The sequence below is a fragment of the Saccharopolyspora elongata genome, from assembly GCF_004348985.1.
Taxonomy (GTDB): domain Bacteria; phylum Actinomycetota; class Actinomycetes; order Mycobacteriales; family Pseudonocardiaceae; genus Saccharopolyspora; species Saccharopolyspora elongata.
Genome location: NZ_SMKW01000006.1, coordinates 113,766 through 169,880, shown reverse-complemented (window position 1 = coordinate 169,880; position 56,115 = coordinate 113,766). Strand labels below are relative to the sequence as shown.

Annotated in this window: 56 protein-coding genes and 1 pseudogene (2 of these 57 running past the window's edge); 20 read left to right on the top strand and 37 right to left on the bottom strand. The window is 70.0% G+C overall.

Annotated features, from left to right (window positions below; all coding sequences use genetic code 11):
* The 4 genes from E1288_RS07430 to E1288_RS07415 form a co-directional block, all read right to left on the bottom strand.
* A protein-coding gene (locus E1288_RS07430) for a LysR family substrate-binding domain-containing protein (protein ID WP_165968025.1) crosses the window boundary here: on the bottom strand, positions 1 to 47 show its start. Its footprint begins 601 nt before the window's first position; only the first 47 of its 648 coding nucleotides appear in the window; it begins with the start codon at positions 45 to 47; its stop codon lies off the left edge, out of view.
* 65 nt (positions 48 to 112) lie between these two features.
* Entirely contained in the window at positions 113 to 1,288 is a 1,176-nt protein-coding gene (locus tag E1288_RS07425) for an RNA-guided endonuclease InsQ/TnpB family protein (RefSeq protein ID WP_235883398.1), read from the bottom strand.
* A gap of 179 nt (positions 1,289 to 1,467) precedes the next feature.
* Positions 1,468 to 1,950 carry a CoA transferase subunit A gene (locus E1288_RS07420; RefSeq protein ID WP_328592443.1) on the bottom strand — a complete coding sequence of 161 codons (483 nt, stop codon included), beginning with the start codon at positions 1,948 to 1,950 and terminating at the stop codon, positions 1,468 to 1,470.
* 307 nt (positions 1,951 to 2,257) lie between these two features.
* Entirely contained in the window at positions 2,258 to 2,752 is a 495-nt protein-coding gene (locus tag E1288_RS07415) for a winged helix-turn-helix transcriptional regulator (RefSeq protein ID WP_132482568.1), read from the bottom strand.
* A 110-nt stretch (positions 2,753 to 2,862) separates the two neighbouring features.
* On the opposite strand from E1288_RS07415, the gene E1288_RS07410 reads away from it, so the two are divergent.
* The gene (locus E1288_RS07410; RefSeq protein ID WP_132482566.1) at positions 2,863 to 3,459 is read left to right on the top strand and encodes a dihydrofolate reductase family protein; all 597 of its coding nucleotides are present in this window, start codon (positions 2,863 to 2,865) and stop codon (positions 3,457 to 3,459) included.
* A gap of 127 nt (positions 3,460 to 3,586) precedes the next feature.
* Positions 3,587 to 4,291, top strand: a complete 705-nt coding sequence (locus E1288_RS07405; protein ID WP_165968024.1) for an SdrD B-like domain-containing protein — start codon at positions 3,587 to 3,589, stop codon at positions 4,289 to 4,291.
* 6 nt (positions 4,292 to 4,297) lie between these two features.
* Here the strand turns inward: E1288_RS07405 and E1288_RS07400 are convergent, their stop codons facing one another.
* The gene (locus tag E1288_RS07400; RefSeq protein ID WP_132482564.1) at positions 4,298 to 4,927 is read right to left on the bottom strand and encodes an NAD(P)-dependent oxidoreductase; all 630 of its coding nucleotides are present in this window, start codon (positions 4,925 to 4,927) and stop codon (positions 4,298 to 4,300) included.
* An 84-nt stretch (positions 4,928 to 5,011) separates the two neighbouring features.
* Here E1288_RS07400 and E1288_RS07395 point away from each other — a divergent pair, with 84 nt between their 5' ends.
* Both E1288_RS07395 and E1288_RS07390 read left to right on the top strand, forming a co-directional pair.
* Positions 5,012 to 5,593: a TetR/AcrR family transcriptional regulator gene (locus E1288_RS07395; protein WP_207954228.1), complete on the top strand. Its 582-nt coding sequence runs from the start codon at positions 5,012 to 5,014 to the stop codon at positions 5,591 to 5,593.
* A gap of 65 nt (positions 5,594 to 5,658) precedes the next feature.
* On the top strand, positions 5,659 to 6,201 hold the full coding sequence (locus E1288_RS07390; RefSeq protein WP_132482562.1) for a DinB family protein: 543 nt from the start codon (positions 5,659 to 5,661) through the stop codon (positions 6,199 to 6,201).
* 49 nt (positions 6,202 to 6,250) lie between these two features.
* On the opposite strand, the gene E1288_RS07385 is transcribed toward E1288_RS07390, so the two are convergent.
* The 3 genes from E1288_RS07385 to E1288_RS07375 form a co-directional block, all read right to left on the bottom strand.
* Positions 6,251 to 7,510 carry a M20 family metallopeptidase gene (locus E1288_RS07385; protein ID WP_132482560.1) on the bottom strand — a complete coding sequence of 420 codons (1,260 nt, stop codon included), beginning with the start codon at positions 7,508 to 7,510 and terminating at the stop codon, positions 6,251 to 6,253.
* Positions 7,511 to 7,704: 194 nt separating this feature from the next.
* Positions 7,705 to 10,542 (bottom strand): penicillin acylase family protein, encoded by a 2,838-nt coding sequence (locus E1288_RS07380; RefSeq protein ID WP_132482558.1) that lies wholly within the window; start codon positions 10,540 to 10,542, stop codon positions 7,705 to 7,707.
* A 255-nt stretch (positions 10,543 to 10,797) separates the two neighbouring features.
* The gene (locus tag E1288_RS07375) at positions 10,798 to 11,871 is read right to left on the bottom strand and encodes a LysR family transcriptional regulator (protein ID WP_132482556.1); all 1,074 of its coding nucleotides are present in this window, start codon (positions 11,869 to 11,871) and stop codon (positions 10,798 to 10,800) included.
* A gap of 541 nt (positions 11,872 to 12,412) precedes the next feature.
* Here E1288_RS07375 and E1288_RS07370 point away from each other — a divergent pair.
* Positions 12,413 to 13,003, top strand: a complete 591-nt coding sequence (locus E1288_RS07370) for a hypothetical protein (RefSeq protein ID WP_132482554.1) — start codon at positions 12,413 to 12,415, stop codon at positions 13,001 to 13,003.
* Positions 13,004 to 13,188: 185 nt separating this feature from the next.
* Here the strand turns inward: E1288_RS07370 and E1288_RS07365 are convergent, their stop codons facing one another.
* On the bottom strand, positions 13,189 to 14,052 hold the full coding sequence (locus tag E1288_RS07365) for a fumarylacetoacetate hydrolase family protein (protein WP_132482552.1): 864 nt from the start codon (positions 14,050 to 14,052) through the stop codon (positions 13,189 to 13,191).
* Between the two features lie 238 nt (positions 14,053 to 14,290).
* Positions 14,291 to 14,752, bottom strand: coding sequence for a MarR family winged helix-turn-helix transcriptional regulator (locus E1288_RS07360; RefSeq protein WP_132482550.1), 462 nt, complete (start codon positions 14,750 to 14,752; stop codon positions 14,291 to 14,293).
* 80 nt (positions 14,753 to 14,832) lie between these two features.
* Here E1288_RS07360 and E1288_RS07355 point away from each other — a divergent pair, with 80 nt between their 5' ends.
* On the top strand, positions 14,833 to 15,615 hold the full coding sequence (locus tag E1288_RS07355) for a dioxygenase family protein (RefSeq protein ID WP_132482548.1): 783 nt from the start codon (positions 14,833 to 14,835) through the stop codon (positions 15,613 to 15,615).
* A gap of 108 nt (positions 15,616 to 15,723) precedes the next feature.
* Here the strand turns inward: E1288_RS07355 and E1288_RS07350 are convergent, their stop codons facing one another.
* Together E1288_RS07350 and E1288_RS07345 are read right to left on the bottom strand one after the other, a co-directional pair.
* A complete protein-coding gene (locus E1288_RS07350) occupies positions 15,724 to 16,512 on the bottom strand; it encodes an IclR family transcriptional regulator (RefSeq protein WP_132482546.1) in 789 nt (262 codons plus the stop codon).
* A gap of 230 nt (positions 16,513 to 16,742) precedes the next feature.
* Positions 16,743 to 17,654 (bottom strand): pseudouridine-5'-phosphate glycosidase, encoded by a 912-nt coding sequence (locus tag E1288_RS07345; RefSeq protein ID WP_132482544.1) that lies wholly within the window; start codon positions 17,652 to 17,654, stop codon positions 16,743 to 16,745.
* 69 nt (positions 17,655 to 17,723) lie between these two features.
* Between E1288_RS07345 and ileS the strand changes: the two genes are divergently transcribed.
* Positions 17,724 to 20,861 (top strand): isoleucine--tRNA ligase, encoded by a 3,138-nt coding sequence (gene ileS / locus E1288_RS07340; RefSeq protein ID WP_132482542.1) that lies wholly within the window; start codon positions 17,724 to 17,726, stop codon positions 20,859 to 20,861.
* Between the two features lie 96 nt (positions 20,862 to 20,957).
* Here the strand turns inward: ileS and E1288_RS07335 are convergent, their stop codons facing one another.
* The 3 genes from E1288_RS07335 to E1288_RS07325 form a co-directional block, all read right to left on the bottom strand.
* The gene (locus E1288_RS07335; protein ID WP_132482540.1) at positions 20,958 to 21,746 is read right to left on the bottom strand and encodes a S1 family peptidase; all 789 of its coding nucleotides are present in this window, start codon (positions 21,744 to 21,746) and stop codon (positions 20,958 to 20,960) included.
* Positions 21,747 to 22,363: 617 nt separating this feature from the next.
* Positions 22,364 to 23,023 carry a response regulator gene (locus tag E1288_RS07330; RefSeq protein WP_132482538.1) on the bottom strand — a complete coding sequence of 220 codons (660 nt, stop codon included), beginning with the start codon at positions 23,021 to 23,023 and terminating at the stop codon, positions 22,364 to 22,366.
* Positions 23,016 to 24,278: a sensor histidine kinase gene (locus E1288_RS07325; RefSeq protein WP_132482536.1), complete on the bottom strand. Its 1,263-nt coding sequence runs from the start codon at positions 24,276 to 24,278 to the stop codon at positions 23,016 to 23,018. The genes E1288_RS07330 and E1288_RS07325 overlap by 8 nt, the downstream gene beginning before the upstream one ends.
* A 196-nt stretch (positions 24,279 to 24,474) precedes the next feature.
* Between E1288_RS07325 and E1288_RS07320 the strand changes: the two genes are divergently transcribed.
* The 3 genes from E1288_RS07320 to E1288_RS07310 all read left to right on the top strand — a co-directional run bounded on the left by E1288_RS07320 (position 24,475) and on the right by E1288_RS07310 (position 28,147).
* Positions 24,475 to 25,947 (top strand): glycosyltransferase family 39 protein, encoded by a 1,473-nt coding sequence (locus tag E1288_RS07320; RefSeq protein ID WP_132482534.1) that lies wholly within the window; start codon positions 24,475 to 24,477, stop codon positions 25,945 to 25,947.
* 125 nt (positions 25,948 to 26,072) lie between these two features.
* Positions 26,073 to 26,588 carry a PH domain-containing protein gene (locus E1288_RS07315; protein ID WP_235883397.1) on the top strand — a complete coding sequence of 172 codons (516 nt, stop codon included), beginning with the start codon at positions 26,073 to 26,075 and terminating at the stop codon, positions 26,586 to 26,588.
* Positions 26,585 to 28,147 (top strand): PH domain-containing protein, encoded by a 1,563-nt coding sequence (locus tag E1288_RS07310; RefSeq protein WP_132482530.1) that lies wholly within the window; start codon positions 26,585 to 26,587, stop codon positions 28,145 to 28,147. Before E1288_RS07315 ends, E1288_RS07310 begins: the two co-directional genes overlap by 4 nt.
* Positions 28,148 to 28,210: 63 nt before the next feature.
* On the opposite strand, the gene E1288_RS07305 is transcribed toward E1288_RS07310, so the two are convergent.
* From E1288_RS07305 to E1288_RS07295, 3 genes are all read right to left on the bottom strand, one after another.
* Entirely contained in the window at positions 28,211 to 28,402 is a 192-nt protein-coding gene (locus E1288_RS07305; protein WP_132482528.1) for a DUF397 domain-containing protein, read from the bottom strand.
* Positions 28,403 to 29,251 (bottom strand): helix-turn-helix domain-containing protein, encoded by an 849-nt coding sequence (locus E1288_RS07300; protein ID WP_235883396.1) that lies wholly within the window; start codon positions 29,249 to 29,251, stop codon positions 28,403 to 28,405.
* A gap of 226 nt (positions 29,252 to 29,477) precedes the next feature.
* Positions 29,478 to 31,211 (bottom strand): pyruvate dehydrogenase, encoded by a 1,734-nt coding sequence (locus E1288_RS07295; RefSeq protein WP_132482524.1) that lies wholly within the window; start codon positions 31,209 to 31,211, stop codon positions 29,478 to 29,480.
* A gap of 185 nt (positions 31,212 to 31,396) precedes the next feature.
* On the opposite strand from E1288_RS07295, the gene E1288_RS46800 reads away from it, so the two are divergent.
* The gene (locus E1288_RS46800; protein ID WP_165968010.1) at positions 31,397 to 31,564 is read left to right on the top strand and encodes a hypothetical protein; all 168 of its coding nucleotides are present in this window, start codon (positions 31,397 to 31,399) and stop codon (positions 31,562 to 31,564) included.
* A 53-nt stretch (positions 31,565 to 31,617) separates the two neighbouring features.
* The gene (gene bcp / locus E1288_RS07290) at positions 31,618 to 32,091 is read left to right on the top strand and encodes a thioredoxin-dependent thiol peroxidase (protein ID WP_132482522.1); all 474 of its coding nucleotides are present in this window, start codon (positions 31,618 to 31,620) and stop codon (positions 32,089 to 32,091) included.
* Between the two features lie 197 nt (positions 32,092 to 32,288).
* On the opposite strand, the gene E1288_RS07285 is transcribed toward bcp, so the two are convergent.
* Positions 32,289 to 33,047, bottom strand: a complete 759-nt coding sequence (locus tag E1288_RS07285; protein WP_132482520.1) for a sulfite exporter TauE/SafE family protein — start codon at positions 33,045 to 33,047, stop codon at positions 32,289 to 32,291.
* Positions 33,048 to 33,200: 153 nt separating this feature from the next.
* Between E1288_RS07285 and E1288_RS07280 the strand changes: the two are divergent.
* A pseudogene (locus E1288_RS07280) lies at positions 33,201 to 34,627 on the top strand (carotenoid oxygenase family protein).
* 90 nt (positions 34,628 to 34,717) lie between these two features.
* Here E1288_RS07280 and E1288_RS07275 read toward each other — a convergent pair.
* From E1288_RS07275 to E1288_RS07255, 5 genes are all read right to left on the bottom strand, one after another.
* Positions 34,718 to 35,413: an MOSC domain-containing protein gene (locus E1288_RS07275; protein ID WP_132482660.1), complete on the bottom strand. Its 696-nt coding sequence runs from the start codon at positions 35,411 to 35,413 to the stop codon at positions 34,718 to 34,720.
* A gap of 28 nt (positions 35,414 to 35,441) precedes the next feature.
* Positions 35,442 to 36,563, bottom strand: a complete 1,122-nt coding sequence (locus E1288_RS07270) for a L,D-transpeptidase (protein WP_132482519.1) — start codon at positions 36,561 to 36,563, stop codon at positions 35,442 to 35,444.
* A gap of 298 nt (positions 36,564 to 36,861) precedes the next feature.
* The gene (locus tag E1288_RS07265; protein ID WP_132482517.1) at positions 36,862 to 37,074 is read right to left on the bottom strand and encodes a DUF397 domain-containing protein; all 213 of its coding nucleotides are present in this window, start codon (positions 37,072 to 37,074) and stop codon (positions 36,862 to 36,864) included.
* A gap of 25 nt (positions 37,075 to 37,099) precedes the next feature.
* The gene (locus E1288_RS07260; RefSeq protein WP_132482515.1) at positions 37,100 to 37,303 is read right to left on the bottom strand and encodes a DUF397 domain-containing protein; all 204 of its coding nucleotides are present in this window, start codon (positions 37,301 to 37,303) and stop codon (positions 37,100 to 37,102) included.
* Positions 37,304 to 37,305: 2 nt separating this feature from the next.
* Positions 37,306 to 38,148 (bottom strand): helix-turn-helix domain-containing protein, encoded by an 843-nt coding sequence (locus tag E1288_RS07255; protein ID WP_132482513.1) that lies wholly within the window; start codon positions 38,146 to 38,148, stop codon positions 37,306 to 37,308.
* 650 nt (positions 38,149 to 38,798) lie between these two features.
* Between E1288_RS07255 and E1288_RS07250 the strand changes: the two genes are divergently transcribed.
* The gene (locus E1288_RS07250; RefSeq protein WP_132482511.1) at positions 38,799 to 39,236 is read left to right on the top strand and encodes a hypothetical protein; all 438 of its coding nucleotides are present in this window, start codon (positions 38,799 to 38,801) and stop codon (positions 39,234 to 39,236) included.
* A gap of 168 nt (positions 39,237 to 39,404) precedes the next feature.
* On the opposite strand, the gene rdgB is transcribed toward E1288_RS07250, so the two are convergent.
* From rdgB to E1288_RS07220, 6 genes are all read right to left on the bottom strand, one after another.
* The gene (rdgB, locus tag E1288_RS07245; protein ID WP_132482509.1) at positions 39,405 to 40,010 is read right to left on the bottom strand and encodes an RdgB/HAM1 family non-canonical purine NTP pyrophosphatase; all 606 of its coding nucleotides are present in this window, start codon (positions 40,008 to 40,010) and stop codon (positions 39,405 to 39,407) included.
* A complete protein-coding gene (gene rph, locus E1288_RS07240; RefSeq protein ID WP_132482507.1) occupies positions 40,007 to 40,762 on the bottom strand; it encodes a ribonuclease PH in 756 nt (251 codons plus the stop codon). Before rph ends, rdgB begins: the two co-directional genes overlap by 4 nt.
* A gap of 119 nt (positions 40,763 to 40,881) precedes the next feature.
* A complete protein-coding gene (locus E1288_RS07235; RefSeq protein ID WP_235883395.1) occupies positions 40,882 to 41,334 on the bottom strand; it encodes a GNAT family N-acetyltransferase in 453 nt (150 codons plus the stop codon).
* Between the two features lie 48 nt (positions 41,335 to 41,382).
* On the bottom strand, positions 41,383 to 42,153 hold the full coding sequence (locus tag E1288_RS07230) for an MBL fold metallo-hydrolase (RefSeq protein ID WP_132482505.1): 771 nt from the start codon (positions 42,151 to 42,153) through the stop codon (positions 41,383 to 41,385).
* Positions 42,150 to 42,965, bottom strand: a complete 816-nt coding sequence (murI, locus tag E1288_RS07225; RefSeq protein ID WP_093261931.1) for a glutamate racemase — start codon at positions 42,963 to 42,965, stop codon at positions 42,150 to 42,152. The genes E1288_RS07230 and murI overlap by 4 nt, the downstream gene beginning before the upstream one ends.
* Positions 42,962 to 43,558: a rhomboid family intramembrane serine protease gene (locus tag E1288_RS07220; protein ID WP_207954236.1), complete on the bottom strand. Its 597-nt coding sequence runs from the start codon at positions 43,556 to 43,558 to the stop codon at positions 42,962 to 42,964. The genes murI and E1288_RS07220 overlap by 4 nt, the downstream gene beginning before the upstream one ends.
* Before the next feature lie 183 nt (positions 43,559 to 43,741).
* Here E1288_RS07220 and E1288_RS07215 point away from each other — a divergent pair, with 183 nt between their 5' ends.
* The gene (locus tag E1288_RS07215) at positions 43,742 to 44,572 is read left to right on the top strand and encodes an SMP-30/gluconolactonase/LRE family protein (RefSeq protein WP_132482503.1); all 831 of its coding nucleotides are present in this window, start codon (positions 43,742 to 43,744) and stop codon (positions 44,570 to 44,572) included.
* A gap of 259 nt (positions 44,573 to 44,831) precedes the next feature.
* On the opposite strand, the gene E1288_RS07210 is transcribed toward E1288_RS07215, so the two are convergent.
* The 4 genes from E1288_RS07210 to E1288_RS07195 all read right to left on the bottom strand — a co-directional run bounded on the left by E1288_RS07210 (position 44,832) and on the right by E1288_RS07195 (position 47,937).
* Entirely contained in the window at positions 44,832 to 45,782 is a 951-nt protein-coding gene (locus E1288_RS07210; RefSeq protein WP_132482501.1) for a PLP-dependent cysteine synthase family protein, read from the bottom strand.
* 221 nt (positions 45,783 to 46,003) lie between these two features.
* Positions 46,004 to 46,282, bottom strand: coding sequence for a MoaD/ThiS family protein (locus tag E1288_RS07205; protein WP_132482499.1), 279 nt, complete (start codon positions 46,280 to 46,282; stop codon positions 46,004 to 46,006).
* Between the two features lie 69 nt (positions 46,283 to 46,351).
* Positions 46,352 to 46,807, bottom strand: a complete 456-nt coding sequence (locus E1288_RS07200) for a Mov34/MPN/PAD-1 family protein (protein ID WP_132482497.1) — start codon at positions 46,805 to 46,807, stop codon at positions 46,352 to 46,354.
* Between the two features lie 98 nt (positions 46,808 to 46,905).
* The gene (locus tag E1288_RS07195) at positions 46,906 to 47,937 is read right to left on the bottom strand and encodes a P1 family peptidase (RefSeq protein WP_132482495.1); all 1,032 of its coding nucleotides are present in this window, start codon (positions 47,935 to 47,937) and stop codon (positions 46,906 to 46,908) included.
* A 197-nt stretch (positions 47,938 to 48,134) separates the two neighbouring features.
* On the opposite strand from E1288_RS07195, the gene E1288_RS07190 reads away from it, so the two are divergent.
* The 4 genes from E1288_RS07190 (at position 48,135) to E1288_RS07175 (ending at position 52,651) form a co-directional block, all read left to right on the top strand.
* Entirely contained in the window at positions 48,135 to 49,445 is a 1,311-nt protein-coding gene (locus tag E1288_RS07190) for an MFS transporter (protein WP_132482493.1), read from the top strand.
* Positions 49,446 to 49,490: 45 nt separating this feature from the next.
* Positions 49,491 to 50,147: a response regulator transcription factor gene (locus tag E1288_RS07185; RefSeq protein WP_132482491.1), complete on the top strand. Its 657-nt coding sequence runs from the start codon at positions 49,491 to 49,493 to the stop codon at positions 50,145 to 50,147.
* A 222-nt stretch (positions 50,148 to 50,369) separates the two neighbouring features.
* Positions 50,370 to 51,743, top strand: coding sequence for a sensor histidine kinase (locus tag E1288_RS07180; RefSeq protein ID WP_132482489.1), 1,374 nt, complete (start codon positions 50,370 to 50,372; stop codon positions 51,741 to 51,743).
* Positions 51,743 to 52,651, top strand: coding sequence for a TAXI family TRAP transporter solute-binding subunit (locus E1288_RS07175; protein WP_132482654.1), 909 nt, complete (start codon positions 51,743 to 51,745; stop codon positions 52,649 to 52,651). Before E1288_RS07180 ends, E1288_RS07175 begins: the two co-directional genes overlap by 1 nt.
* 238 nt (positions 52,652 to 52,889) lie before the next feature.
* Here E1288_RS07175 and E1288_RS07170 read toward each other — a convergent pair whose 3' ends face one another.
* The 3 genes from E1288_RS07170 to clpS form a co-directional block, all read right to left on the bottom strand.
* Positions 52,890 to 54,890 carry a neutral/alkaline ceramidase gene (locus E1288_RS07170; RefSeq protein ID WP_132482487.1) on the bottom strand — a complete coding sequence of 667 codons (2,001 nt, stop codon included), beginning with the start codon at positions 54,888 to 54,890 and terminating at the stop codon, positions 52,890 to 52,892.
* A gap of 90 nt (positions 54,891 to 54,980) precedes the next feature.
* On the bottom strand, positions 54,981 to 55,544 hold the full coding sequence (locus tag E1288_RS07165) for a DUF2017 domain-containing protein (RefSeq protein WP_132482485.1): 564 nt from the start codon (positions 55,542 to 55,544) through the stop codon (positions 54,981 to 54,983).
* Positions 55,545 to 55,838: an ATP-dependent Clp protease adapter ClpS gene (gene clpS, locus E1288_RS07160; protein WP_010693751.1), complete on the bottom strand. Its 294-nt coding sequence runs from the start codon at positions 55,836 to 55,838 to the stop codon at positions 55,545 to 55,547.
* Between the two features lie 111 nt (positions 55,839 to 55,949).
* Between clpS and E1288_RS07155 the strand changes: the two genes are divergently transcribed.
* Positions 55,950 to 56,115, top strand: partial view of a nicotinate phosphoribosyltransferase gene (locus tag E1288_RS07155; protein WP_132482483.1) — the beginning only. 1,139 nt of this gene lie beyond the right edge of the window; the window shows 166 of its 1,305 coding nt (coding positions 1-166); its start codon is at positions 55,950 to 55,952; its stop codon lies beyond the right edge, outside the window.

The window sequence follows — 56,115 nt, the reverse complement described above, 5'->3', positions numbered from 1 at the left end:
CCGATGCGCACCGTCCCGATCTCGCCGTGCGCCGCCGACGCCGCCACCGCGGCCGCCTCCTCGACGGACTTCAGGACCTTTTGACGTCCTCCCCGGCTGAAGGCCGGAGATTCTACTGCGCTTTAGCGGCGCTTCGCTGGGTTCCTGCTTCAACCCCAACCGCCCCGGTAGGGGGTCTTACATCGGGTCCACAGGCGTTTAACCTCTCCGCCCGTCCAGCGGCGAGGATGTTACAAGCTGCGTTCACGTCACGGTCCAACACAAGCGGGCACTTCTCGCACCGGAACACCCGCTCGTCTAGCGGCATAGCACCCTTCGCGTGTCCGCAGGCAGAGCAAGTCTTCGTACTAGGGAACCACCGGTCGACCACTACCAGCGCTCGGCCGGCGCGGGCGCATTTCTCTTCCAGCAGCTTGCGGAAGCTGCCCCACGATGCGTCGTGCACGCTCCCGGCCAACCGGGTACGGGCCAAACCGGACACAGCCAAGTCTTCCAGGTAGATCGCTTGGTTCTCACGAACGAGCCTGGTCGTTTCCTGGTGCAGCCAGTCCGACCGAGCATCGGCTACCTTGGCGTGCTGCCTGGCCAGGCGCTGCCTGGCCTTGGCGCGGTTATTGCTGCCTTTCTGCTTACGCGACATTTGCCGTTGTGCGCGTTTGAGCTTTCTCTCCGCCTGCCGCAGGAACCTCGGGTTCTCGATCCGCCGTCCCTGATCGTCGACGGCGAACACAGACAAGCCCAGGTCGAGGCCAGCCTCGATCTCGTTTCCGCATTCGTCGAGCACAGGATCGGCGGTTTCGTCACCGACCTCGACCACGAACGACGCGAAATAGCGGTCATCAGCGGTTTTGATCACCGTGACGGTCTTCGGGACGCTGGGCAGGTTCCGTGACCAAGCAACCTTGATGTCACCGATCTTCCCCAACCGCAACCTGCCATTGTCCAGTATTCGGAACCCGTTGGCCTGGAATCGGATCGTCTGCCTCTTGTCGCGTCGCGACTTAAACCGAGGCACACCCATCCTCCGGCCCACTCGCCTGCCTGCGAGCGAATCGAAGAAGTTCTTGTAGGCCATATCGCAGTCCCGAACGGCCTGCTGCAGCATCGAATGCTGCACGTTCGCCAGCCACGCCCGCTCGGGAGTGCGTTTTGCTTCGGTAATCAACCGCTTCTGCAGTGCCCCCGATGTCGGGTACTCCTCACCCGCCAACCACGCGGCACGACGCGCTGCCACAGCGTCGTTGTAGACCACGCGCGCGCACCCGAACGATTGGGCAAGAGCCTGCATTTGCCCTGGGGCAGGGTAGAGCCGGTACCGGTAACGCAGCTGCAGCGTTGATCACCTCACCTTCACTGTGGGCAGGTTACCGATCAAGGCTGACAGGGACGCGCAAGCCAATAGCCCCTGAAAGACGAAACACCCTCAACTCGAAATCCTGTGCGAGCTCGTATCGAGCATCGGTAGTTCTAGCACCGACGCGCGGGCACCACGTGGATCTCGCCGCCGCCGTAGGGATCGGTGACGCTCTTGATCTGCGGGTTCAGCGCGACGAGGTCGCTGCCGGTGTAGGAGCGGATCGGCGCGAACGGCAGCTTGGCGGCGCCGGCGGCGTAGCGGGCGACCATGCCGCCGTGGCTGTACTCCTCGAACTCCAGCGGCTCCGGATCGTGGTGCTCGATGCGCCGCCGCAGCTCGTGCAGCGACCCGGCGGAACTGTTGCCGACGAACGACGAGATCAGCTTGGTCACGCACCCGGCCGCCAGCAGCTGGTCCACGAGCGTGTCGCCGGTCATCCGCGCCAGGGTCAGGCCGGTGACGCCCTGCCGGATGATCTCGTGCGCGGCGGCGGCCGGGACCAGGTGGCCGAAGCCCTCCAACGCCACCGTCTGCCCGTCGCGGACGTGCCGGGTTATCGCCTCGGCAAGGCTCAGTGTCTTGTCGGTCGGCACGTTCGCCCCTCCGTTGCAGCTGGCCGAATCACGTTGCGAGCCTTGCACATTCGCGCGCGCCCGGACCAATACCGATTCGGTGGGGAATAGATGCCCAACCGGCATCAACGGGCGCGGTCAGGGCGTGATGGACAGAGAGGCGAGGACCTCGCCGGCCCGCGCCACCTCGGTGCTCGGCTGCTTGACCTGCACCCACACCGGGCGGGCCAGCACGCGCACGGCTGACCGCCGGGCCGGCCGCGCCGTGCGTACTTTGTGTCGCTATGGCAGCACGAAGTACGCACGGCCACCGGCGGCACCAACGTCGCTACTCTCGCGCGAGTTCCGCCTCGTAGGCGGCGCGCAGGCGGGCGAAGACCGATTCGGTTCCGGCCGGCCGCGGGATGCCCAGGTGCTGCTCCCGCAACTCGTCCATGAACTCGTCCCACAGCTCGGGGCCGCCCCGTTCGAGCAGTTCGGCGCGGATGGCCAGCTCGCGCGTCACCGGCAGGTGGCGGCGTCCCCAGGCGCCGAGGTGCGCCATGACCGGGACGAGCTGGATGGCGGTCTCGGTGAGGCTGTAGATCACCTTCTGCTTGTGGCTCGGGTCGGCGGCCTTCGACACCAGTCCGTTCTCGACGAGGCGCTGCAGCCGCGACGCGAGGATGTTCGAGGCGATGCCTTCCTCGGAGTTGTTCAGCAGCTCGCGGAAGTGCCTGCGGTTGCCGAACATCATGTCCCGGATGACGACCAGCGACCACTTGTCGCCGAGCACCTCGACGGCGAGGTTGATCGGGCATCCGGATCGGCGCTCGTCCTTCACCGAAACCTCCTTCGATCAGAAACCGCTTGCACTCCGCATCTGGTTCTGCATATGGTCCCACTGCCGGTTGCAAAACGCAATCGGATAGGACGACGAACACTGGAGAACCCATGTCCAAGGTGGTTTGCGACATCACCGTTTCGGCCGACGGGTACGTCGCCGGGCCCGGCCAGAGCCACGACAAGCCCTTCGGCGACGGCCCGGTCGACCAGCTGCACCGCTGGATGTTCGAGACCGGCGACGAGAACAAGGCCGAGATGGACGCGGTCACCGCGGCCGGCGCCTACATCATGGGGCGCAACATGTTCGGGCCGATCCGCGGCGAGTGGGACCTGGACTGGACGGGTTGGTGGGGCGACGAACCGCCGTACCACGCCCCGGTCTTCGTGCTCACCCACCACGCGCGCGAGCCCCTGGCCATGGCCGGCGGCACCACCTTCACCTTCGTCACCGACGGCCTCGAATCCGCGCTCGACCAGGCCAAGAAGGCCGCGGGCGACCGCGATGTCGCGATCTCCGGCGGCGCGGCCACGATCAACCAGTACCTCGGCGCCGGGCTCATCGACGAGCTGCGCACCCACATCGCCCCCGTCACGCTCGGCGCCGGCGAGCGGCTGTTCGACGGCGTGCCCGCGCTGGACCTGGAACTGGTTTCGGCACGTCCTGCCTCGCTGGTCACGCACATCACCTACCGCGTCCGCCGCTGAACCGGGAACGCGAGTCGTGAGCGTTCCTGGTCGCCATAGCAGCCGAAAACACTCACGACCAGGCAACCGCGACCAGGTGGAGCGCGTCTTCGACGCAGAACGGGTACCCACTGCGAGCGGAGGCGTGATGACGGGAAGAGGCGCGGTTTTCGTGGCGGCGAGCGCGTTGGCGCTGCTGGGAACGGCGATGCCGGCGGCAGCCGAGCCGCCGACCGGGACCGTCCGCGGGCTGCACTACTTCGACCGCAACGCCGACGGCGTCCGGCAGCCCGGCGAACCGAGCGGCAGCAACGCGGTCGGGCTGTACCACCTGGACGGCAGCTGGGTGGCGACGGTCGGGACGAATCCCGATGCCACGTACGAGATTCCGGGCGTACCGCCCGGCCGGTACCGGGTCGGCATCAATCCGATCGGCTACGAGATGACCACGCCGGACGAGGTCGTCGTCGAGGTGCATCCCGGCGGCACCAGCACCGCCGACTTCGGCAAGCTCGGCAGCGACATCACCGGCGTCACCTGGCACGACCTCAACGCCGACGGGCAACGCCAGGCGGACGAGCCGCTGCTGCCCGGTATCCGGTTCTGGATCGGCAGGTGGGGCAGCGGCAGCGACGGCACCGGGCACTACGCGATGCCGAACCAGGGCACCAGCACCTACGTCCTGCGCTTCGTCCCGCCCGAGGGCATGGGATTCTCGCCGCGGCACGTCGGCGCACCGGAGACCGACTCCGACGCCGACCCGGCCGACGGCACCGCCATCGCCGTCGTCGCGCTGACCGACGGCAAGATCAACCAGATCCCGAACCTCGACATCGGGCTGGTCACGAAGTAGCCGGGTTCAGTTGGCGACCGCGATCGCCTTGCCCACCGAGCCCGGATCGGCGAGCTCGCGCAGCAGGCAGTCGGCGACGTTCGCCCGCGAGATCCGCTTGGCGCCGCGCACGTTCCGGTCGACCGCCGTCCGGTACCGGCCGGTGCGCGGGCCGTTGGTGAGCTGCGGCGGCCGGATGATCGTCCAGTCCAGCCCGCTGGCCCGGACGACCTCCTCCATGTGACCCATGTCCGTCCAGGGGTTCCGGAGGATGCGCCACAGGATCGGCTTGACCACGTGCTTGATCACCGGGCCGTCGCCATCGGAGAGCATGCCGCAGTTGCTGACCACGAGGAACCGGCGCGCACCGGCGGCGGCCATCGCGTCGAGGATGCTCCTGGTGCTGTCGGTCTGGATGGTGCTCGGCTTCAGGTCGCGCGAGCCGATCGCCGAGATCACCGCGTCCCGCCCGGCCACATGCGGCCGGATCGCGGCGGGGTCCATCACGTCGGCGGTCACCACGGTCAGCCCCGGGTGGTCGTGGGCGAGCCGCGCCGGGTCCCGCACCACGGCGGTGACCTCGTGCCCCGCCGCGCAGGCCTGTTCGAGCAGGTGCTTCCCGGTGCCGCCGGTCGCCCCGAAGATCGTGATCCGCATGTTCCGCACCCCATCGAGTTGGTGAGTGTTCACTAACCATTATGGTGGGTGAACACACACCAACTTGTCAACGAGAGGTGCGCCGTGGGAACTCGCGACCGGATGCTCGATGCCGCAGCGCACGTGATGCGCACCCGCGGCCTCGCCCGCGCCACCACCAAGGAGATCGCCAAGGAGGCCGGCTACTCGGAAGCCGCGCTGTACAAGCACTTCCGCGACAAGACCGACCTGTTCCTCGGCGTCCTGATGGAACGCGTGCCCAGCAACATCCACGAGCTGCTCGCCGCGCTGGACGAGCGCGCGGGACGCGGGTCCGTGCGGGAAACGCTGGAGGAGGTCGCGGCCGAAGCGATCGACTTCTACACCGACACGTTCCCGATCGCGGCGTCCCTGTTCTCCGAACCGGCCCTGCTGGCGGCCCACCGAACCGCGCTGCAGGAACGGAACATGGGGCCCAACGTGGTGCGCGAGAAGCTCGCGGCCTACCTCGCGGCCGAGCAGCGGGCGGGAGCGATCGACCGGCAAGCGAACCCGGCAGCCCTGGCGGCGCTCCTGCTCGGCGCCTGCCTCCAGTCGGCGTTCTTCACCCACTTCACCGACCAACCCAGCCCACCCCCGGCCGACCTGGTCGAAGCCCTCCTCACCGACCCGACCCCACGCCGGTGACCGACCCAACGGCCTGGAGTGTCAGAGGGCGGTGGGAAGGTTCGGTTCTTCGATTGGAGGGCATCGTGTCGGAAGTCCCAGTCAGCACTTCGCCTCGGTGGGCCGGCGGTGATCGGGCCGAGCCGCCGCGGACCGGCAACGAGCTGGAGACGCTCAGCGCTTTCCTGGATTGGCACCGGGAAACCCTGGCCCTGAAGTGCGCCGATGTGCCGGCCGCGCAGCTCTCCGCCCGGCTCGTCGAGCCTTCCGGGATTTCGCTGCACGGCCTGGTGCGGCACCTCGCCGGGGTCGAGCGGTGGTGGTTCCGCATCCAGTTCGCCCAGGAGGACGTGCCGATGCTGTACTACTCCGACGACGATCCGGACCAGGACTTCGACGACCTGGGCGGCGATTTCGCGGCCGCGCTGGAGACCTGGCGGGCGGAGTGCGCGAGGTCCCGCGAGATCGTCGCCGCGGCCGCCTCGCTGGACGACACCGGCATCCGCCACTCCACCGGCGAGCCGATCTCGCTGCGCTGGGTCATGTTCAACCTGCTGGCCGAGTACGCCCGCCACAACGGCCACGCCGACATGCTGCGCGAACGCATCGACGGCGCCACCGGCACGTGACCGCGGCGGCCGGATTCGGCGCGGTTTCAGCGGAAACCGCGCCGAACGGTCAGCTCTTCGCCAGCCACTCCAGGGCCGCCATGGTCATCGCCGTCACGCCGGTCGTCAGGGTCGGCTCGACGACCGGGGCGAAGAACGGCGAGTGGTTGGACGGGATGTCCCGGTTGAGGGTGCCCGCGTCCTTCGCCGCCAGCCACTTCTCCCGGTCGGTGCCGCCGAAGAACCAGTAGCAGGTCGGCACGCCCGCCGCGGTGCCGAAGAGGCCGACGTCCTCGCTGCCGACCACCGGCGGCAGTTCTTGCACCCGGTCATCGCCGAGCTCCTTGCGCAGCGCCGCCGTCGTCCGGCCGGTGACGTCGGGATCGTTCACCAGCACCGGGAAGTCCGTGAGCCGCTCGAACTCCGGCTCGCGCTCGGCCCCGGCGGCGATCGCCTCGGCGCGCACGATGCGCTGCACGGCCGCGATCACGTGTTCCCGGACCCGCTCGTCGAAGGAGCGGATGTTGACCCGCAGTTCGGCCTGGTCGGGGATGATGTTGTCCTTCGTGCCCGCCTTGATCGAGCCCACGGTGACCACCGCGGTATCGCTCGGGGCGACCTCCCGGGACACGACGGTTTGCAGGCGCATCACGGTCGCCGAGGCCATCACGACCGGGTCGATGGCGTTCTGCGGCTGGGAACCGTGCGCGCCGCGCCCGAACATGGTGACCTTCAGGCCGTCGGCGGCGGACATGCTGGGACCGCTGATCATGCCGACCGCACCCGCCTCGAACGGGAAGACGTGCTGGCCAAGGCACACGTCCGGCTTCGGGAAACGGTCGAGGAAGCCGTCGTCGATCATCGCCTGCGCACCGGCCCCGATCTCCTCCGCGGGCTGGAACACCGCGACGATCGTGCCCGCCCACCGGTCGCGGGCCGCGACCAGCAGGTCCAGCGCGCCGAGCTGGCAGGTGACGTGCATGTCGTGGCCGCAGGCGTGCATCACCGGGACGTCGTTGCCGTCCGGGTCGGTGCCGCGGCAGGTGCTGGCGTAGTCGAGGCCGGTCTGCTCCAGGACGGGCAGCGCGTCGAAGTCCGCGCGCAGCAGCACCGTCGGCCCGTCGCCGTTGCGGAGCACGCCGACCACGCCGGTGCGCCCCACCTCGGTGGTGACCTCCAGGCCCAGCGCTTCCAGCCGGCGTGCGACCTCGGCGGCCGTCCGGTGCTCGGCGAAGGACAGCTCCGGGTTCGCGTGCAGGTCCTTGTACAGCTCGGTGAGATCAGCCCGGATGTCGTCGAGTCGGCCCAACACGGCCTCAAGATCGCCCACAGCGCCCTCCGTTCGTCGGACCTCACGGTATGCGCGATCATCCGCCCGCACCACACCCGGCCGTCGGGTAGCCATAGCAACCCTGGACTTTCGGTGTTTCCGCTGCTCACTCCGGCCGTGCGTACTTTGTGTCGCCATAGCAGCACAAAACACGCACGGCCCCGGACCTGCATGAACGCCGCTCCGGGCACCCCTCAGCGGTGGGTGGGGAATTCGACGACCTGTTGGTACGTCGGACGGTTCTGCCAGTTGATCTTCTGCTGGCTGATGCCGCCGATCTTGGTCTGCAGGATGGCGTCCGCGCACCACTGGTCGCCGGGCTTGCAGTCCGCGTCACCGGGATAGGTGTCCGTCGCCGGGGTCTCCGCGGCCTGCCGCAGGGTGTCCAGCAGCATCTGCCGGCACGCCCCGGCGTCACCGCCGCCGCACAGCGGCTCGCCGAACCCGCCGGGCACCGGCTCGCCCAGCACCGCGCGGATGTCCTTGGACACCTGCCCGAACCAGCCGAACTGGAACGCCGAACCCTGGTGGCCCTGGCCGACGTGCAGGCCGGGCTCGCCGTTCTGCCAGCCCGATGGCGACTCGTTGATCTGCATCATGTCCGTCATCGCCCGGTAGGCGTCGGCGCCTACGGCCGGCTCGAACTCGCCGCGCACCAGCCGCGGCCACCACGCGTCGAGCAGCTCGATCGCCTCGGCGTGCGCGTACTCCTCGCTGCCCGGCGAGGTTTCCACCCGCTTGCCGCCGTCGACGAGCCACGCGCGCAGCCGGTCGACCAGCGCCGCGGTCTCCGGGTCGGTGACCGGTTGGCTGTCGATGAGCCGCAGCAGGTCCGGGAGCACCCGTTCGGCGCGCAGGTCGGTGACGCCCGCGTCGGCCATCGCCTGCGTCAGCGTGACGCGGCTGAACTTGCCGCCCGACGCGATGTGCTCGGCGACGCGGCGGTCGAGCAGGTCGCCCCGCTGCACCGCGCCCTTCTCCGCCTTGTCGCCCGCGGTGCCGGGCGCCTGCTTGTTGTTCCAGCTGATGTAGTAGTCCTGGTTGATCGAGTTCGGGTGCTCGTGGAACGGGGCGTAGGCCGCGGTGTTGTCCGCCGGGTTCCAGCCCTGCCACTCGAAATCCGGGTCGCCGGCGATCGGCATGCTCGGGTCGACGTCGGGCTTGCGCACCACGTTCGCCCCGGAGTTGAAGTACGCCGTGTCGGTGGCGTCGGCGTAGAACCAGTTGAACGTGTAGTTGATGTCGTGGGCGGCGCGCTGGAAATCCGCGGCCGAGGTGATCGCGCCCGGGTCGTTGAACTTCTGGAACCCGATGATCGAGTCGACCTCGTGCAGGAACGTCGAACGGGCCCGCGCGAACGCCACCGGCTGCCCGTCGACCGTCGCCCGGTGCGTCACCGGGCCGTAGCGGGTGCGGAAGGACACCAGGCGGTAGGAGCCCTGCGGGGTGTCGTCGCCGAGGTTCGGCTGCCAGGCGTTCTTGCGCTCGACGGTCTGCATCGCCAGGCATTCGCCGCGGAAGCGGTAGAAGTTCGAGTCCTTCGTGGCCGGGCGGCCGTCGGGTTCGCACAGCTCGACGGCGTAGGAATCGATCATGTCCTGCGATGCGGTGGTCGCGCTCCAGGCGTAGTCCTGGCCGCGGCCGAGCAGCGTGTAGAAGCTCAGCCCGGCGAAGGACGCGCCCTTCGACGAGATGCCGGGGCCCTGGAGTTCCTGCAGGGTCAGCAGCTGCGGCGAGAAGTAGCCGGTCTGCGGCCCGAAGACGGCCACCGGGTGGCCGCTCTCGGTGTGCGCGCCGGAGACGACGAGCGCGTTGGACATGCCGCGCGCCTGCCCCATGCCGCCGGGCACCACGCCGTCGTCGAAGATGCCGCGCAGGCTCTCCACCGGGTCGTCGGTGGCCGGTGGCGGGTTGCTCGATTCCGCCCGGGTGGCCGGTTCGGCGGCCTCGACGGCCGATCCGGTCGGGTCGAAGATCAGCTGCTGCGCGGACACCGAGCCGGGATCGGGCAGCACGACGCCGCGCGGGTCCGCCGGCGTTCCACCGTAGGGGAACGACTGTCCATCGTGGATGGTGCTGATCGCTTCTGGATCGTTCTCGACGCGGAAGGCCGCCCAGATCTGCTCACCGCGCTCCGGACCGAACCGCTCGTGCAGCGACATCCGCGCGACGGCGTTCTGCACCTCGTTGCCACCGCCACCGCCGAACTGGGCGCCGACCAGCGACGCCAGCACGACCAGGTCCGTGAGCCTGAACTGCTCGATCCGCCCGGCGTTGGTGATCGGGTCGACGTGCCCGGTGGCGACGTACTCACCGGGGAAATAGCGCCCGTTGTAGGACTTCTCGATGTACTCGTTGATACCGTCCACATAGGACTTCGCGTCTTCGAGGGCCTGGCGCCCGCGCTCGCCGTACCGCGCGACGGTGTCGATCTGCTGCTGCAGCTCCTGCTCGGTGTACGGCGAGACGGTGAAGAACTGCTGCTCCAGCTGGCGGTTGGCCGGCGCACCACCGGCGAACGGCGTCACCTCGCCGCGCCCCGCTCGGCGCATCGCGTCCATCAGGAACAGCTTGTCCTCGGCGGTCGCGTAGCCCGCGCCGTAGGCCGTGCCGGATCGCGTGGTGCCGTAGATGTGCGGGATCCCGGCGGTCTTGTCCCGGACGATGGTGACATCCTCGCGCGGCCGGTAGGTCCGCTCGACGTCATCGGGCCGCACACCGAAGGAGTTGTCGTTGAAGAAGTCGTCGATGGTTCCCGTCGTCAGCTCGCGGTAACCGCCGGCGAGGCGGTCGTACTTGGCGAGCTGGTCGTCGGAGTGCGGCGGCCGGGTACCCAGCAGCATGTGCGCGACGAGCTCGGCGAAGGTCGCGTTGCCGTTCTGGCCGGGCGGCAGGATGTGGTGGCACTGCTCCCGGCAGTAGTCCGGGGCGGGGTCCGGGATCGGCTCGGCGGTCGAAGCCGGCGCGAGCACCAGGGAACCGACGACTGCCGCGGCGCTGAGCGCGGCCAGGCAGCGCGAACGTCGCGGCATGCCAGGTCCTCTCGGTCGGTCATCGCCGAGTCCGGACGCTAGCCACCCCGAAGCAAAACCGAAAGCCTTTCACGTTCGCTCGACCCGAACGGCCCAGCACGAAACCCCGGGAGCACCAACGACAACCGGTGACACCCGGCACCGACCAGCACCGACCGGAACCGACCGCAGGACCCTGTGGACAACTCCCCCGACCTGTGGACAACTCCCGCAATTTCAATGGAAATCGGACCTCTGATTTCCATTGAAATTGCGTCAGGATGCCTTGGCGGTGGCGACCTCGCCGCTCTTCCACTTGGCGTTCTCCAGCTCCAGGGCCGTCCACAGCAGGTTCAGCGGGTGCTCGGCGTAGTAGCCCTGCCGCTCCCCGCGGCGCGTGAAGGCGCCCACCAGCACCTGCATCTTCGGGCCGACGTCGTTGATCAGCTCGATGGTGCGCAGGCCCTGACCTTCGGGCAGCCGCCCGTCACCGGCCGCCTCGCCCACGCCCTGCGTCACGATCATGCAGCCGTGCAACAGTTCCGAGCGCAGCAGGTCGAACCCGTAGCGGACGTCGTCGATCTCGGCGGCGATGTCGAGCTTGTCCCGGAAGTCGGTGCCGAACCACCCGTGCAGGAACCCGGAGATCAGCCCGCTCGCCGGAACCACCAGCGGCACCGCGTGGAGTTCACTCGCGCGCAACGCGCGGTTCGGCAACTGTTCTCCGGATAAGTTGGTGACCAGGCTCAGCCCGCTGCGCCGCCACTCCATCACGTCGAATTCGGCCAGCACGGCGTCGTCCTCGGACACCAGCGCGCTGCCGCAGACGAGGTCCGCCTGCTTCGTCCGCAACGCATCCAACAACTCGCGGGTCCGCAAGTGCGTGACGCGCAAATCGATTCCACGATCCTGGAATTCCTCGGCGACGTGTTCACCCGCATTGGCAAGGAAACCGAGAGTGAAGCGAGTGGTGCCGACAGTAACCGTTTCGCCACGAAGTCGTCGCGTTTCGCGGACCCCGTCGAGCCAATCGCCCAAGGTGTCCCGCGCGATCTCCACGAACGCTTCGCCGGAGGCGGTGAACAGCACCTTCTTCCCGCGCCCCTGCTTGACGACGAGCGGTTCTCCGCACAGCTGCGTGAAGTTCCGGTTCAAGGTGTCCAGCTGCTTCTGCACGCTGGACTGCTCGCGCCCGAGCGAACGCGCTGCTGCCAGCGCCGTTCCCAACTCGTGCACCAGGACCAGCGTCCGCATCTGGTCCATTGTGGTGTCCAGCAAAGCGGACGGTGATTGCAGCAGGCGGCTGCGCAGGTCGGTCGCGGGCAGGCTGGCGGTTCCGGCTAACGGCACGGCATGCGTCCCTCTCTCTATCCCTTTCCCGCGCCGGAGTGTAGTGCGCCGAACTGATCTGCGTGCCAGAACTAATGATCTGCGGAATTTTTCCGGAAAGTGCTGGAATCCGTTGCGGCGCGGTGTAATGATCTGCCTCGCCCCAACAGCGGTCCTTCGACGACCGCCCGGTTCGGTTCGCACCGACCGGTCAGCTCGGGGCAATTCGCACGGACGCGGGCCCTGCGGTGGCGTGAGCACCGCAACCCGCTTGGAGAGGATTCGCGAAGCACCATGCGCATCACCACCGCTGCGCCCTGTCCGGGCGCGGCGTCGGACGAGGCTCGTTTCAGCAGCGCGTGGGCTCGCGCTGCGCGGAATCGCGTCGGACAGCGGGAGCGACGCGCGGTGGTCGACACGGCTACCGGCTCCCCAGACGGATGCTCCGCCCGGAAACGGGTCACGACCACCCGGCGGCACCGCAGCCGCCGGCCGAGGTGATCGCGCCCCGCGGCCCCCCCACCGACCCCCCTTTCATGAACCCTGGCAAGGAGAAACAGCCGTGACGTACTCCCAGACCGCTCCCCCGGCGGGCGGCCCCGTCCAGACCGCGTTGAAGAAGCCCGCCACGCTGCTGGCGCTGGTGGTCATCTCCGGAATCTCGGCGTTATCCGGCCTGATCGGCGCGATCTACCTGTTCGCAGGCGGCCGCGACGTCGCCGACGCCTACGCGACCGACGTCGCCCTCGCCAACCCCTCGCTCCTCGACCTGGACGTGGTCATGGAGACCATGGGCACCGACAACCCCCAGGAAGCCATCGATCTCGCCAAGTCCGTTGACCAGTGGGACTCGGTGGTCTCGCTCGCGCACGCCGGGCTGATCTTCAAGGCGTTCCTGCTGATCGTCTTCGCCGCGCCGCTGCTGCTGTTCACCCTGTTCGCGATCAAGGGTTCGACCTGGTCGCGCGTGCTGGTCACCATCTTCGCGATCCTGTCGCTGATCGGCGGCCTGGCGGCGGCGTTCGACGACGGCGGCCCGGCGCTGCTGAACGCCACGGGCTACATCGGCCTGGCGACCGCGGTGATCGCGGTCGTGCTGTGCTGGCTGCCGGCCAACAACCGCTACGCGAAGGCGCGCAAGCTGGCGGCCTGATCTGGAATCAGCAGCGTCGCACTGGGGGTCGGCGCAGCGGAATTCCACGAAAGACGGCGACCCGGCACCGAGGGGGTTCGGTGCCGGGTCGCCGTCTTTCTCGTGTCAGAACCCGTTAGCGCAGTTGGAATCGATCTTGCCTTTGAAGCGGAGCAGCCACGCAGAACGAGCCTGGAAACAGGCCCTCAGGCCGACTTGAGCTGCTGGCGCTGGCGGCCGAGACCCTCGATCTCCAGCTCCATCACGTCGCCCGCGGCCAGGTACGGGAACTTCCCGGACAGCGCCACGCCTTCCGGCGTGCCGGTGTTGACCAGGTCGCCCGGCTCCAGCGTCAGGTACTGCGAGAGGTGCCGGATGATCTCCGCCACGCCGAAGATCATGTCCGACGTGCTGGAGTCCTGCCGCGCCTCGCCGTTGACGAACGTCCGCAGCCGCAGCGCCTGCGGATCGGCGATCTCGTCGGCCGGGACCAGCCACGGGCCGACCGGGTTGAAGGTCTCGCAGCACTTGCCCTTGGACCACTGCCCGCCGGAGTGGTCCTTCTGGAACGCCCGCTCGGACACGTCGTTGGACACCACGAACCCGGCGATGCTGGCGAGCGCCTCCTCAGCGCTGTCCAGGTAGCGGGCCCGGCGGCCGATCACGATGCCCAGCTCCACCTCCCAGTCGGTCTGCTCGGCGCCGCGCGGGATCAGCACCTCGTCGTACGGCCCGACGACCGTGTTCGGGTGCTTGAAGAACAGGATCGGCACCTCCGGCGGGGCCGAGCCGGACTCGGCGGCGTGCGCGGCGTAGTTCTGGCCGATGCACAGCACCGCCATCGGCCGCGCGATCGGCGCGCCGACCCGCAGGCCGGTGCCGTCACCGGGGTCGTCGACCGCCGGGAGTTCGCCGGCGGCCAACGCCGCGCGGGCCCGCTGGATGCCGTCGCCGGCCAGGAAGTCCCCGTCGATGTCGTCGGTGATCGGGCTCAATTCGAACACCCGGCCCTGGTCGTCCGCCACGTGCGGGCGCTCGGCCCCCACCGGACCCAACCTCAGAAACTTCATCTCTCTCCTTCGAAATGCGCGTGGCGGTCGTGCTGTGCCACGCAACTTCCTTCGGTCCTGCCGCAGCGTCCGGGCGGCCGGGTGGGGCGCAGGGCGCCCCGAGCCCATCGGCACGGCAGCCCTCAGACTTTCCACGGAACCGGTCCAGAAGGCAATACCCCACGGGCAGGCATGCGTCTTCACATACCAGAAGAGACTTCGGTGTCCTGAAAATTTGATCAGGGACGCGAGCGCTCCGTCAAGGCCGCTCGCGGAGCGCGCGGGTCACCGCGCCCAGCCCGGTCGCGATGGCGCGCAGCTGGTCGCGGCTGAGCACATCGATGAGGTTCGCCCGGACCAGCTCGACGTGGCCGGGCGCGGCCTCGCTCAGCTTCTCCCGGCCGGCGTCGGTGAGCCCGGCGATGACGCCGCGGTCGTCGGTGTCACAGGTCCGGCGGCGCACCAGATCCGCCTTCTCCAGCTGTGTGACCTGGTACGTCAGGCCGCTCTTCGACGTCACCACCCGCTGGGCGAGCTCGGTCATGCGCATCTCGCCGTCGGGCTCGGCGGCGAGCCGGACCAGGATCTCGTACTGCGGGTGCGACAGCCCGGCCTGCTCGCGCAGCTGCTGCTCGACCCGCCGGGCGACCAGGTTGCTCGCCTCCAGGAAGGCGTTCCAGGCGGCCATCTCCTCGGCATCCAGCCAGCGCGGTTCCGTCATGCCCACCAGCCTAGCTTGTTCAAATTCGAACAACAGCGTATGTTCGGGGTGTAGTTCAAATTCGAACGAGGAGGCTCGCCATGACCGCTCCGGCGACGGGCCGGATGCCCGCCCTCTACCTCAGCCACGGCGCCCCGCCGCTGGCCGACGACCCGCAGTGGCCCGGGCAGCTCGCCGCCTGGTCGCGCGATCTGCCGAAGCCGAAGGCCATCCTGATCATCTCGGCGCACTGGGAGGAGGCCCCGCTGGCGATCGGCGCCACGACGACCGTGCCGCTGGTGTACGACTTCTGGGGCTTCCCCGAGCACTACTACTCGGTCCAATACGCCGCGCCCGGCGCCCCGGAACTCGCCGCGCGGGTGCGCTCACTGCTGCGCGGCCCGGACACCCCGGTGCAGGACTTCCCGGAGCGCGGGCTCGACCACGGCGCCTACGTGCCGCTGAAGGAGATGTACCCCGACGCCGACGTGCCGGTGCTGCAGATCTCCATGCCGACGCTGGAGCCGGAGCGCCTGATGCGCATCGGCCAGGCGCTCGAGCCGCTGCGCGACGAAGGCGTGCTCATCGTGGGCAGCGGCTTCTTCACCCACAACCTCGCGGCGCTGCGCGCCGAGACCACCCCGAGCTGGTCGACGGAGTTCGACGACTGGGGCAAGCGGGCACTGGAGGCCCGCGACGTCGACGCGCTGCTCGACTTCGAGCGCAAGGCCCCGGCGGGCCGCCTGGCGCACCCGCGCACGGAGCACTTCGCCCCGCTGTTCGTCACGCTGGGCGCCGCCGGCTCGGACCTCGACCGGCAGAAGATCGCCATCGACGGCTTCTGGTGGGGCCTGGCCAAGCGCTCCGTCCAGTTCGGCTCGTGAGGCGGCGATTTCGCGCGAAATCGCCGCTCCCCACGCGTGCCGGATGGCGTTTTCGCGCGAAAACGCCATCCTTCCGGAGCCTCGGAGATGCCGGCTCGCGAAGCCTGATCAGCGGCGGAGCTGCTGCTCCACGGAGGAGACCACAGTGGACAGCGGGGCGCGGGTCTCGTCGGTCCAGTCCGGCCCGCAGCGCGGCGTCGGCGCGGAGACCGACATGGCCGCCACCACCGCGCCGGAGTGGTCGTGGATCGGCATCGCGACGCAGCGGCAGCCGATGATGTACTCCTCGTCGTCGACGGCGTAACCGCGGACGCGGGCCTGCTCCACCTCGGCCAGCAGCTCGGCCGGCTCGGTGACGGTGTTCTCCGTGAAGCGCTCCAGCTGCACGCCGCGGTACCGGCGCTCCAGCTCGTCGCCCGGCAGCCCGGCCAGCAACGCCTTCCCCAGCCCGACGGCGTGCGCGGGCAGCCGCATGCCGACCGCGGACACCAGCTTCATCGGCTGCGGTGACTCGGCGATGGCGATGTAGACGTTCTCGGTGCCGTCCAGCCGGGACAGCTGCACCGTCTCGCCCGTCTGCTGCGCGAGCTGCTCCATCAGTGGCAGCGCCAGGCCGACGATGTCGCGGTGCCCGGTGTAGCCCTGGCCGACGGTCCACGCCTTCAACCCGAGCCCGTAGGTGCGGGTGGTCTGGTCGAACTCGGCGAAGCCGCGGTGCACCAGGGTGCCGAGCAGGCCGTGCACGCTGGACAGCGGCAGCTTGAGGATTTCGGCGATGTCGCTGAGCCGGTGCCGGCCGCGGGAGAGCAGCTCCAGGATCACCAGCGCGCGGTCGGCGGACTTGACCACGTTCTGCCCACTGCCCGCCTGTTCAGCGGTGGCCGATTCCGCCTTCACGCCGAGTTTCCTCCTGCTCCGTTGCCGCCGCGCTGACCCCCGCACGACCTACTGAACAGTACAGCGGGCGAGCCGGGACCGCGCAGCTCGTCCAAGCGACCCAACTGCGCTGCTCCGGCGGGCCTGCGAGCACTTTCGGACTCCGGAACATCCCGCCCGCCGAGGGCACCCGGCCCGCGGCAGGCGGCGCGGGAGCGGGATGGCGGTTTCGCGCGAAACCGCCGCCTCCCCTACGAGGCCTCGGCGAGGGCGGTGGCGATCGCGGTGGCCAGCTCGATGTTGTTCCGGTAGACCGCGATGTTGACCGCCAGGCTGCGCCCGCCGGTGGCGCTGCGGATCCGGTCGAGCAGGAACGGCGTGATGTCGTGGCCGCCGACGCCCTGCCGCCGGGCTTCCTCCCACGCCTCGGCCAGCGCCCGGTCGTGCAGGGCCGGGTCGAGCTGCTCGTCCGCCGGAACCGGGTTGGCCACCAGGACCGCCGAGCGCAGGCCCAGCTCATCCCTGGCCGCCACCGCCGCCGCGACCTCTTCCGGCGTGTCGGCCGAGTACTCGATCTCGTGGCCGGAATCGGCGACGTAGAAGCCCGGGAAGCGCGACGTCCGGTAGCCGAGCACCGGGATGTTCAGCGTCTCCAGCCGTTCCAGCGTTGCTGCGACGTCCAAAATGGACTTCACCCCGGCGCTGACCACGACCAGCGGCGTGGCGGCCAGGGTCACCAGGTCGGCCGACTCGTCGAAGCTCGTCGCCGCGCCGTGGTGCACCCCGCCGAGCCCGCCGGTGGCGAACACGCGGATACCCGCGCGGTGCGCCAGGAACGACGTCGCCGCGACGGTGGTCCCGGCGTTGCGGCGCTTCGCCGCCGCGACGGGCAGGTCCCGAACGCTCGCCTTAGCCGCTGCGCGGTCGCCGGCCAGCCGGTCGAGCTGCGCGCCGGTCAGGCCGACCGTCGCGACTCCGTCGACGACGCCGATCGTCGCGGGCACCACCCCGGCCTCGCGGATCTGCCGCTCGGCGGCCCGCGCCACCTCGCCGTTGTCCGGGCGCGGCAGCCCGTGGGTGATGATCGTCGATTCCAGCGCCACGACCGGCCGCCCCTCGGCGACGGCCCGCCGGACCTCGTCGGACACCACCGGCAGCGACATCGCACCCTCCAGCCGTCTCGCGGGAGCTTTCCCCCGGTCCGCGGCCGGGGAAGGTGTGAGCATATAGGGATGCAGCAGCCTGAAACGCCGTTTCGGCCGGTCGAGCCCTCGATCGAACTGCCCGCAATGGAGCGGCGCATCATCGAGTGGTGGCGCGACCGCGAGGTGTTCGAGCGCAGCCTCGCTCAGTCCGCCGGCGGTCCGCGCTGGGTGTTCTACGAGGGTCCGCCGACGGCGAACGGGACGCCCGGCACGCACCACGTCGAGGCGCGGGCGTTCAAGGACGTCTTCCCGCGGTTCAAGACGATGAAGGGCTGCTCCGTGCCGCGCCGCGCGGGCTGGGACTGCCACGGGCTGCCGGTGGAGCTGGCCGTCGAGAAGGAGCTCGGCATCAGCGGCAAGCGGGACATCGAGCGCATCGGCATCGCCGAGTTCAACGCCCGCTGCCGGGAGTCGGTGCAGCGCTACGTCGGCGAGTTCGAGGCCGTGACGCGGCGGATGGGCTACTGGATCGACCTGTCCGAGGCCTACTGGACGATGTCGCCGGGCTACGTGGACAGCGCGTGGTGGGCGCTGAAGCAGATCTTCGACGCGGGGCTGCTGGTCGAGGACTACCGGGTGGCGCCGTACTGCCCGCGCGACGAGACGACGCTGTCCGACCACGAGGTGGCGCAGGGCTACGAGAACGTGCACGACCCCTCGGCCTACGTGCGGTTCCCGGTCGACGGCCCGGTCGCCGGGCACCGGAACGCCGACCTGCTGATCTGGACGACCACGCCGTGGACGCTGGTGTCCAACACCGCGGTCGCGGTGCACCCGGAGGTCGACTACCAGGTGGTGCGCACCGTGCGCGGCACCTTCGTGGTGGCCGCGCCGCTGGTCGAGGCGGTGCTGGGCGCGGACGGCGAGGTGCTCGCGACGCTGCGGGGCACCGAGCTGGCCGGGCTGCGGTACCGGCGGCCGTTCGACCTGGTCGACATCCCGGACGCGCACCGCGTGGTGCTCGCCGAGTACGTGTCCACGGAGGACGGCACCGGCCTGGTGCACCAGGCGCCCGCCTTCGGCGCCGACGACCTGGCCGTCTGCCGCGAGAACGACCTGCCGGTGGTGAACCCGGTCGGCGGCGACGGCCGGTTCGCCGCCGAGGTCCCGCTGGTCGGCGGGATGTTCTTCAAGGAGGCCGACGCGGTGCTGGTCGAAGACCTCCAGCACCGGGATCTGCTGTTCCGCTACAGCACTTTCGAGCACCCGTACCCGCACTGCTGGCGCTGCCACACGCCGCTGATGTACTACGCGCAGCTGGCCTGGTACATCCGCACCACGGCGATCCGGGAAGCGCTGCAGCGGGAGAACGAGCGCACGAACTGGTTCCCGCCGAACGTCAAGCACGGCCGCTACGGGAACTGGCTGGACAACAACGTCGACTGGGCGCTGTCGCGCAGCCGCTACTGGGGCACGCCGCTGCCGCTGTGGCGGTGCCCGGAGGGTCACGTCACGGCGATCGGTTCCCGCGCCGAGCTCGGCGGGCTGACCGGCCAGGACTTCGCGGACCTCGACCCGCACCGCCCCTACCTGGACGAGATCGAGTTCCCCTGCCCGGCCTGCCGGCGCTCCGCGGCGCGGGTTCCCGAGGTCGTCGACGCGTGGTTCGACTCGGGCTCGATGCCCTTCGCGCAGCTCGGTTATCCGCACGCGCCCGGCAGCGTCGCGGAGCTGGCGAGGACCTATCCGGCGCAGTACATCTGCGAGGCGATCGACCAGACCCGCGGCTGGTTCTACACCCTGATGGCGGTCGGCACGCTGCTGTTCGACCGCTCCGCGTACGAGAACGTCGTGTGCCTGGGGCATATCATGGCCGAGGACGGCCGGAAGATGAGCAAACACCTCGGCAACGTGCTGGAACCGCTGCCGCTGATGGAGGCGCACGGCGCCGACGCCCTGCGGTGGTTCATGCTCTGCACGGGTTCGCCCTGGTCGGCGCGGCGGGTGGGACACGGGCCGCTGCAGGAGATCGTCCGCAAGGTGCTCATGACGTACTGGAACACCGCGTCGTTCTTCAGCCGCTACGCCTCGCTCGTCGACTGGATCCCGGCGGACGCCGATCCGCCAGCCGGGCGCCCGGCCCTGGACCGCTGGGTGCTCGCGCGGGTCAACCGGCTGGCCGACGAGGTCGACGCGCGGCTGGAGGATTACGACACCGCGGGCGCCGGGCGGGCGCTGGCGGAGTTCGTCGATGACCTGTCGAACTGGTACGTCCGCCGCTCGCGGCAGCGCTTCTGGGACGGCGACCGCAACGCCCTGCGCACCCTGTACGACTGCCTGGACGTGCTGACCAGGCTGCTCGCGCCGTTCGTGCCGTTCATCACCGAGCAGGTGTGGCAGGACGTCGTCCGCCCGGGCCGGCCGGGCGCGCCGGAATCGGTGCACCTCGCCACCTGGCCGGAACCGGATCCCGCGCTGGTCGACGACGTCCTGCTGTCCGAAGTGGACGTCGAGCGCCGGCTGGCCGAGGCGGGCCGCGCGGCGCGCAAGAGCAGCGGCATCAAGGTGCGCCAGCCGCTGGGCCGCGCGCTGGTCAGCGCCGCGCTGCCGGCGGAGCTGCTCGCCGACCTGGCCGACGAGCTCAACGTGCGGCACATCGAGCCGCTCGGCGGCGCCGGTGAGGTGCTGGACGTGTCGGTGAAGCCGAACTTCCGCGCCCTGGGCAGGCGGTTCGGCAACCGCACGCAGCAGGCCGCGGCGGCCGTCGGCGCCGCCGATCCGGGCGAGCTGGCCCGGGAGCTGCGCGCGACGGGCCGGGCGACGATCGAGGTCGAGGGGCAGGCCGAACCGGTCACCGGCGACGACGTGATCATCAGCGAGGTGCCGCGCACCGGCTGGGTGGTGGAATCGCAGCGCGAGGTGACCATCGCGCTGGACACCGCGATCACGCCGGAGCTCAGGCGCGCGGGGCTGGCCCGCGAGGCGATCCGCTTCGTGCAGGACTGCCGCAAGCGGGACGGGCTCGACATCACCGACCGGATCGCGTTGCGCTGGCGGGCGACCGGCGAGCTGCGCGAGGCGCTGCAGGCCCATGCCGGGGAGATCGCCGCCGCAGTGCTGGCCGTCGAAATCGGCGAAACCCCCGCTCCCGCCGGGGATTTCGCCGAGCACTCCGACGCCGAGCTCGGCCTGTCGGTCTGGCTGCGCAAGGCCGATCCCGAGTAGCGAGCCGTGGGCGGCGCACCGCCCACGGCTCGTCCACTGCTGGTCGTGAGGGGTGACGGGCCTCGAGGGCGGCCGTCACCGCTCACGGGATCGGGGTCAGGAACCGATCTGCGCCGCGATGTCGTCGTGGTAGGCACCGACGCGGGCGTACACGCCCGGCTTGCCCGGGCGGGCGCAGCCCTCGCCCCACGACGTGACGCCGATCAGCTTGTTGTCCACGACCATCGGGCCGCCCGAGTCGCCCTGGCAGGTGTCCACGCCGCCTTCCGGCACGCCGGCGCACACCATGGCGTCCTTGTTGTACTCGCCGTACGCGCCGCTGCAGGTCTCGTCGGAGACGACCGGCACGGTGGCCTTCTGCAGGTTGTCGGCCTGCTGGCCGCCCTCGGTGGTGTTGCCCCAGCCCAGGATCGTCGCCTGGCTGTCCGGCGCGTAGCCCGGGTCGTCGGCCGTGGCCAGCTCGATCGGCGCCTCCTGCACCGGGGCCTCGAGGGTGAGGACCGAGACGTCGAAGCCCTGCGCGGCGTCCTGGTACTCGGGGTGCACCCAGACGTTGGTCACCTTCGAGACGGTGCCCTCGTCCGAGCTGATCACGGTGCGGCCGCTGACCACGTTGATGTCCGTCGGCTGCGAGCCGACGGTGCAGTGCGCGGCGGTGAGGACCTTGTCCGGGGCGACCAGCGAGCCGCCGCAGAACTGCTGACCGTCCGGGGTCACCAGCGCGACGGTGAACGGGTGGTCGGCGATGTTGGCGTCTTCGCCGCCGACGATGAACGGGCTGACGTCCGACGGCTGGGCTTGCGCGACGGAAGCCGTCGTCAGACCGGCGACGGCGATCGCGGCGACTCCGGCGAGCCGGGCCAGGCGACGTGGGGCATCGACCATGGTTGCACTCCTTGTCCCGATGGTCGCTGGCGAATTCGCCTCGGCGGCCTGCCTTCCGCCGAACCGTTACGCACAGCGACGAACTTGATCGGAACGATATCGGCGCCCCCCGTACCGGGAAAGCCTCCGTATTTGCCGTTTTAACCAGTCCGCGCAACCACTTTCCACAATCGGAAACCAATCGTCCTACATCAAGGGGCGGTGCTCGTCAACCGGCTTGGCTACTTTTCGTTGCCATCAGGGCGGATTCGGCACGCACCGCAGGCCGGCTAGCGCGAACGCCCATCAGCCGACAGGCGAACGGTTCGCGAATTCCTCGCAAGACTCGGCATTTCCGGCGCCGGGAGCACGAATCGTCCTGGCGCGCATGGAAATGTCCCCGGTGCACCCCGATTTGCACCGGGGACACCCCAACCTCGGCCGGACCCCTCCGACCGGTGTCGCCGTCGATCCCCGAACCGACGGCTGGCTCGCTCCGAGGCCCCGACCGCCTCGATCGGAACGTGCCACGTCTGGTTTACCTTTTTTCCGATGGAATATTCCAGAGCCAATCGGGGGAGCCCGATCGGTTGATCGTTAAACCTGTCGGCGTAACGCCCCCAACCACCTCGGACGGCCTACCTCGGCACCAGGCCCGCGTCGTAGGCGAGCAGCCCGGCCTGGAGCCGGTTCGCGCAGGACAGCTTCACCAGCATCCGCGACACGTAGCTCTTCACCGTCGCCTCCGACAGGAACAGCCGCTCGGCGATCTGCGCGTTGGACAGCCCCTGCCCCAGGCAGGTGAGCACCTCGATCTCGCGATCGGTCAGGTCGCGCACCAGCTCCACCGCCCGCTGCCGGCTGCTCTGCTCCTCGCCCGACGCCGCGAGCAGCCGCTTCTTCGCCTCCTGGGAGAGCACGGTGTGCCCGTCGGCGGCGACCCGCACCAGGCCGATCAGGTCCTCCGGCGGCGTCGACTTGACCAGGAATCCCGCCGCCCCGGCCCGCAGCGCGCGCAGCACGTACTTGTCGGCGTCGAAGGTCGTCAGCGCCACCACGGCGGGCGGATCGGGCAGCTTGCAGATCCGCTCGATCCCGGTCAGCCCGTCCACGCCCGGCATCCGCAGGTCCATCAGCACCACGTGCGGCCGGTGCCGCACCACGCACTCGACGGCTGCCGCGCCGTCCTGCGCGTCGTCGACGACCTCGATGTCCTCGGCCGAACCGAGGATGGTGCGCAGGTGCGCGCAGACCATCGGCTCGTCGTCCACCACGACGACCCGGATCGGATCACTCATCGCCGACCGCCTCCCCCGTGGGCACGTACGCAGGGAGTATCACATCCACCTCGAAGCCACCGTCGCCGCCGGCCCGGGCGTGGAACGTCCCGCCGACCAGCTCCACCCGCTGCTGCAACCCGAGCAGGCCTGATCCCGAGCCGCTGCCCGCCAGGTCCGCCGCGGCGCGGACCGGCGGCTCGGTGTTGCGGATGACCAGCCGCAGCCGGTCGTCGCTGTAGATCACGTGCACGCTCACCCGCGAGCCGAACGCGTGCTTGTGGACGTTCGTCAGCGCCTCCTGCACCACGCGGTAGGCGGTCCGGCCGACCGCCGACGAGACCATCGTCGGATCACCGTCCACAGTGAACTCGACGGGCACCCCGACCGCCTCGGACCGCCCGATCAGCTCCGACAGGTCCGGCACCTCGGTCGGCGGGGCCGAGGCGGGCAGGCCCTCGTCCTCGACGGAGCCGCGCCGCAGCACGCCGACGAGATCCCGCAGCTCCTCTAGCGCTTCGCAGCCGCTGGTGCGCAGCTCCTCGGCGGCCTGCCTGATCTCCGGGTCCTTGGCCGCCACCCCCAGCGCGCCGGCCTGCAGCACCATGAGGCTGACCCGGTGCGTGACCACGTCGTGCATCTCGGTGGCCAGCCGCGTCCGCTCGTCCGCCCGGGCCTGCTCGGCGAGCAGCTCCTGCTCGTACTCGGCCCGCTCGACGCGTTCCCGCAACGCCTTCACCAGCCGGCGACGCGCGCCGATGTAGAGCCCCAGGACGGCCGGGAAGATCGTCCACAACACCGAGACGACCAAGAGGTCCCGGAAGTTCGGATCCCACGGCCGGATCGCGATCACGGTGACGATGGCGACCATGTCCCAGGCGAGGAACCGCCTGGTGCGGCCCTCGGTGTAGGCCGCGACGGCGTAGACGACCCACGGTGTCAGGCCCGGGACCCACGGGTCGTCGTGCTGGTTGATCGCCAGCAGCGGGCCGGGGCCGAACTCGATCAGCAGCACCTGCGCGAACGAGAGCACCGTGGTCACGGCCATGATGGCCACCGGGAAACGCCGCCGGGCCAGCAACGTGATGTCCAGCAGGGTCATCAGCAGGTTGTTCACCCACAGCCCGCCGATCCAGTCGTACACCTCGGGCGGCGTCTCCGACGGGTAGAGGGCTTCGAGAACGCGGCCGAGCAGGTGCAACCCGATCACGAGGCACACGTCGAACGCGGCCTCCCGCTTGGAGTTCCACAACAGCCGCCACAACGGGCGCTTCACGTGGAACACGGTAGTTAACCGGATGTTCGGAACCGGCGAAGAACCCACTCGCGACGGGCAGGCGTAGACGAAAGTTGCACCGGCCTCCCGGAGCCGCAACTTTCGGTCGCCCGAACCGCTACGAAGCGCAGTGTCGGCAAGATGATCAACCCGGTTTCAATGGAGGCACAGTCCAGTCGAGACCTGGGGGAAGTCGATGAGCGCCCAGCTGCTCAGCCCGCAACAACCACCGCCGACCCGCGCCGAGCTGCCACCGCTGGCGAAGGGCCCGGTGTTCACCATCGCCGGCCTCGTCGCCGCCGCCCACCTGGCCTTCAGCTCGTTCGGCGGATTCTGGATCGACGAGGCCTACATGCTCGCGGCCGGGAAGTACCACCCGGACTGGGGCTACGTCGACCAGCCTCCGCTGGCGCCGCTGATCGCGGCGGCGATGGACTGGCTCGCCCCGGGGATGATGCCGGTGCTGCGGCTGCCCGCGGTGCTCGCGACCGCCGCGATCGTCGTGCTGACCGCGCTGCTCGCCCGCGAGTTCGGCGGCGACCGGCGGGCCCAGGCGCTGGCCGGCGCGGCCGGGGCCACCGGGCTGTGGACCGCGCTGGTCGGGCACTGGGTCACGCCCTACACCTTCGAACCGCTGTTGTGGCTCGCGCTCACGTGGTGCTTGGTGCGCTGGGTCCGGCTGCGCGACCTGGGTCGCCCGGACGATCGACTGCTGCTGCTGTTCGGCGTGCTGCTCGGCATCAACATGCAGATGAAGTTCCAGGTCGCGATCCTGTGCGTGGCCCTGCTGGTCAGCGTGCTCCTGGTCGGCCCGCGGGACATCCTGCGCCGCCCGATGTTCTGGGGCGGCGTCGGCATCGCGGCGCTGATCGCCCTGCCGACGGTGCTCTGGCAGGCGTTCAACGGCTGGCCGCAGCTCCAGATGGGCGCGATCGTCGCGGCCGAGTCGCCGATGCTCTCCGGTGGCCGCAGCGGTACCGCCGTGAGCCTCGTGCTCTACGCCGGTGTCGCCGGTGTTGCGCTGTTCCTCGTCGGCCTGTGGCGGCTCATGCGCTCTCCCGAGCTGCGGTCGTACCGGTTCTTCGCCGTCACCACCGTGCTGCTGTACGTGTTCTTCGTCGCGACCGCCGCGCGTCCGTACTACCTGATCGGCCTCTACGGCGTGTCGCTGGCCGCGGGAGCCGTCGCCTTCCAGCGCCGCCGGGAATCCCGGCGTACCCGGTTCGGCTGGACGGCTTGGCCGGCCTTCGCGCTGTCGGCCGCGGCGGCGGGCTACATGCTGTTCGCGTCCACGGCCATGAGCTCGATGTTCGGGGTGCCGGCGGCGGATTCGCTGGCCCGCGACTCGGCGGCCGCGTATGCCGCGCTGCCGCCGGAGCAGCAGCAGCGCACCGCGATCCTCGCCGACAGCTACGTCGTGGCCTCGATGGTCGAAGTCGGTAGGGCGCAACACGAATTGCCCGAGGTCTACAGCCCGCACCGCGGCTACGGCTACTTCCCGCCGCCGACCGAGCAGATCGAAACCGTGCTCCTGGTCGGCGACCCGACCGCGCTGCGGACGCGGTTCTCCGACGTCCGCCAGGTGGGCGGCGGCCAGATCCCGATCTGGCTCTGCACCGGGAAACTCGCCGCGTGGACGGAGATCTGGCCGGAGGTCAAGTCGCTGTGAACCGGCCGACACCGAACCGGTCCCCCGGCCCGGCCCCGGCGCGCCGGGAAACCGGGAACCGTCCGGCCGCGGGGATGCACGCTGCGAGAATGGCCACAGCAAGGCGAAACAGAGAGGGGCCGACAGTGGCCGCCCGAACGAACACGAACTCCGCCGGGCTCCGGCTCCGGCCACCGCGCAACCGGGTCGAGCGCCGCGCCATCGGCTGGTGGGCGACGCAGGCCCTGGTTCTCGTCGCCCCGCTGCTGATCGCGCTGGCGGTCACGGCGGTGTTCATCCCGCCCGCGCGGTTCTGGCTGCTGCTCTCGCTCGTCGTGGTCGCCGTGCTCGGCGTGCCCTACGTGCTGGTGATGCCGCAATGGCGGTACCGCGTGCACCGCTGGGAAACCACCGAGGACGCCGTCTACACGGCCGAGGGCTGGCTGAGCCAGGAATGGCGCATCGCGCCGATGTCCCGGATCCAGACGGTGGACACCGTGCGGGGCCCGCTGCAGCAGCTGTTCAAGCTGTCCAGCGTCACGGTCACCACGGCGTCCGCCGCCGGCCCGCTGACGATCGCCGGCCTCGACCGGGACGTCGCCGCTTCGCTCGTCGAGCACCTGACGGCCACCACGCAGGCCACCCCGGGAGATGCCACATGAGCAGCGTCATCGACGGGCAGTGGCGGCGCCTGGACCCGAAGACCGTCGCGGCCGCCGCGGTCCTGGTGCTGGCGCCGCTGGTGCCGACCGCGGGGATCATGTTCCTGTCGGACGCCGAGCCCACGACCCTGCTGGTCACCGCGCTGATCTGGATCGGCGGCGCGGTGCTGATCGCCGGGTTCAGCGCGGCGGAGTGGTGGCTCACCTGGTACCGGATCACCGACGAGCGCTTCGAGCTGCGCCACGGCGTCCTGACCCGGAACCACCGCTGGATCCCGCGTGAGCGGATCCGCAGCGTCGACCTCACGGCGGACCCGGGCCGCCGGCTGTTCGGCATCACCACGGTGAAGGTGGGCACCGGCGGTCAGGCCAGCGACGCCAGCGAGCTCAAGCTCGACGCGATCTCGCGCCACCACGCCGAATCCCTGCGCCAGGAACTGCTCTTCGGCAGTTCGTCCACTTCGGACACCGTGGCTTACCGCGAGCCGGTCACCATGCCGAGCATCGCGGCGAGCACCGGAGGCGGCAGCACCACGGCGAGCACCGAGGTCGGCGAGGCCACGCTCGCCCGCCTCAACCCAACGTGGTTCCGCTTCTCCGCGCTGACCCTGTCGTTCATGCTGATCGTCTGGGGCGCGATCGCCTCGGGCATCGGGTCGTTCAAGGACCTGCTGAAGTCGTTCGGCGTCTTCGAAAGCCTCGGGCAGGCCGTGCAGGCGACGTCGCTGTGGCTGGTCATCGGGGTCGGGGCCGCCATCGCCCTGGTCGTCGGCGTGCTCGGCGCCATCGCGCTGTCCGTGGAGATGTGGTGGGGCTTCCGGCTGACCCGGGAACGGGGCGACACGCTGCGGGTGAAGCGCGGGCTGCTCACCACGCGGTCGGTCTCGCTGGAGGAACGCCGCCTGCGCGGCGTCGAGCTGGCGGAGCCGCTGCTGCTGCGCTGGGCCCGCGGTGCGCGGCTGCACGCCGTGGCCACCGGGCTGAACCAGAAGCAGGAAGAACACCAGCCGGACAACAAGACGCTGCTGCCGCCGGCTCCCCGCGCGGAGACGCACCGGGTGGCCGCCGAGGTCCTGCGGGAAAGGGAAACGCCCTTCGGCGGCGAACTGCACCGGCACCCGCGCGCCGCGCTGCGGCGGCGCATCACCTGGGCGCTCGTTTCGGCCGTCCCGTTCATCGCGGCGGCCGTGGCGGCGGCGGTGATCGGCTGGTTGCCGGTCGCGGCGACCGTGGCCGTGGGGGTGGTCGCGGTCGCGGTGGCGATCGGTTTCGCGCTGGACGCCTACCGCAACCTCGGTCACGCGATCACCGATCGCTACCTGATCGCCCGCTCCGGCACCGGGATTCGCCGCACCGTCGCGCTGCAGCGAGAGGGGATCATCGGCTGGCGCATCAGGAGGACCGTGTTCCAGCGGCGCTCGGACCTGTTGACCATCGGCGCGACGACAGCGGCCGGGAACAGCGTCTACGAGGTGCCGGACGTGAGCACCGAGACGGGGCTGCGGCTGGCGGAAGAGGCGGTCCCGGGTCTGCTCGCGCCGTTCCTGCAACGGGGCTGACCTGCCGGGAACCGGTTCGGTGATGGTGGCTCCGCTCTTCCCCGGGAGCGGAGCCACTGCTGGTCAGGAGTCGAAGCAACCGTGCTTCAGGCCGCGCACGAACTCGTGCCAGCGCTGCACCGCAACGGTGAGCTGACCGGCGGCGCGATTCTTGGTGTCGCGAACTCCGACGTGGTCGGAACCGAAGCCGACTTCGACGCACTGGCCCTGCCCCTGGGTGCGGGTGCTGGTGCGCCAGTCGGTGATGCTTGACATCTACAGCTCTCCTATACGTTGTTGGAGGAGTTTCACGGAACCCTCAGGGTCTACCGCATGCGCGCGTAAATGGTCCATCATCATCACGTAGTTCGATAGCTCGATCTCCCTTTCGAGGTAAAGCCCGCCCACATGTGTTTCCAGATAAACCACGTCCGGATCGACGTTATTCGAGTAGCGCAGGATGACGAACGGACCGGCCTGGGCGGGATGGGCACCCGCGTCCAACGGCATCACCTGCAGCGTCACGTGCGGCATTTCCACCAGCTTGAGCACGTGTTCCAGCTGGCGGCGCAACACGCCGTTGCCACCGACGCACCGGCGCAACGCCGCTTCCCCGACGACCGCCCACAGCTCCAGCGGGTTCGCCCCGACGACCCGCTGCTGGCGCTGTATTCGGAGATCTACTCTTCGAGTAATTTCCGAATCATCCGCCCGAATGAGCGTGGCCTTGGTCAGCGCATAGGCGTATTCACGCGTTTGGAGCAGTCCGGGAATGGCCTCGGACTCGTACGTGTCAATTGACGAAGCTTCGGCTTCGAGCCCCACATAGGTCTCGTACCACTCCGGCAGGACATCGCTGTACGAATGCCACCATCCGCGCTTCCTGGCATCTCGCGCCAGGTTGATCAGCTGATCCCGCTCGGCCCCGTCCACCCCGTAGAAGTCCAGCAATGCCGAGACATCACCGACCGAAGGCGACCGCTTCGCGGTTTCGAAGCGCCCGATCTTCGCCTGCGTGCAACCGAGGTGGGTGGCGGCCTGCTGCTGGGTGACCTCGGCCTGCGCCCGCAGCCGCCGCAATTCGGCGGCGAGACGACGACGCCGCACCGTGGGACTGACTGTCATGATCCCCATACTCCACGCAACCCCACATTGCGTCACCACCCCATCACCCTTACGACAGAAGGGTTACCGGCATATTCCAGGGATTGCGCCGAATGGGCGTCACCCGAATTGCGGCTTGCCGGGCTCACGTTCGCCGTGGCGGGCAAGCGAAACCGCGCGGCGCGAACACGGCGGCGCCCCGCCCTGGCTCGCAGGACGGGGCGCCGCTCGGTCGCGAAACGGCGGCCTACGGCCGCGGCACGTTGCGCAGGTTGCTGCGCGCGAGCTGCACCATCTTGCCCACTCCGCCGGAGAGGACCGTGCGGCTGACTGCGAGCGCGAACCCCTTCACCTGGTCACCGGTGATGCGCGGCGGGATCGACAGCGCGTTGGGATCGGTCACCACGTCCACCAGCGCCGGACCCGGCCGGCCCAACGCGTCGGCCAGCGCGTCGCGCACCTCGCCGGGCTTCTCCACCCGCACCGAGTGCATCCCGGCGGCCGCGGCCAGCGCGGCGAAGTCGACGTGGTCGTGGTCGGTGCCGAAGTCGGGCAGCCCGTCGACCAGCATCTCCAGCTTCACCATGCCCAGCGAGGAGTTGTTGAAGACCACGACCTTCACCGGCAACCGGTGGGTGCGCAGCGTCAGCAGGTCGCCGAGCAGCATGGACAGCCCGCCATCGCCGGACATCGAGATCACCTGGCGCCCCGGATCGGCGATCTGCGCCCCGATGGCCTGCGGCAGCGCGTTGGCCATCGAACCGTGCACGAAGGAGCCGAGCACCCGCCGCCGGCCGTTCGGCGTGATGTAGCGGGCCGCCCACACGTTGCACATCCCGGTGTCCACTGTGAACACGGCGTCGTCGGCGGCGAGGTCGTCGAGGACGTCGGCGACGTACTCCGGGTGGATCGGCACCTGCGTCTCGACGTTCCGCGTGTAGGCGTCGACGACGCGCTCCAGCTGGCCTGCGTGCTCGCGCAGCATCCGGTCCAGGAAGGACCGGTCCGCCTTCTGCGAAACGCGCGGCAGCACGGCGCGGATGGTCTCCCCGACGTCGCCGTGCACGGCCAGGTCCAGGACCGTGCGCCGCCCCAGGTGCGCGGGTTCGATGTCCACCTGCACGGTGTTGGCCTGCGGCAGGAAGTTGTCGTACGGGAAGTCGGTGCCCAGCAGCACGACCAGGTCCGCGCGGTGCATCGCGTCGTAGCAGGCGCCGTAGCCGAGCAGCCCGCTCATCCCGACGTCGAAGGGGTTGTCGTACTGGATCCATTCCTTGCCCCGCAGCGCATGCCCGACCGGCGCGTTCAGCCGCCCGGCGAGCTCCATGACCTCCCGGTGCGCGCCGCGAGTCCCCGAACCGCAGAACAACATCGGCCGCTGGGCGGCGTTCAGCTTCTCCGCGAGCGCGGCCACCTGGTCCTCCGACGGCACCACGACGGGCGGCTCGCACTCGACGATGCCGCGGCCGGTGGGCCGGGCGGCCGACTTCTGCGCGACGTCGCCCGGCAGCACCAGCACCGAGACCCCGCGCCGGCCGGACGCGGTCTGGATCGCGGTGCGCAGCAGGCGCGGCATCTGCTCGGGCTGCGAGAGCAGCTCGCAGAAGTGGCTGCACTCGTTGAACAGCTCCTCGGGATGGGTTTCCTGGAAGAACCCGGTCCCGATCTGCTCGGACGGGATGTGCGAGGCGAGCGCCAGCACCGGGGCGCCGCTGCGGTGCGCGTCGAACAGGCCGTTGATCAGGTGCAGGTTGCCCGGCCCGCAACTGCCCGCGCACACCGCCAGCCGCCCGGTCAGCTGCGCCTCGGCGCTGGCCGCGAACGCCGCGGTCTCCTCGTGGCGCACGTGCACCCACTCGATGCCGTCGGTGCGGCGAACCGCATCGACCACCGGGTTGAGGCTGTCCCCGACGATGCCGTAGATCCGGCGGACGCCTGCTTGCACGAGCACTTCGATGAACTGGTCGGCGACGGTGGGCATGGTGATCCTCCGGCGGTCGGTGGAGCGGGCCACCCACCCGTCTACGCGGGGTGCCCGCGACCTGCAACTCGAAACCGCCGATAACCCGTACGGGGGACATCGGTAACGAACCGGGCGGCGAAGTCGATCAGCATCACGTCGACGTTCCATCGTCGCCAATCCCCTGCCACCGGAAGGAAATCGCGGTGTCCATCCGCCTGTACACCACCTGCGCGCTGGCCCTGACCGCCTCTGCGGTCGCCGGACTGCTCGTCGGCGGGTTTCTCGCGACAGCGGATCAGACGCCGGCCGGGCCGCAGATCACCCAGGTCTCGCAGCTGACCCCGGCGACCGGCGAGCTCGCCCGCGAGTGATGGTCGCTTCACCGGCCACGAGCCGGTCGGGAGCATCGGATAGCGTCGGGAGCATGAGCGAACAGAATCGACTCTCGACCGGCGACAAGGCACCCGAATTCGCGCTGCAGGACGCCGACGGCAACACCGTGTCCCTGGGCGACTACCGCGGCCGGTCCGTGGTGGTCTACTTCTACCCGGCGGCGAGCACGCCCGGCTGCACCAAGGAGGCCTGCGACTTCCGGGACAGCCTGGCGGTGCTCAACGACGCGGGCTTCGACGTCCTCGGGATCTCCCCGGACCAGCCGGCGAAGCTGGCGAAGTTCCGCGACGAGGAGGGCCTGACCTTCCCGCTGCTGGCGGACGCGGACAAGTCCGTGATGACGGCGTGGGGCGCGTTCGGCGAGAAGCAGAACTACGGCAAGACGGTGCAGGGCGTGATCCGGTCGACCTTCGTGGTGGACCCGGAGGGCAAGATCGCCAAGGCGCTGTACAACGTGAAGGCGACGGGCCACGTGGACCGGCTCCGCAAGGACCTCGGGGTCTGATCCGTTGGGCACCGACCCGGCCGGTGCCCTCCGAAGCCCCCTCCGATTTCGCCTGAAATTGGAGCCCGCCCGTCCACACGGGCCTCGCCACGGCTCGGGGATTTCCGATTTTGCCTAAAATTGGGAAGCTTCCCCGGCGCCCACGCGAGCCTCGCCACGGCTCAGGTGGTTCCGATTTTGCCTAAAATTGGAACCCGTCAGTCGAGGGCCATGTAGATCGCCACTCCGGCGGCGATCACCACCACCAGGTAGCGCAGCAGGTTCGACGGCAGCTTCTGGGCCAGCTTCCCGCCGATGAAGCCGCCGAGCACCGTGGTGGGCACCAGCATCAGCACCGCGATCCAGTCCACCGGCGCGATCAGCGCGTAGACGACCAGCGTCACGGCGCTGCCGATCATCCCCAGCCAGCTCTTCAGCGCGTTGAGCCGCCGCATGGTGTCGGTGGCGGCCAGCACCAGGATCGCGATCAGGATGACGCTGCGCGCGCCGCCGAAGTAGCCGCCGTAGATCGAAGCCAGGAAGATTCCCACCGTCAGCAGCACGGTGCGGTCCGGGGCGTCCTCGCCGGGCGTGCCCAGCCACTTGCGGATGGTGTTCTGGAATGCCATCAGCACGGCGGACAGCCCCACCAGCGCGGGCACCACGGCGTCGAACACCTTGCCCGGCAGGACCATCAGCAGCACGCAGCCCAGCGCCGATCCGACGGCCGCGGCCACCGTGGTCAGCCACACCCGCCGCGGCGTGCCGGTGAGGTCCTTGCGCTGGCTGATCGCGGCTCCGACGAATCCGGGCCCCTGCGCCACCGAGTTAGTCACGTTGGCCACCAGCGGCGACATCCCGGTCGCCAGCAGGGCCGGGAAGACCAGCAGGGATCCGCCGCCGGCCACGGCGTTGATCGCGCCGGACAGGAAGCCGACGACGACGAGCAGCGCCAGTTCGAGCCAATCCGTGAACACGACTGCTGAAGTTAGCTTCTGGAACGACTCAAGTTCACACCGGGGCGAGCGGCATCACACCGCGATCCGGCCCCGATCGGCCGTTGCTCCTGTTCGATAACGCCGTTACCGTTTCATAACGGCGTTACACAACCTCGCAGGAGGGTGTTCACCATGGAAAACCCGTTCACGCAGGGCAACTACGCACCGATCCGGCAGGAGCGCTCCTGCACCGCCCTGCCCGTCATCGGCGAGATCCCCGACCACCTCGACGGCCGCTACCTGCGCAACGGCCCCAACCCGATCTCCGAGATCGACCCGGACACCTACAACTGGTTCATGGGCGACGGGATGGTGCACGGCATCCGGCTCCGCGACGGGAAGGCCGAGTGGTACCGCAACCGCTGGGTCCGCTCCCCCGCCGTCACCCAGGCGCTCGGCGAACCGCCGCGCCCCCGCAACCCCCGCGCCGGCCTCGACGTCCTCGGCGCGAACACCAACATCATCGGCCACGCCGGGCGCACGCTCGCCCTGGTCGAGGCCGGGGCGACGAACTACGAGCTGACCGACGAGCTGGACACCGTCGGCCCGTGCGACTTCGACGGCACGCTGCCGGGCGGCTACACCGCGCACCCCAAGCGCGATCCGGAAACCGGCGAACTGCACGCGGTGTCGTACTTCTTCGGCCGCGGCAACACGGTGCAGTACTCGGTGATCGGGGCGGACGGGCGCGCCCGGCGCACGGTCGACGTGGCCGTGTCCGGCAGCCCGATGATGCACGACTTCTCGCTGACCGAGAACCACGTGGTGTTCTACGACCTGCCGGTGAGCTTCGACGCGCGCCAGGCGGTCGAGGGCGCCGTTCCGGTGTGGCTGCGCCGCCCGGCCCAGCTGGTGGTGTCCGCGCTGATCGGCCGGGTCCGGGTGCCGGACCCGATCACGGCGCGGATGGCGCGCTTCACCCCGGCGAACCAGTCGTTCCCGTACCGCTGGAACCCGCGCTACCCGGCGCGGATCGGCGTGATGCCGCGCTCCGGCGGTGCGCGCGACGTCCGCTGGTTCGACGTCGAGCCGTGCTACGTCTTCCACCCGCTGAACGCCTACGAGACCGAAACGGGCCTCGTGCTGGAGATCGTGCGGCACGCGAAGGTCTTCGACGCGGACCTGCAGGGCCCGTCCGAGGGAGCCCCGACGCTGGACCGCTGGACGGTGGACTTCAAGTCCGGGCGGGTCCGGGAGGAGCGCCTCGACGACCGCCTGCAGGAGTTCCCGCGCGTGGACGAGCGGCTGGTCGGCAAGCGCCACCGCTACGGCTACGCGGTCGGCGACGACACCCTGCTCAAGCACGACATGACGACCGGGAAGACGGAAACCCGCAGCTTCGGCGAGGGCGACCAGGTCGGCGAGTTCGTCTTCGAGCCGAGGACCCCGGACGCGGCGGAGGACGACGGAGTCTTGATGGCCTGCGTTTTTCGGCGGCGGAGGAGCGCAGCGACCTGCTCCTGCTGGACGCGGAAACCCTGGAGACGGTGGCCGAGGTCCGGCTCCCGGACCGGGTCCCCAACGGCTTCCACGGCAACTGGGTCCCGACGGGCAGCTGACCCCGTGTGCATTTCGTGCTGCTATAGCAACACAAAGTGCACACGGCACCTGAACAGCGGAACCGGCGGCCGTTGCTTTCGCGGCAGGCGCTAGAGGAGCACGACGGCGTCCCCGACCTGCACCGGTCCCGGGGTCGCGACCGTCGCCAGCGCGTCCAGGCGGGTGTCGTGCTCCTTGGCGATGGCCCGCAGCACCTGCGCCGAGTGCGGCAGGTCCCGCTGGGCCTCGTTGACCATCGCGCACCGCTCGCTGGACCGCACGAACTCGACGCACAGGCCGCCGATCCGCGCCTTGCTCCCGAACCACTCGTCCTCCGCGAAGGGCGGGGTGCCCGGAGGTGTGCGAACCAGGAGGTTCGGCCGGAAGCGCCGCTCGTCGACCGGCACGCCCGGGGCGGCCGAGCGCACCCAGTCGAGGGTGGCGGTGGTCAGGACGCTCAGCGGGAGCTGGTCGAAGTGGGAGACGGCCGCCTCGCGCGCCACCTCGACGTCGTCGCGGCCTAGGTAGCCGCGGAGGTAGGCCGTCGGGTCCGCGACGACCGTGCCGTGCGGATCCAGCAGCTCCGGCTCGTCGGCGTCGTCCAGGTAGCGGGAACGCAGCTCCAGCAGGCCGGGCATCCGCCGGAAGCGGCGGGTGTTCTTCCCCGACCCGAACTTGCCCTCGGCGTCGCGCACCGCGAAGAGCCGGTCCCCGAGCAGCCCCCGCGCATCGACGTCGACCCGGTGCAGCGGCTCACCGCCGGTCGACTTGATCGGGTACCGCCAGATCCGCTCGACCACTCCCATCACCCGGACGAGGCTACCGACGCCGCCGCTAGTGGAGGGCGCTGCCGGCCTGCCACTGGTCCCAGGACAACGCCCAGTCGCCGTAGGTGTCCCACACCGGCAGCGCCGGGCCGCCGGAGTTGGCGACCTCGACGACGTCGCCGAGCCCGAAGTGCTCGAAGAACCACTGCGCGTTGGCCTGGTCGAGGTTGATGCAGCCGTGCGAGACGTTGGAGCTGCCCTGCTGCGCGACGCTGGCCGGGTTCTCGTGCACGAACTCGCCGTCGTTGGAGATGCGTTCGGCGAAGAACTCGTCGGACCGGTACGCCTTCGGGTCGGGCGGGCACACGCCGTAGGTGCAGGAGTCCATCGTGTACTTCTGGTGCTTGTCCGAGATGACGTGCGCGCCGACGTGGGTCGGAGTGATGTCCTTGCCCATGCTGATGGGCATCGTGTTGACGAGCTGACCGTTGTGGAAGATCTGCATCTGCTCGGTGCCGCCGTCTGCCTTCGCGATCCAGGAATCGTGCACCGCGAAGTCGATGCTGCGGTCGGTCTCCCCGTAAACCCCGCCGCCCAGGTCGACGCCGTAGAGGTTGATCTTCAACGTGATCTTGGTGCCCGGCTGCCAGTAGTCCCGCGGCCGGTAGTGCACTTCCTTGTCGGAAATCCAGTACCAGCCGCCGGGCTGGTCGGGAGCGCTGCTGATCTGCAGCGCCTTCTCCGCGGCGGCGCGGTCGGTGATGGCGTGGTCGAACCGGACGACGATGGGCTGCCCGACGCCCACGTCGTGGGTGGAGGGCGCCGGGACCACGCTCGGGTAGGCCTGCGCCTTGGGGGCGAGCGTGTGGATCGCCTTGTGCTGCGTGGTGCTCGTCCCGTCGCCGTCGACGACCGTGGCGGCCACGTCGTAGACCTTGTCGTAGGCGAGCACCTCGGTGGTGCGCCAGCCCGTCCGACCGTCGGCCATCTGCCCGGCGACCTGCTTGCCGTCGGGATTGGTCACGGTGACGGCGGTGAGCTTGCCGTTCTGAACCCGCACGTCGATCGGCGTGGTGGGGTTCACCTGGTCGCCCCCGGCAGCCGTGATGTCGACGACCGGCGCGGGCTTCGGAGGCGGCGCGGCATCCTGCCCACCGCCGCCCGGAGAGCAGCCGGCAATCCCGACCAATGCCCCGAGAACAACACCAGCAACACAAACCCGAAAACGGACGAATTCCCGCCGTCGAACACCTCGGCTCATTTTTTCAGCCTACTCAGGAGAATGCCTTCTCTACCGTCGGCCAGCCATGGGGAGCAACAAAGCAAGAACAACGAGATGCCACATCGGCGCAATAAATCCGTTTTAAACAGGATTGCCCCGTATTCAATCACAGAACGTTCCACTACCACGACATTTCGTCACGCCCCGCATCCGCCACAACCGCGCGCAGGGCCGAGGGGCCGCCCCGACCTGCACTGCTGCTCGTTCAGTTCGGCAGATCGAAGGCGCCCGCCTTGGCCTGTTCGCTGAAGGAAGCCCACGATAACGGCGGAATCCAGAGGACACCGCCATCGCGGTCCTTCGAGTCACGGACGCCAGTGCCAGCCCCGGAGACGATGCGACACTCCACGCACTGGTCGTTTCCCGAGGTGCTGCGGCGGCTCTTGAACCAGCCGGTGTCACGGTTATTGATCGGCATGGCTTTCCCTCGCTACCACGCGCGTCTATGCAATGCGGTCGAAGCGTCCGGCTTTGGCGGCATTCAAGAACGTCGCGAACGCGGAGGCACCGAACACCAGCGGTGTTCCTGCTGGGTTCTTGCTGTCGCGCACCGCGCAGACACCGGGGAGGTTGGCGGCGACCTCGACGCACTGTCCCTGCGGAGCCGAGCGACTGGACTTCCGCCAACGTAATTGGGTCTGATCCATCATTACTCCCTTTCGCCTGCCAGCTGGCACTTCGAGATCGCGTTGGCACTTTCGGACTCGGACAGAGCACGGTCCCACAGCTCGCTGAACAGCTTACTCATCGTTGAAACTGCGTCAGGATCGTCGACCAGGTGGCCGCCCACCACATACTCCTGATAGCCGGTCTCCGGCCAGGTGTCCGGCGGAAAGTCGAGCAGGGCGAAGCCACCCGCCATCGCGCGGTGCAGCCCGAGGCCCGTGGGAACGATCCTGATACTGACGTTGGGCCGCTCGCCGATCTTGATGAGATGGGCAAGCTGACCGCTTCCGACATCCGGGTCAGCAGCGCACCTTTGAAGGGCCGCTTCGGAGATGAGGAGCTTCACTTCGAGCGGCTGGCCGTCATCCAGAAGCCGCTGCTGTCTATGCATTCTGGCGGCGACCCGGTTGTCGATCGTCGCCTGCGATGCTCCCGGGTCACCGAGGGTTTCGAGTCGTCTGGCGTAGTCCTCGGTCTGAACCAGCCCAGGGATCAACTCGACCTCGAAGTTGCGGACGCTACTCGCATCTGTCTCCAAGGTCACGTACGAGACGAGCCATCGCGGCAGCCGATACGTCTGCCACCAGCCAGGCTTCTGCGCGTCCGACCGCGTTGCCAACAACAGCTTCCGATCGGCGTCCGGAATCCCGTACATGGCGCACAAGACGATGAGGTCGGGCCGCGTCGGGACGTTCCGCCCACTTTCAAGGTGGCGCACGCGGCCGGTCGTGCACTCCAGTTCTGCCGCCACCTCTTCTCGGGTCAGCCCAGCGAGCTCTCGCCACTGAGCCAAGCTCCGACCAAGCATCAACCTCCGCAGGGTCATGCGATCACTGTATGCGCAGTACCGAAACGGTCCCGAACCACCGAATCGGGTAGTCGACACAGTACGGGTACTGCGAGATTCTTTGATCAGTACGAGTACTGATCTTTCTCTTGCTGGAAGCGAACAGGGAGTGATCGTGTTGGTGTCTGTTGGTTGGGTCGTGGCGGTTGGTGTTGCGGGGCTCGCCGTGGGGGCTTTTGCCGGGCTGGCCTGGACTTTGGGCGGAACGTGCGGGCAACACTCCGCTTACCTTCCCGCGTTCTCCGCGTTCGCCGTCATCGCGCGGGTCCACGGCAGCACGGTCGACGACGAGGAGCCCTGTTGGCCGGACGAGGATGACGCCGACGCATGGGGACCCGATCCGGCGCGGGCGTACCCGCTTCATTCCATAACGCCACGCACCTACGACGAGGCCGACAGCCCAGCCGTCTTCCGGTACGACTTCGGCTGGCCGACTTCCGCCGAGGCCGATTCCGATATGACCGCTCCGATTCTTCCGCCGGGCTTGTCGCAGGCCCCCGACATGCGACAAGCCCGGCGGATCCCCAGCATTCCCGCGCAGCGAACGGGCAGGCACGCGCTTCGCACCACTGGACGTCATGCACTTCGGGAGGACCGAGCCGAATTGGCGAGCGCAGGAGCCGGGTGGGATGCGCGGGCTTGAACCGGCCGAGGCCGAGGAACTGCTGCTGTGGTTCGTCCGCCACGACTTCGCGCGGCACGTCCTCGGCCCGCTCGGCGCTCCGCACGTGGTCGTCCTCTTCCGCCAGTGGAACGAGCACGGACTCACCGATGTCGCCCACGTCCGCAGCCAGGTACGCACCGAGGTGGCGCGGATCGTGGACGCGCCTGGGCGCAACGTCTACCGGCCTGGCCTGGTCGTTTGGCACTACTGGGGCGGCATCGTCGACGCGCTCACCGCGCTGAAAGACCTCCCACAGCCAGGCGGGCCAGACACACCCGCCCGGCCCTACGAACCGCCACGTGACCTGCATGGCGTGCCCGGAGAAGGAACGGGCGCGGCGTTGTGGATCGTCCCCGAGGAAGCCGAGACGGTCCGCATCCGCCTGCCCCGCGTCAAGTTCTGACCCGAGCGGTCAGGAACACCCCACGCGGAAAGGAGGAATGCCGCTGGAACCTGCGGTGCACGCGGAACATCTTCCCCTCCCCCAGCCGAGAAGTTCCGTCGCGGCACCGAATCCCTGAAAAGAAGGGCGCCCCTGACCGTTCATCAGGGGCGCCCTTCATTACCTCGTTCAGCCCGCGAGTTCGCGGATGGCCGGGAGGAGGAGTCGCAGTGCCCGGCCTCGGTGCGAGTCCGCGTCCTTCTCCTCCGGGGAGAGTTCCGCGCTGGTCCGGGTTTCGCCTTCCGGGACGAAGATCGGGTCGTAGCCGAAGCCGTTGGCCCCGCGCTCTTCCCGGATCACCGTGCCCCGCCACTCGCCGCGCACCACCGTTTCCGCGCCGTCCGGCAGCACCAGCGCCGACGCCGACACGAACGCCGCCCCGCGGCGCTCGTCCGGGACGTCCGCGAGCTGGCCCAGCAGGAGGTCCAGGTTCGCCTGGTCGTCCCCGTGCTTGCCCGACCAGCGGGCCGACAGGACTCCCGGCATCCCGTTGAGCGCGTCGACCGCGATGCCCGAATCGTCCGCGATCGCCGGCAGGCCGGTGGCCTTCGCCGCGTCCACGGCCTTGGCCACCGCGTTCTCCTCGAACGTCGCGCCCGTCTCCGGCGCCTCCGGGAACTCCGGGACGTCGGCCAGGCCGATGACCTCCACGCCGGTCACGCCCTCGGCGGCGAGGATCCGGCGCAGTTCCACCAGCTTCTTCTGGTTCCGGGTGGCCAGCAGCACTCGCGTCATGCCGCGCTCCCCGGGAGTTCGCCCGGGTAGGGCTCGGCCAGCGCCGCCGACTGGAGCTCGGCCAGCTTGGCGCAGCCGTCCAGCGCGAAGTCGATCATCTTGTCCATCGTGGACCGCGTGTAGGTGGCGCCCTCGCCGGTGCCCTGCACCTCCACCAGGGTGCCGTGGTCGGTGGCCACCACGTTCATGTCCACCTCGGCGCGGGAGTCCTCCTCGTAGGGCAGGTCCAGCCGCACCCGGCCGTCCACCACGCCGACGCTCACCGCCGCGACCGCGCAGGACAGCGGCTTCGGGTCGGACAGGCGACCGGCCGCGCCCAGCCACGTCACCGCGTCGGCCAGCGCCACGTAGGCGCCGGTGATCGCGGCGGTGCGGGTGCCGCCGTCGGCCTGGATCACGTCGCAGTCCAGCGTGATGGTGTTCTCGCCGAGCGCCGCCAGGTCGATGCAGGCCCGCAGCGAGCGGCCGATCAGCCGGCTGATCTCGTGCGTGCGGCCGCCGATGCGGCCCTTCACCGACTCGCGGGCGCTGCGGGTGTTCGTCGACGACGGCAGCATCGCGTACTCGGCGGTCACCCAGCCGAGCCCGGAGCCGGTCCGCCAGCGCGGGACGCCCTCCTGGACGCTGGCCGCGCACAACACCCGGGTCTTGCCGAACTCCACCAGCACCGAACCGGCCGGCCAGTCCTGGTATCCGCGCGTGATCCGCACCTCTCGGAGCTGGTCGTCGCTCCGCCCATCCGCTCGTGCCACGCCCCCAACCCTAAGCCCGCCCGGCAGCAGCACCGCCGACCACCCCTGGCACCTGGCCGGACGAACCGGGCGCCGCGCCGGCACTCGCTCCAGGTGGGGCGCCATTCCGTGGGCAGGGTCTACGGTCGCCAGGCATATCGGATGTCCGGTTCTCGTTCTTCGTTGCGCCGCCCGTCGGTCCGCTCGACCTCGACGAAGCCGTGCCGCTCGTAGAACCGCTGCGCCGGGGCGTTGACCTGGAACGTCCACAGATCCAGTCCCCCGGGACGCCGCCGCTTGGCCAGGTCCGCGAACCGGTCGCCCAGACCACGGCCTCGCCACGACGGTTCGAGGTAGAGCTGGTCCAGCTCCGCGCCGTCCAACACCAGGAGCCCGACCACCGAGCCCGCGGCGACAGCCACCCAGCATTCGTGCTGCGGCACGACGACATGCGAGAACCAGCTCCGCACCTCGTCATCCCCATGCGCGCGGTGCACGGTCGGCAGCGCGGTGGCGAAGGAACGCAGCCACACGTTGGCCATGTCGAGCGCATCGGCATCACCGGCACGCCGGAGCTCGAGGTGGTCGTCCACGACGGCTGACTGTGGCAGACGAGGCGCCGCGACGCAGCCGAATATCCGTCAGACGTCGTAGGTGCGGTCGGCGGCGACGAGCTCGGTCGGGCCGTCGAACGCCGCCTTCGCCTCGGCGAGGATCTCCTCGCGGTCCGCCCACGGCACGATGTGCGTGAGCAGCAGGCGGCGGGCTCGGGCCGCCTTCGCCACCTCTGCCGCCTGGCGCCCGGACAGGTGCACGCCCTCGGGCGCGTCCGGGAAGTTCGCCCAGGACGCCTCCGAAAGCAGCACGTCGGCGTCCGCGGCGAGCTCGGTCAACTGCGGGCACGGCCCGGTGTCACCGGTGTAGGCCAGCACCTTGCCCTCGGCCGCCACACGGAATCCCCACGACGCGCACAGGTGCGCCATCGGCACCGCCTGCACCTCGAACGGGCCGACGCGCACCGGCTCCGCCGGGATCGGGATGAACTCGAACACATCGGACAGATCGGTCTCGGCTCGCTCGGCCGCGTCCGGCGCGTAGAGGGCCGCGAACCGCTCCGGGGCGTTCTCGGGCGCGATCACCCGCAACCGCCGCGCGGTCGGGTCGTGCGGCGGGTTCGGGTGGTAGCGGCGCAGCACCGTCAGCGCCGCGAAGTCCGCGCAGTGGTCCGGGTGCAGGTGGCTGAAGAACACCGCGTCGAGCTGGAACGGGTCGACGAACCGCTGCATCGCGCCCAGCGTGCCGTTGCCGAGGTCGAGCGCGATGCGCGTGCCGCCGGACTCCAGCAGGTATCCGGACGACGGCGAGTCCGGGCCGGGAAAGCTGCCGGAACAACCGAGGATCGTCAGCTTCATGCGATGGAGCTTGACACGGTCAGCGGCCGAACGGCATCGGCCACCACGGCCGGACCCAGGAAGCGAGCCGCCAACCGGGCGAATCGGTCCGGCGCGCCGGTGGCGCGGAACTCGTGCTCGGGCACTGTCTCCGGGTCGGCGAGCAGGTCGTTCTCGGTGAGCGCCCGCAGCACGTCCTTGGCCGTCTCCTCCGCGCTGGAGACCAGCGTCACGTGGTCGCCCATCGCGAGCTGCAGCACACCGGTGAGCATCGGGTAGTGCGTGCAGCCGAGCACCAGGGTGTCGACGTCGGCCTGCTGCAGCGGATCCAGGTAGCTCTGCGCCAGGCCGAGGATCTGCCTGCCGCTGGTGATGCCGCGCTCGACGAACTCCACGAAGCGCGGGCACGCGACCGTGGTGAGCGTGATGTCCCGGGCGGCGGTGAACGCGTCGTCGTAGGCGCGGGAGTGGATGGTGGCCTTGGTGCCGATCACGCCGACGCGGCCGTTGCGGGTCGTCGCCACCGCCCGCCGCACCGCGGGCAGGACCACCTCGACCACCGGGATGTCGTACCGCTCCCGGGCGTCGCGCAGGCAGGCCGCCGACGCGGTGTTGCAGGCGATCACCAGCATCTTCACGCCCTCGTCGACCAGCGAGTCGGTGATCGCGAGGGTGCGGGCGCGGATCTCGGCCAGCGGCATCGGGCCGTACGGGGCGTTGGCTGTGTCGCCGACGTAGTGCACCGTTTCGGCCGGCAACTGGTCCATGACCGCGCGGGTCACGGTCAGCCCACCGAGGCCGGAGTCGAAGATCCCGATCGGGGCGTCAGTCACTCGGCCAGTTTGCCAGGCGCGGGTTCGGCGACCTGCCGACGAGTGCTGCGCGCCACCAACCAGGCCGCGAGCACCCCGCCCAGCGCGCCGAACAGGTGGCCCTCCCAGGAGATGCCGGGCTGGCCGGGCAGCACGCCCCACAACATGCCGCCCCAGTAGAAGAACAGCGCCACCGCGACCAGGATCTGCGCGAAGCTGCGCTGGAAGAAGCCGCGCAGCAGCAGGAACACCATCCAGCCGAAGATCACGCCGGACGCGCCGACGTGCACCCCGGGTGCGCCGACCAGCCAGGTGCCGATGCCGCCGATGATCCAGACCGTCGCGGTCACCGCGATGAACTGCCGCAGCCCGCCGGCCAGCACCAGCCAGCCGAGCACCAGGAACGGCAGCGAGTTCGCCCACAGGTGTCCCCACCCTGCGTGCAGCAGCGGCGCCCACACGATGCCGCCCAGGCCGTCGACGTCCCGCGGCTCGATGCCGTAGGCATCGAGGCTCGAAGCAGGGGTCGCGACGTCGTAGAACTCGATGCCGTAGAGCGCCGCGACGGCGATGAGCATCCCGACAGCGGCTCGCAGCGGATTCTGGGGCAGCACTCGAGCCCGGCGGCGTTCAGGCAGTCGGTTCACACCAACGAGGCTACGCGGCGGAGTCCTCCCAGGTCTCGGGGATGACCCCGATATTTGCCGTGGGCCGCACGTCACCGGGCCGAGCCATGATCAACGCGAATCGCCCCGTAAAGTCCCGGATCGTCGTGCCCGTCCCCCGAAAGGTGCCTCGTGCAAGCCCAGGTCGACATCGCGGTGCCCGCGGAGGCGCGGTCCGGACAGGCACCGACCTGGGACGTCGGCACCGACACGCTGCTCTGGACCGACGCGCCCGCCCACACCGCGCACCGCTACGTCCCCGGGCAGGCCGATCACGTGATGGGGTTGCCCCAGCAGGTCGGTGCCGCGAAACCGCGCAGCCGCGGCGGGCTCGTGCTGCACCTGGCCGAAGGCATCGCCCTGTACGACGCCGGCGGTGAACAGCGCACCTGGCTGGCCTACTGGGCCCGCGAGGGCGTCCAGGCCGGGGCGACGACGATCGACCGCAAGGGCCGGCTGTGGGCGACGACGCTGGGCGCCGGGGGCTGGCTGGCCCGCGTGACGGCGGACGGCGCGGCGAAGATCGCGGTGTCCGACCTGGTCGCCGGGCACGGCATCGGCTGGAGCCCGGACGACACCCGGATGTACCTGTCGGACGGCGCGGCGCGACGCATCGACGTGCTGGATTTCGACCTCGTCGCCGGTGCTGCCGACAACCGCCGGGCGCTCTGCGACGTCGACGGCGAACCGGGCGGCCTGTGCGTCGACGACGCGGGCCGGATCTGGGTCGCGGTGCGCAACCGGGGCGAAATCCGCTGCTACACCGCGGAAGGCGAGCTGGAGCGGACGATCCAGCTGCCGGCGCGCCGCCCGACGGACTGCTGCTTCGGCGGCCCGGACCTCACGGACCTGTACGTCACAACGGCCCGCGACGGCGTCCAGGACCCGGCTGCGGCGGACGGCGCCCTGCTGGTCCTCCCGAACATCGGCACCGACACCCGCCCCTTCGCCTTCACCGGCTGACCCCATCAGACTCCCGACCCGTGCACCGCAATTTCCATTGAAATCGAAGGTCCAATTTCAATGGAAATTGCGGGTTGTCCACAGTCTCCTGCGTGTCGTGGGTCCGACACACCGAAGGGTGTGGACAACTTCTTCAATTTCAATGGAAATTGCGGTCCCTCGGAGAGAGGTTTCAATTGAAACTGTGGAACGACGCAGGTGAGGAGCACCTTTGACCCGGCGGGTCAGAGGTGCTCCTCGGGGAGCTCGTCCGCGGTGATCAGGCCCAAAGTTGGCCTTCGAGGCGTTGGGCCGCTTCGTCGAGGGTGCCGCTGTAGGCGCCCGTCGAGAGGTACTTCCAGCCCGCGTCGGCCACCACGAACGCGATGTCCGCCGATTCTCCTTCTGCCGCAGCCTTTTCCGCGATCGTCAGCGCCGCGTGCAGCACGCCGCCGGTGGAGATGCCCGCGAAGATGCCTTCGCTCTCCAGCAGCTGGCGGGTGCGGCGCAGCGCGTCGTAGGAGCCGACCGAGAACCGGCGCGTCAGCACGTCCGGGTCGTACAGCTCCGGCACGAAGCCTTCGTCGAGGTTGCGCAGGCCGTAGACCAGCTCGCCGTAGCGCGGTTCCGCCGCGACGATCTGCACGTCCGGCTTCTGCTGGCGCAGGTAGCGGCCGACCCCGACCAGGGTTCCGGTGGTGCCCAGCCCGGCCACGAAGTGCGTCACCGTCGGCAGGTCGCGCAGGATCTCGGGTCCGGTGGTGCGGAAGTGCGCTTCGGCGTTGGCCGGGTTGCCGTACTGGTAGAGCATCACCCAGTCCGGGTTCTGCTCGGCCAGCTCCTTGGCCACCGCCACCGCCTGGTTCGAGCCGCCCGCCGCGGGCGAGGAGACGATCCGCGCCCCGTAGGCCTGCAGCAGCTGGCGGCGCTCCTCCGAGGTGTTCTCCGGCATCACGCAGACCAGGCCGTAGCCCTTGAGCTTGGCCGCCATCGCCAGCGAGATCCCGGTGTTGCCGGAGGTCGGCTCCAGGATCGTGCAGCCGTGGGTGAGCCGGCCCTCCTTCTCGGCCGCCTCGATCATGGCCAGCGCCGCCCGGTCCTTGATCGAACCGGTCGGGTTGCGGTCTTCCAGCTTGGCCCACAGCCGGACGTCCGGTGCCGGTGACAGGTGGGGCAGCCCCACCAGCGGGGTGTCACCGAGCGCGTCCAGCAACGAGTCGTAACGAGCCACGGTGCGTCTCCTCCTCGCCCTCCGCCCGGAGGGGAATGTCCTGCTGCGGGTGGAGTTCTTTCGCGCCCACGCCACGTGCCGGTCCGCTCGGACCTCGCGACCGGCATCGCCGCGGGTTCCCAGAGGCCTTCCCGCTTGCGACGGCCCGTATGCCGGGGCCGGGAGAAGGCCTCTGAGGTTCCGCTACCCGCGCCGCGCGGCGCGGGTCCCGCAGAATTCCGTCAGCGCATGCCGCCGGCGACGGCCGGGAGGATGGTGACGCTGTCGCCGTCGGCCACCTTGGCCTCCAGGCCGCCCGCGAAGCGGACGTCCTCGTCGTTGACGTAGACGTTGACGAAGCGGTGCAGATTGCCTTCCTTGACCAGGCGGTCCTTCAGGCCGTTGAAGTTGCTGTCGAGATCGTTGATCACCTCGGCCACGGTGTCGCCCTTGGCCTCGACGGACTTCTCGCCGCCGGTGTGGGTGCGCAGGATGGTGGGGATCGAAACCTTGACTGCCATTGGGGAACCTCCTGTCCACGAAGGACTTCGTTGGGATCGAGACGCGAACACTGGTGGGCGAGCCGCGGCTCAGTCGAGGTCTGGGACCTCGTCGGCACCGGTGTGGGCGAACATGTACGACTCCACGACCTCCACCGGCTCCTCGGTCACCTGACCGTCGAGGATCCGGTAGGAACGCAGCTCATGGGTCTTCGGGTCCCGGGTGGACACGAGCACGTAGTGCGCGTTGGGCTCCGAGGCGTAGGAGACGTCCGTGCGCGATGGGTACGCCTCGGTCGAGGTGTGCGAGTGGTAGATGACCACCGGCTCCTCGTCCCGCGCGTCCATCTCGCGCCACACCTTCAGCTGTTCGGCGGAGTCGAACCGGTAGAAGGTGGGCGAACGCTCGGCGTTGATCATCTCGATCAGGCGTGTCGGGCGGTCCGACCCTTCCGGGCCGGTAATCACGCCGCACGCCTCGTCCGGGTGGTCCCGTCGGGCATGCGCGACCATCGCATCGACCAGGTCGCGTCGGATCACCAGCACAGCAACCATCCTAGTAGGTGAGGCACCGGCCTCCCACGATGTGGAAGATCCCGCTACCGGTGCGGCTTCGTCGGGCGAAAACGCAGGTACACGATGATTCATTCCCGCGCCGAGGGGTAGAGGCGCGTGTAGGAAGTCACCTCATCCACCGGTTCGGCGGCCAGCACGCCACGCACGATCGCCCGCGCGACGACGTCGGCCGCGACCGCGCACACCGCGTCCAGCCGCGCCGCCCAGTCCGGCTCGCCCGGCGCGGGCAGGGCGGCTCCGGTGCCGGTGGCCAGCGCGAACATCGTGTCGCCGTCGACCAGGAGGTGCGCCGGCCGGACGGTGCGGGCCAGCCCGTCCTGCGCGGCGACCGCCAGCCGGCGGCACTCGGCCTTCGAAAGCTTCAGATCGGTGGCGACCACGCCGATCGTGGTGTTCAGCGGCCGCTCGACCGGACCGCGCCGCCCAGGGCGCTTCCCGAACAGCCGCCGGCCCGCTTCGACCTCGGCGGGATCGGGCGGGCGCAGGCCGGGCGCCGGGATCCACGGCAGCCCGGTGTCGGGGTCGATCGCCGAGCCGGCCGCGTTGACGGCCACGAGCGCGCCGACGGTGGTGCCGTCGTCCAGCACGGCGCTGGCCGTGCCGATGCCGCCCTTCACCGTGCCCACGACCGCGCCGGTGCCTGCTCCGACGTTGCCCTGCCGGGCCTCGGTGCGGGTCGCGTTCTCGCAGGCCCGGTGGCCGAACCCGGCGTCGGGCCGGTTGCCCCAGTCGCTCATCGGCACGTCGAAGATCACCGCGCCCGGCACCACCGGAACCACGTGCGACGGATCGGCGCCGACCCGCACGCCGTGCCCGCGCTCGCCGAGCCAGCGCATCACCCCGTCGGCCGCCGCCAGGCCGTAGGCGCTGCCACCGGTGAGGACCACGCCGTGCACCTGCTGCACCAGGTGGCTCGGTTCGAGCACATCCGTCTCGCGCGTTCCGGGGCCGCCGCCGCGCACGTCCACCGCCGCCGTCGCGCCCTCCGGCACCAGGACCACGCTGGTGCCGGTGGCCCAGTGCTCGTCGAGCCGCTGCTCGTGCCCGACCCGCACCCCGTCGACGTCGACGATCGCGTCGAGCCCTCCCGATCGCAGCATTCCGACAGGCTCCTCTCGTCCAGGGATCGTGCGTGGTTTGGAGTGCCATAGCGCTCCAAACCGCGCACGAACCACCGACCGCACAGCGTGATCACCCACGTTGGCATCACGTTAACCAGACGTAAAGGAAACGCCGCCGTTCTTGTTGTCGATCCCCCGCCTCCGCACTGTGAGTCCGTTCACTAGGAGGAGGACGGATGTCAACTGAGGTGCACGGCCGCGACGCTGCGGCGCGCTCCGGTGGCGAGCGCCGGGTGGTCGCCAACGTCATTCGCGGCTCGATCGGCAACTTGATCGAGTGGTACGACTGGTACGCCTACACCGCGTTCAGCGTGTACTTCGCGGCGGCGTTCTTCCCGAAAGGCGACCTGACCGCCCAGCTGCTCAACACCGCGGGCGTGTTCGCCATCGGCTTCCTGATGCGCCCGCTCGGTGGCTGGCTGCTCGGCCGCTACGCGGACCGCTTCGGCCGCCGGGCCGCGCTGACGCTCTCGGTGACGCTGATGGCCTGCGGCTCGCTGGTGATCGCGCTGACGCCGGGCTACCACACGATCGGCCTCGCCGCGCCGCTGCTGCTCGTGTTCGCGCGGCTGGTGCAGGGCCTCTCGGTCGGCGGCGAGTACGCGACGTCGGCGACTTACCTGTCGGAGGTCGCGACCGCGAGCAAGCGCGGCTTCTACTCGAGCTTCCAGTACGTGACGCTCGTCGCCGGGCAGCTCACCGCGCTGGGCGTGCAGATCCTGCTGCTCATGGTGCTCACCAACGAGCAGATGGATTCGTGGGGCTGGCGGATCCCGTTCGCGATCGGCGCGATCGGCGCGGTGATCGTGATGTGGCTGCGCCGCGGCATGGACGAGACCGAGAGCTACAAGAAGACCTCGGAGGGCAACCAGTCGCGCGGCACCGTCAAGGCGCTGCTGCAGCACCCCAAGGAGTGCCTGCTCGTCGTCGGCCTGACCCTCGGCGGCACCGTGGCGTTCTACACGTACACGACCTACCTGCAGAAGTACATGGTGGCGACCTCGGGCATCGACAAGGGCACCGTCGCCTGGATCAACTTCCTGGCGCTGCTGGTGTTCCTGTTCCTGCAGCCGCTGGCGGGCGCGCTGTCGGACCGCATCGGCCGCCGCTGGCTGCTGCTGGCCTTCGGCGTCTGCGGCACCGTGCTGACCGTGCCGATCATGACGCTGCTCGGCTCGACGCAGGACCCGGTCACGGCGTTCGCGCTGATGATGGGCGGCCTGGTGATCGTCACCGGCTACACCTCGATCAACGCGATCGTGAAGGCGGAGCTGTTCCCGACCAACATCCGCGCGCTCGGCGTCGGCCTGCCCTACGCGCTGACGGTGGCGATCTTCGGCGGCACCTCGGAGTACGTGGCGCTGTGGCTGAAGAAGGCGGGCATGGAGCAGGTGTTCTTCTGGTACGTCTCGGGCTGCGTGCTGATCTCGCTGCTCGTGTACCTGCGGATGCGCGAGACGTCGAAGGACTCCCGTATGGAGGGCTGACCCGGCGCGTCGCCATACTCGGGGCGGAGCTTTCGGAGGTGGCTGGTGCGCGTGCTTCTCGTCGAGGACGACGACGGCGTGGCGGATGCGCTCGTCGACGTCCTCGCCGCGCACGGCCACCAGCCCACCCGGGTTTCGCGCGGCGCGGACGCGCTGACCCGGCACCGGGATCACGACCTGGTGCTGCTCGACCTGGGGCTGCCGGACGCCGACGGCCTCGACGTGCTGCGGAAGCTGCGCCGGGTCGGGCCGATCCCGGTGGTGGTGCTGACCGCCCGCGGCGAGGAGCGGATGGTGGTCCGCGGCCTGCGTTCCGGCGCGGACGACTACCTGGTCAAGCCGGTGCGGATGGCGGAGCTGCTGGCCCGCATCGACGCGGTGGCCCGGCGCGGTCGCCCGGCGCCCGCGGCCGCCGACGAGGTCCGGGTCGGCGACGTGCTGGTGGACCTGCGGACCCGCCGGGTGCGGGTCGGCGACCGCGACGTGGAGCTGACGCCGAAGGAGTTCGACGTGCTCGCGGTGCTGGCCGGCGAGGCGGGCAGCGCGGTGAACAGGCAGCGCCTGATGGACGAGGTCTGGGGCGACGCCTACCTGGCGGTCTCGCGGTCCCTGGACGTGCACATCGCGCAGCTGCGCGCCAAGCTGGGCCGCCCGGAACTGCTGGTGACGATCCGCGGCTTCGGCTACCGGTTCGGGGAGTGAACAGGTGAGCACGCGTCCTGCTCGCCGGTGCGGCGACGCCTTGCGGCGGTTTCGCGCGAAACCGGCACCGCCAGGCACGCGGAATGACGGTTTCGCGCGAAACCGCCGCCTCCCAGGCACTCGCGTCGGCGATTTCGCGCGAAACCGCCGCTCCTCCCTGCACGGCCGCCCAGCGGATTCGCCGCCGTGCTCACGGCCCGTGACCAGGCTCGGTGACCGCTGATGCGCCGACGCTTGTTGCTGGTGCTGCTCACCTTCTCGGTCCTCGCGGTGGCCGGGTTCGCCGCTCCGCTGCTGCGCGCCACCGCCGCGGAGCGAACGCAGCAGCTGGTGCTCGCCCGCACCGCCGACCTCGACCGCTTCGCCGCGCTCACCGATCACGCGTTCAGCACCGGCGACACCGCCCAGCTGCGTGCCGAGGCGAGCCGCTACGCGGAGCTCTACGGCGAGCCGCTGGTGGTGGTCGACACCAACCGGGTGCCGGCCGTGGAAACCGGCGGGATGCGCGCCACCGACGTCGTCGAGTCGATCGACAAGGCGCTGCGCAACGAGCTGGCCGGGCCGGTGCCGTGGCTGCGGCCGTGGTCCGAGGGCGAGCTGATCCGGTACCGGCCGGTCGGTGACGGCACCCGGGTGACCGGCGCGGTCGTCCTGCGCGCCTCGGTGCAGCACGCGACGCAGGACATCGCCGAGCGGTGGGCGCTGATCGTGGCGGGCGCGCTGAGCGCCTTGGTGGTGTGCGGGCTGCTCGCGTTGGTGCTCGCCCGGTGGATCCTGCGGCCATTGGCGGAATTGCGGGCCGGGGTGCGGGCGGTCGGCGCCGGATCGCGCCGCTCGCAGGTTCCGGAGGACGCCGGGCCGCCGGAGCTGCGGGAGCTGGCGGTGTCCTTCAACCGCATGTCGGAGGCCGTCGCGGACGCCGAGGAGCAGCAACGGCGCCTAGTCGCGGACGCGTCGCACCAGCTGCGCAACCCGATGGCCGCGCTGCGGCTGCGGGTCGACGCGCTGGAACGGCGGATCACGCCGGAAGGAGCGCAGACCTACCGTTCCACTTTGGACGAGGTGGACCGGCTGGAGTCGCTGCTGGACCGGCTGCTGGCCCTGGCCACGGCGGATCGCGAACCCGGCGGGTCCGCGGTGGAACCCAGCGACGTGGCGGCGGTGGCGGCCGACCGGATCGAGGCGTGGCGGCCGGCGGCCGAGGCGGCCGGGGTCCGGTTCGCCGAGGCCCGGCTCGACGACGCCGAGGCGGACCTCCCGGCCGACGACCTCGCCCAGATCCTCGACATCCTGCTGGACAACGCCATCAAGTACGCCGGATCGTCGGCGACCGTGTCGGTGCGCTGCGAGGCCGGTCCGGGCAGCTGCGCGCTCACCGTCAGCGACACCGGACCCGGCCTGTCCGATGCGGAGATATCCCTTGCCGCGCAACGCTTCTGGCGCGCCGGGCGGCATCGCGGCAGCCGCGGTTCCGGGCTCGGGCTGGCCATCGCCGACCGACTGGTGACCGCGCGCGGCGGCTCGCTGCGAATCGAGCCCGTCCGGCCGCACGGGTTGTCGGTGCGGCTCGATCTGCCGGTCCGGGAGGAGACGTGATTCGCCGCCGAGCCCTGCTCGCCCTGGCCGGTGCAGGGCTGGTCAGCGCCTGCTCCGGGCGGACGCCCGAGCGCACGCTGCGCATCGCCGCTGGCGAGCCGGGCGGCTTCTACACGGCCTTCGCCGGTCAGCTCGCCGCCGAGGTTTCCGCGGCGGTGCCCGGGCTGCGGATGCCGGTGCTGAGCAGCCAAGGCAGCGTCGCCAATGTCGAGCTGCTGCGCGACGGGTCGGCCGATCTGGGCATGGTGCTCGCCCACACCGCGGCGGCGGCGCAGAACGGCGATCTCGGCCCCCGGGTTCAGCTGCGCGCCCTCGGGCAGGTTTACGAGAACTACACGCAGCTCGTCGTGCTGGCCGACAGTCCCGTGCACAGCCTCGCCGAGCTGGCCGAACGCACGGTGTCGATCGGCGCGCCGAAGTCCGGGACGGCGTTGCTGGGTGCGCACCTGCTGGCGGCGCATCCCGGGGTGCGCCGCGAATCGCTGCCGCTGGAAGAAGCGATCGACGCGTTGGAACGCGGCCGGATCGACGCGCTGCTGTGGTCCGGCGGCCTGCCGACGCCGGTGCTCAAGACGCTCGACGACCGGGTCGGCATCCGCCTGCTGCCGCTCGATGCGGCGGAGGCCGGCTGCGGGCCGCTGTGCGACCCGGTGCTGGTGCCGCCCGGCGCCTACCGGCGGACCAGCCGGACTCCGACGGTCGGCGTGCCCAACATCCTGGCCTGCACCCCGGAACTCCCCGCCGACCTGGCCGAAGCGGTGGTCCGGGTCCTGGTGCTGCGAGCGCCGTTTCTGGTGCCGCAGCAGACGGTGGGAACCCAGTTCCTGGACGTCCGGAACCTGATCAGCACGGGAGCGGTCCCCCTGCACTCGGGCGCCGAACGCGCCTACCGCGACCTCCACGGCTGACCCGCCCGCCCGGGAAAACTCCCAATTTTGCCTAAAATCGGAAACCCAACGACCCCCACACGCGACACGGCCACGCCGAAGAGCTCCCAATTTTGCCTAAAATTGGGAACCCAACGACCTCCGCAGTCGGCTCGGCTTCGCCGCGAGGCTCCCGATTTTGCCTAAAATTGGGAGCCTCGGTGACCTCCGCGGGCGCGTCGGGGCGGCGTTGTCGACGGTCGGTGGATCCCCGGTGGCGTCAGGTGATCACGAAGGTTTGCGTGGTGCCGGTGAAGGCGTTGATCGAGCCGTTCCAGCCGTTCTTCCAGTTGCCGCGGTGGACTATCCGGTAGCGGCCGGCCGGGGCGTTGTCCGGGACGTCCCAGGTGATCGTCGCCGTCGAGGTCGCGACACCGATGCGCGCCCAGTGGTACTTCGTCGACCAGTGCCGGTCGTCGGCCACGCGCCGCCACCCGCCGTCCACCTGGCGCTGGACCTCGGCGAAGGTGCCGCCGCGGCGCAGGTCGTTCTTCGGGTGGCCGGTCACGAACGCCGCCGAGACCTGTTCGCCGCGCCGGTAGCGGTTGGCGGGTTCGGTGAGCACGTCGCCGAATTCGCGGCCCGGCGGCTTGTCGTCGAAGACCACGCCGGGCTGGAAGTTGATCAGCTTGCCGCGCAGGTCGCGCGGGGTCGGCCCGGGCGGGACCGGCTTCCCGGACCGCATCGCGGCGGCCAGCCGGGTGAACTCCTGCTGGTAGGCGGGCAGCGTGTACCTGCCGAACAGGGTGGAGGCGCCCTCGTACTGCTGCGCGTCGTACTCCTCCGGCGTGGTCACGTACTGGCTGTACGCATTGGCGTAGCCCTGCACCAGCACGTTCTCCAGCGGCACGCCCAGCTCGTCGGCGACGGCGCGGCGGATCCGCAGCCCGGCCACGATGGTGAACTCGGCGGGCCCGGCCACCAGGTGCAGCTGGCCGATCCGGATCAGTTGCAGCGGCAGCACTTCCGGGCACCACGGGTAGGGCTTCATCGCGCCGAAGGGCACCGCGATCGGCTTGGGCGCCTGCGCGTCCGCCAGCCCCGCCGGGATGGACGCGTCCGCGCCGCCGAGCCAGTCCAGGAACGGGTTGCGGATGCCCTCGGGGATCGGGAGTCCCGGCCCGTCCTCGCGGCTTCCGGCGAGCATGGACACGCCGATCGCGGCGGTGCAGGTGGAGTGCTGCTCGCCGTCCGGCGTGAACCGACCGTCCACAGTGACCTTCGACATGTCCACGAAGCACATCCGGTGGTCCACGGCGCCGCCGACCTGCTCCCCCGCCGCGTCGAAAGCGCGCTTGGCGGCGCGGAACTGGCGGTCGCCGATGATCCGGGTGTTCTCGAACTCGTCGTCGGTCGGGCCGGAACCGGGCGCCAGGTTCAGGTTGGGCGACATGTCGCCCGCGTTGGTCTGCGCGAAGCAGGCGACGAAGTCGTCCCCGAGCTGTTCCCAGGCGAACGCCGCGTAGCCCTTGTTGTCCGAGCTGATCAGCCGGTTCTCGTTGGTCATCGAGGTGCCGTGGGTGGCGAACCAGGTGATCGCGCCGACGTCCCGGCCGCCCTGCACGAAGCGCAGCACGGTGACCGCCGGGTCGATGGCCAGCGGGAAGTGGTCCTTGTCCGCCCGGGGGTTGAGGTCGAACGCGCTGCGCGACCGGTTCACGCTGGCGTCGGTCAGCACGGCCCGGCCCAGGTGCAGGGTGCCGGGCTTGAGGTCGTCGTGCGCTCGGGAGATCGCTTCGACGATCCCGTCCACGACGGCGTTGTAGGTCTGCTCCTGGAAGCCGAGGATCGACAGGTCATAGGCGGCGTAGTGCGAGTCGCCGCCGCACGCGGCGTGCGTGTGCGTGGCGTTGAGCAGCACGTTCTGCTCGGTGTAGAGCTCGGCGCGGGTTTCGGCGAGCTTGCGCAGAACCCCTTGGTGCACCGACTGGAACAGCGCGCCGAGCTCGGCGGTGACGAACGCGATGCGCTTGTCGCCGTCGGCCACGATGAACGCGCGCGCGAGGGTGCGCAGGTGGATGCCCGCGGTCTGCTGCTGGGGCATCGAGTAGCCCATCATGCCGTTCTCGGCGGCCGGGCCGGTCACGTCGGCGACGCCACGGCCGACCAGGTAGCCGGTCGGGCGGGCGGGTTCAGCGGCGGCGCTGGTGCCGCCGAGCGCCGAAGCGACCAGCGGTGCCGCCGCGGCGGCGGCCAGCACACGTCTCCTGGCAACGGGCATGTGCCTGCACTCCTCGATGAATGCGAACCAAATTCACGTTCTTGGTCGAGGGGAGGCTACGTGATCCCGTTCACTCTGCCAAGGGAGCGGTCAGGCCATCAGGGCGCCGACCAAGCTGTCCTGGACCCAGGTGAGCCACTGGTAGACGCCCAGGTGCTCGCGGCGCATGTCGTCGTCGGGCACGTCGTCCGGCATCTCCTCGTCCACGTCCAGCGCCGTGCCCAGTGCCAGCCGGACGTCGTTGAGCGCAGCCAGCCATCCGTCGGCCTGCTCGCCCGTCAGCTTGACCCGGCCCCCCATCGGCGGGCACGTCTCCAGCACCAACGCGGCCGCCCCGGTCTTGGCCTCCAGCAACCCCGGCTCGTGCAGCGACCGCATCGCGCCGGCCGCGTCCGACTCCTCCTCGTCGGTCTCGCCGGTGATCGGGTCGCGCCGGTAGAAGTCCGGCAGCAGCCGCGCCAGCACGCGGTCCTCCGGCGGCGTCGCCGGCCCGGTGCGGATGCCGGTCAGCTCGGCCAGCTCGTCCTTCGGCGCCTCGTCGGCGCGAGCGGTGAGCATGTCCTTGAGCTGCCCCACCAGGCCCCGGATGACCGCGGCCTCCTGCTGCGACAGCTCGGCCAGCACGTGACCGTTCTTGCGGGTCCAGCCTTCCACTCAGGAATCCTTCTGCATCGTCGCCCACAGGCCGGCGGCATGCAGCTTCGCCACGTCTCCCTCGACCTTCTCCTTGGAGCCCGAGGAAACCACCGCCTTGCCCTTGTGGTGCACGTCCAGCATCAACTTCGTCGCATGATCCCGGGTGTACCCGAAGATCTTCTGGAGCACGTAGGTCACGTAGGACATCAGGTTGACCGGGTCGTTCCACACCACGGTCACCCACGGCTTGTCCTCGGTACCGAGTGCATCCGGTTCGAGTTGCGCGCGCTCGATTTCAGCGGGCGAGGTCATGGCCCCATCGTCGCACGCGGCCGTCACAGCAGTGTCGACCGCACGGGCAAACCCGGCACGCACGGGGTTCGCGCTGCGAATGCGCGCCGACCACCACGTAATCTCTGCGGCATGAGCTCTCCGACGGGCAGCACCGCGCTGCTGACGGACCAGTACGAGCTGACGATGCTCGCGAGTGCGCTGCGGGACGGCACCGCGCACCGCCCGTGCACCTTCGAGGTGTTCACCCGGCGGCTGCCGGACGGCCGCCGCTACGGGGTCACCGGCGGCACCGGCC

Bases quoted from the DNA above. Each gene is read 5' to 3' on its own strand.
- E1288_RS07230 (WP_132482505.1), bottom strand. From the start codon at position 42,153: ATGAAGCTGACGATCCTCGGTTGTTCCGGCAGCTTTCCCGGCCCGGAC.
- E1288_RS07410 (WP_132482566.1), top strand. From the start codon at position 2,863: ATGTCCAAGGTGGTTTGCGACATCACCGTTTCGGCCGACGGGTACGTC.
- E1288_RS07310 (WP_132482530.1), top strand. From the start codon at position 26,585: ATGAGCAGCGTCATCGACGGGCAGTGGCGGCGCCTGGACCCGAAGACC.
- ileS (WP_132482542.1), top strand. From the start codon at position 17,724: ATGCAGCAGCCTGAAACGCCGTTTCGGCCGGTCGAGCCCTCGATCGAA.
- E1288_RS07195 (WP_132482495.1), bottom strand. From the start codon at position 47,937: ATGCTGCGATCGGGAGGGCTCGACGCGATCGTCGACGTCGACGGGGTG.
- rdgB (WP_132482509.1), bottom strand. From the start codon at position 40,010: ATGACGCGAGTGCTGCTGGCCACCCGGAACCAGAAGAAGCTGGTGGAA.
- E1288_RS07300 (WP_235883396.1), bottom strand. From the start codon at position 29,251: ATGACAGTCAGTCCCACGGTGCGGCGTCGTCGTCTCGCCGCCGAATTG.
- E1288_RS07380 (WP_132482558.1), bottom strand. From the start codon at position 10,542: ATGCCGCGACGTTCGCGCTGCCTGGCCGCGCTCAGCGCCGCGGCAGTC.
- E1288_RS07320 (WP_132482534.1), top strand. From the start codon at position 24,475: ATGAGCGCCCAGCTGCTCAGCCCGCAACAACCACCGCCGACCCGCGCC.
- E1288_RS07305 (WP_132482528.1), bottom strand. From the start codon at position 28,402: ATGTCAAGCATCACCGACTGGCGCACCAGCACCCGCACCCAGGGGCAG.
- E1288_RS07360 (WP_132482550.1), bottom strand. From the start codon at position 14,752: ATGACGGAACCGCGCTGGCTGGATGCCGAGGAGATGGCCGCCTGGAAC.
- E1288_RS07425 (WP_235883398.1), bottom strand. From the start codon at position 1,288: ATGCAGGCTCTTGCCCAATCGTTCGGGTGCGCGCGCGTGGTCTACAAC.
- E1288_RS07330 (WP_132482538.1), bottom strand. From the start codon at position 23,023: ATGAGTGATCCGATCCGGGTCGTCGTGGTGGACGACGAGCCGATGGTC.
- clpS (WP_010693751.1), bottom strand. From the start codon at position 55,838: ATGACCTCGCCCGCTGAAATCGAGCGCGCGCAACTCGAACCGGATGCA.
- E1288_RS07255 (WP_132482513.1), bottom strand. From the start codon at position 38,148: ATGACCCTGCGGAGGTTGATGCTTGGTCGGAGCTTGGCTCAGTGGCGA.
- E1288_RS07335 (WP_132482540.1), bottom strand. From the start codon at position 21,746: ATGGTCGATGCCCCACGTCGCCTGGCCCGGCTCGCCGGAGTCGCCGCG.
- E1288_RS07275 (WP_132482660.1), bottom strand. From the start codon at position 35,413: ATGGGAGTGGTCGAGCGGATCTGGCGGTACCCGATCAAGTCGACCGGC.
- E1288_RS07260 (WP_132482515.1), bottom strand. From the start codon at position 37,303: ATGGATCAGACCCAATTACGTTGGCGGAAGTCCAGTCGCTCGGCTCCG.
- E1288_RS07265 (WP_132482517.1), bottom strand. From the start codon at position 37,074: ATGCCGATCAATAACCGTGACACCGGCTGGTTCAAGAGCCGCCGCAGC.
- E1288_RS07180 (WP_132482489.1), top strand. From the start codon at position 50,370: ATGCGCCGACGCTTGTTGCTGGTGCTGCTCACCTTCTCGGTCCTCGCG.
- E1288_RS07250 (WP_132482511.1), top strand. From the start codon at position 38,799: ATGCGCGGGCTTGAACCGGCCGAGGCCGAGGAACTGCTGCTGTGGTTC.
- E1288_RS07170 (WP_132482487.1), bottom strand. From the start codon at position 54,890: ATGCCCGTTGCCAGGAGACGTGTGCTGGCCGCCGCCGCGGCGGCACCG.
- E1288_RS07400 (WP_132482564.1), bottom strand. From the start codon at position 4,927: ATGCGGATCACGATCTTCGGGGCGACCGGCGGCACCGGGAAGCACCTG.
- E1288_RS07365 (WP_132482552.1), bottom strand. From the start codon at position 14,052: ATGAAGTTTCTGAGGTTGGGTCCGGTGGGGGCCGAGCGCCCGCACGTG.
- E1288_RS07205 (WP_132482499.1), bottom strand. From the start codon at position 46,282: ATGGCAGTCAAGGTTTCGATCCCCACCATCCTGCGCACCCACACCGGC.
- E1288_RS07345 (WP_132482544.1), bottom strand. From the start codon at position 17,654: ATGTCGCTGCCGGTGGTGTCCGACGAGGTCCGGCGGGCCGTCGCCGAG.
- E1288_RS07295 (WP_132482524.1), bottom strand. From the start codon at position 31,211: ATGCCCACCGTCGCCGACCAGTTCATCGAAGTGCTCGTGCAAGCAGGC.
- E1288_RS07405 (WP_165968024.1), top strand. From the start codon at position 3,587: ATGACGGGAAGAGGCGCGGTTTTCGTGGCGGCGAGCGCGTTGGCGCTG.
- bcp (WP_132482522.1), top strand. From the start codon at position 31,618: ATGAGCGAACAGAATCGACTCTCGACCGGCGACAAGGCACCCGAATTC.
- E1288_RS07190 (WP_132482493.1), top strand. From the start codon at position 48,135: ATGTCAACTGAGGTGCACGGCCGCGACGCTGCGGCGCGCTCCGGTGGC.
- E1288_RS07355 (WP_132482548.1), top strand. From the start codon at position 14,833: ATGACCGCTCCGGCGACGGGCCGGATGCCCGCCCTCTACCTCAGCCAC.